The 57,671-nt window shown below is 70.1% G+C and carries 41 protein-coding genes and 1 riboswitch (1 of these 42 running past the window's edge); of the genes, 20 read left to right on the top strand and 21 right to left on the bottom strand.

What is annotated here, in order from left to right; translation table 11 throughout:
* From ACIRF9_RS41330 to ACIRF9_RS41300, 7 genes are all read right to left on the bottom strand, one after another.
* A protein-coding gene (locus tag ACIRF9_RS41330) for an ABC transporter ATP-binding protein (protein WP_403833476.1) crosses the window boundary here: on the bottom strand, positions 1 to 1,044 show its 5' portion. 54 nt of this gene lie to the left of the window's left edge; only the first 1,044 of its 1,098 coding nucleotides appear in the window; the start codon lies at positions 1,042 to 1,044; its stop codon lies beyond the left edge, outside the window.
* Positions 1,041 to 2,039 carry an ABC transporter permease gene (locus ACIRF9_RS41325; protein ID WP_403833474.1) on the bottom strand — a complete coding sequence of 333 codons (999 nt, stop codon included), beginning with the start codon at positions 2,037 to 2,039 and terminating at the stop codon, positions 1,041 to 1,043. The genes ACIRF9_RS41330 and ACIRF9_RS41325 overlap by 4 nt, the downstream gene beginning before the upstream one ends.
* Before the next feature lie 110 nt (positions 2,040 to 2,149).
* A complete protein-coding gene (locus tag ACIRF9_RS41320) occupies positions 2,150 to 3,955 on the bottom strand; it encodes an ABC transporter substrate-binding protein (protein ID WP_403833473.1) in 1,806 nt (601 codons plus the stop codon).
* A 130-nt stretch (positions 3,956 to 4,085) separates the two neighbouring features.
* Entirely contained in the window at positions 4,086 to 5,093 is a 1,008-nt protein-coding gene (locus ACIRF9_RS41315) for an ABC transporter permease (RefSeq protein ID WP_403833471.1), read from the bottom strand.
* A gap of 318 nt (positions 5,094 to 5,411) precedes the next feature.
* Complete coding sequence (locus tag ACIRF9_RS41310; RefSeq protein WP_403833469.1) at positions 5,412 to 6,209, bottom strand: enhanced serine sensitivity protein SseB C-terminal domain-containing protein; 798 nt, start codon at positions 6,207 to 6,209, stop codon at positions 5,412 to 5,414.
* Between the two features lie 296 nt (positions 6,210 to 6,505).
* A complete protein-coding gene (locus ACIRF9_RS41305; protein WP_403833466.1) occupies positions 6,506 to 7,306 on the bottom strand; it encodes an enhanced serine sensitivity protein SseB in 801 nt (266 codons plus the stop codon).
* Between the two features lie 98 nt (positions 7,307 to 7,404).
* Positions 7,405 to 8,106, bottom strand: a complete 702-nt coding sequence (locus ACIRF9_RS41300) for an AAA family ATPase (RefSeq protein WP_403833465.1) — start codon at positions 8,104 to 8,106, stop codon at positions 7,405 to 7,407.
* A 180-nt stretch (positions 8,107 to 8,286) separates the two neighbouring features.
* Positions 8,287 to 8,386, top strand: a riboswitch (glycine riboswitch).
* A 161-nt stretch (positions 8,387 to 8,547) separates the two neighbouring features.
* On the opposite strand from ACIRF9_RS41300, the gene gcvT reads away from it, so the two are divergent.
* From gcvT to ACIRF9_RS41275, 5 genes are all read left to right on the top strand, one after another.
* Complete coding sequence (gcvT, locus tag ACIRF9_RS41295; RefSeq protein WP_403833463.1) at positions 8,548 to 9,666, top strand: glycine cleavage system aminomethyltransferase GcvT; 1,119 nt, start codon at positions 8,548 to 8,550, stop codon at positions 9,664 to 9,666.
* 97 nt (positions 9,667 to 9,763) lie between these two features.
* A complete protein-coding gene (gene gcvH / locus ACIRF9_RS41290; protein ID WP_403833461.1) occupies positions 9,764 to 10,141 on the top strand; it encodes a glycine cleavage system protein GcvH in 378 nt (125 codons plus the stop codon).
* Positions 10,142 to 10,155: 14 nt separating this feature from the next.
* Positions 10,156 to 11,421 carry a serine hydroxymethyltransferase gene (glyA, locus tag ACIRF9_RS41285; protein WP_403833460.1) on the top strand — a complete coding sequence of 422 codons (1,266 nt, stop codon included), beginning with the start codon at positions 10,156 to 10,158 and terminating at the stop codon, positions 11,419 to 11,421.
* A 119-nt stretch (positions 11,422 to 11,540) separates the two neighbouring features.
* Positions 11,541 to 12,908 (top strand): L-serine ammonia-lyase, encoded by a 1,368-nt coding sequence (locus ACIRF9_RS41280; protein WP_403833458.1) that lies wholly within the window; start codon positions 11,541 to 11,543, stop codon positions 12,906 to 12,908.
* Positions 12,909 to 12,937: 29 nt separating this feature from the next.
* A complete protein-coding gene (locus ACIRF9_RS41275) occupies positions 12,938 to 13,480 on the top strand; it encodes an MOSC domain-containing protein (protein ID WP_403833456.1) in 543 nt (180 codons plus the stop codon).
* A gap of 17 nt (positions 13,481 to 13,497) precedes the next feature.
* On the opposite strand, the gene ACIRF9_RS41270 is transcribed toward ACIRF9_RS41275, so the two are convergent.
* From ACIRF9_RS41270 to ACIRF9_RS41260, 3 genes are all read right to left on the bottom strand, one after another.
* Complete coding sequence (locus ACIRF9_RS41270; protein WP_403833455.1) at positions 13,498 to 14,160, bottom strand: NADPH-dependent F420 reductase; 663 nt, start codon at positions 14,158 to 14,160, stop codon at positions 13,498 to 13,500.
* 133 nt (positions 14,161 to 14,293) lie between these two features.
* Complete coding sequence (locus tag ACIRF9_RS41265; protein ID WP_403833453.1) at positions 14,294 to 14,506, bottom strand: EF-hand domain-containing protein; 213 nt, start codon at positions 14,504 to 14,506, stop codon at positions 14,294 to 14,296.
* A gap of 58 nt (positions 14,507 to 14,564) precedes the next feature.
* Positions 14,565 to 15,476, bottom strand: a complete 912-nt coding sequence (locus ACIRF9_RS41260; protein WP_403833450.1) for a MerR family transcriptional regulator — start codon at positions 15,474 to 15,476, stop codon at positions 14,565 to 14,567.
* 62 nt (positions 15,477 to 15,538) lie between these two features.
* Here ACIRF9_RS41260 and ACIRF9_RS41255 point away from each other — a divergent pair, with 62 nt between their 5' ends.
* Entirely contained in the window at positions 15,539 to 16,216 is a 678-nt protein-coding gene (locus ACIRF9_RS41255) for a GNAT family N-acetyltransferase (RefSeq protein ID WP_403833447.1), read from the top strand.
* Here the strand turns inward: ACIRF9_RS41255 and ACIRF9_RS41250 are convergent.
* Positions 16,213 to 17,388: a YncE family protein gene (locus tag ACIRF9_RS41250; protein WP_403833445.1), complete on the bottom strand. Its 1,176-nt coding sequence runs from the start codon at positions 17,386 to 17,388 to the stop codon at positions 16,213 to 16,215. The genes ACIRF9_RS41255 and ACIRF9_RS41250 overlap by 4 nt on opposite strands.
* The gene (locus ACIRF9_RS41245; RefSeq protein ID WP_403833443.1) at positions 17,388 to 18,278 is read right to left on the bottom strand and encodes a polysaccharide deacetylase family protein; all 891 of its coding nucleotides are present in this window, start codon (positions 18,276 to 18,278) and stop codon (positions 17,388 to 17,390) included. Before ACIRF9_RS41245 ends, ACIRF9_RS41250 begins: the two co-directional genes overlap by 1 nt.
* A 136-nt stretch (positions 18,279 to 18,414) precedes the next feature.
* On the opposite strand from ACIRF9_RS41245, the gene ACIRF9_RS41240 reads away from it, so the two are divergent.
* Positions 18,415 to 18,864 carry a hypothetical protein gene (locus ACIRF9_RS41240; protein ID WP_403833440.1) on the top strand — a complete coding sequence of 150 codons (450 nt, stop codon included), beginning with the start codon at positions 18,415 to 18,417 and terminating at the stop codon, positions 18,862 to 18,864.
* Between the two features lie 16 nt (positions 18,865 to 18,880).
* Here ACIRF9_RS41240 and ACIRF9_RS41235 read toward each other — a convergent pair whose 3' ends face one another.
* From ACIRF9_RS41235 to ACIRF9_RS41220, 4 genes are all read right to left on the bottom strand, one after another.
* Positions 18,881 to 19,489 (bottom strand): ATP-binding protein, encoded by a 609-nt coding sequence (locus tag ACIRF9_RS41235; RefSeq protein ID WP_403833653.1) that lies wholly within the window; start codon positions 19,487 to 19,489, stop codon positions 18,881 to 18,883.
* Positions 19,490 to 19,695: 206 nt separating this feature from the next.
* Entirely contained in the window at positions 19,696 to 20,463 is a 768-nt protein-coding gene (locus ACIRF9_RS41230) for an enoyl-CoA hydratase/isomerase family protein (RefSeq protein ID WP_403833438.1), read from the bottom strand.
* 85 nt (positions 20,464 to 20,548) lie between these two features.
* Positions 20,549 to 21,799, bottom strand: a complete 1,251-nt coding sequence (locus ACIRF9_RS41225) for an Ig-like domain-containing protein (protein WP_403833435.1) — start codon at positions 21,797 to 21,799, stop codon at positions 20,549 to 20,551.
* A gap of 167 nt (positions 21,800 to 21,966) precedes the next feature.
* Entirely contained in the window at positions 21,967 to 23,211 is a 1,245-nt protein-coding gene (locus ACIRF9_RS41220; RefSeq protein ID WP_403833433.1) for an Ig-like domain-containing protein, read from the bottom strand.
* A 154-nt stretch (positions 23,212 to 23,365) separates the two neighbouring features.
* Here ACIRF9_RS41220 and glgX point away from each other — a divergent pair, with 154 nt between their 5' ends.
* Positions 23,366 to 25,609, top strand: a complete 2,244-nt coding sequence (glgX, locus tag ACIRF9_RS41215; protein ID WP_403833430.1) for a glycogen debranching protein GlgX — start codon at positions 23,366 to 23,368, stop codon at positions 25,607 to 25,609.
* Between the two features lie 26 nt (positions 25,610 to 25,635).
* Here glgX and ACIRF9_RS41210 read toward each other — a convergent pair whose 3' ends face one another.
* Positions 25,636 to 26,370, bottom strand: a complete 735-nt coding sequence (locus tag ACIRF9_RS41210) for a hypothetical protein (protein ID WP_403833427.1) — start codon at positions 26,368 to 26,370, stop codon at positions 25,636 to 25,638.
* Positions 26,371 to 26,516: 146 nt separating this feature from the next.
* On the opposite strand from ACIRF9_RS41210, the gene ACIRF9_RS41205 reads away from it, so the two are divergent.
* The 7 genes from ACIRF9_RS41205 (at position 26,517) to ACIRF9_RS41175 (ending at position 38,522) form a co-directional block, all read left to right on the top strand.
* Positions 26,517 to 28,307 carry an ABC transporter ATP-binding protein gene (locus tag ACIRF9_RS41205; protein ID WP_403833424.1) on the top strand — a complete coding sequence of 597 codons (1,791 nt, stop codon included), beginning with the start codon at positions 26,517 to 26,519 and terminating at the stop codon, positions 28,305 to 28,307.
* Complete coding sequence (locus tag ACIRF9_RS41200) at positions 28,304 to 30,163, top strand: ABC transporter ATP-binding protein (RefSeq protein ID WP_403833421.1); 1,860 nt, start codon at positions 28,304 to 28,306, stop codon at positions 30,161 to 30,163. Before ACIRF9_RS41205 ends, ACIRF9_RS41200 begins: the two co-directional genes overlap by 4 nt.
* 19 nt (positions 30,164 to 30,182) lie before the next feature.
* Positions 30,183 to 31,889 (top strand): ABC transporter ATP-binding protein, encoded by a 1,707-nt coding sequence (locus ACIRF9_RS41195; RefSeq protein WP_403833419.1) that lies wholly within the window; start codon positions 30,183 to 30,185, stop codon positions 31,887 to 31,889.
* Complete coding sequence (locus ACIRF9_RS41190; protein ID WP_403833417.1) at positions 31,886 to 33,667, top strand: ABC transporter ATP-binding protein; 1,782 nt, start codon at positions 31,886 to 31,888, stop codon at positions 33,665 to 33,667. Before ACIRF9_RS41195 ends, ACIRF9_RS41190 begins: the two co-directional genes overlap by 4 nt.
* A 235-nt stretch (positions 33,668 to 33,902) precedes the next feature.
* Entirely contained in the window at positions 33,903 to 35,948 is a 2,046-nt protein-coding gene (locus ACIRF9_RS41185) for a M4 family metallopeptidase (RefSeq protein WP_403833415.1), read from the top strand.
* 320 nt (positions 35,949 to 36,268) lie between these two features.
* Positions 36,269 to 37,930 carry a M4 family metallopeptidase gene (locus ACIRF9_RS41180; protein WP_403833412.1) on the top strand — a complete coding sequence of 554 codons (1,662 nt, stop codon included), beginning with the start codon at positions 36,269 to 36,271 and terminating at the stop codon, positions 37,928 to 37,930.
* Between the two features lie 70 nt (positions 37,931 to 38,000).
* On the top strand, positions 38,001 to 38,522 hold the full coding sequence (locus ACIRF9_RS41175; protein ID WP_403833410.1) for a DUF1990 domain-containing protein: 522 nt from the start codon (positions 38,001 to 38,003) through the stop codon (positions 38,520 to 38,522).
* A 25-nt stretch (positions 38,523 to 38,547) separates the two neighbouring features.
* Here the strand turns inward: ACIRF9_RS41175 and ACIRF9_RS41170 are convergent, their stop codons facing one another.
* The gene (locus tag ACIRF9_RS41170) at positions 38,548 to 39,000 is read right to left on the bottom strand and encodes an ATP-binding protein (RefSeq protein WP_403833407.1); all 453 of its coding nucleotides are present in this window, start codon (positions 38,998 to 39,000) and stop codon (positions 38,548 to 38,550) included.
* Positions 39,001 to 39,229: 229 nt separating this feature from the next.
* On the opposite strand from ACIRF9_RS41170, the gene ACIRF9_RS41165 reads away from it, so the two are divergent.
* Both ACIRF9_RS41165 and ACIRF9_RS41160 read left to right on the top strand, forming a co-directional pair.
* Positions 39,230 to 40,072: a helix-turn-helix domain-containing protein gene (locus ACIRF9_RS41165; RefSeq protein ID WP_403833404.1), complete on the top strand. Its 843-nt coding sequence runs from the start codon at positions 39,230 to 39,232 to the stop codon at positions 40,070 to 40,072.
* A gap of 11 nt (positions 40,073 to 40,083) precedes the next feature.
* Complete coding sequence (locus ACIRF9_RS41160) at positions 40,084 to 40,284, top strand: DUF397 domain-containing protein (protein WP_403833402.1); 201 nt, start codon at positions 40,084 to 40,086, stop codon at positions 40,282 to 40,284.
* A gap of 663 nt (positions 40,285 to 40,947) precedes the next feature.
* Here ACIRF9_RS41160 and ACIRF9_RS41155 read toward each other — a convergent pair.
* Together ACIRF9_RS41155 and ACIRF9_RS41150 are read right to left on the bottom strand one after the other, a co-directional pair.
* A complete protein-coding gene (locus ACIRF9_RS41155; RefSeq protein ID WP_403833400.1) occupies positions 40,948 to 41,472 on the bottom strand; it encodes an SMI1/KNR4 family protein in 525 nt (174 codons plus the stop codon).
* A 21-nt stretch (positions 41,473 to 41,493) separates the two neighbouring features.
* Positions 41,494 to 52,080, bottom strand: a complete 10,587-nt coding sequence (locus tag ACIRF9_RS41150) for a LamG-like jellyroll fold domain-containing protein (RefSeq protein ID WP_403833398.1) — start codon at positions 52,078 to 52,080, stop codon at positions 41,494 to 41,496.
* 282 nt (positions 52,081 to 52,362) lie between these two features.
* On the opposite strand from ACIRF9_RS41150, the gene ACIRF9_RS41145 reads away from it, so the two are divergent.
* Positions 52,363 to 52,644 carry a hypothetical protein gene (locus ACIRF9_RS41145; protein ID WP_403833396.1) on the top strand — a complete coding sequence of 94 codons (282 nt, stop codon included), beginning with the start codon at positions 52,363 to 52,365 and terminating at the stop codon, positions 52,642 to 52,644.
* Between the two features lie 22 nt (positions 52,645 to 52,666).
* On the opposite strand, the gene ACIRF9_RS41140 is transcribed toward ACIRF9_RS41145, so the two are convergent.
* On the bottom strand, positions 52,667 to 55,291 hold the full coding sequence (locus ACIRF9_RS41140) for a glycosyltransferase family 1 protein (protein WP_403833393.1): 2,625 nt from the start codon (positions 55,289 to 55,291) through the stop codon (positions 52,667 to 52,669).
* Between the two features lie 246 nt (positions 55,292 to 55,537).
* On the opposite strand from ACIRF9_RS41140, the gene ACIRF9_RS41135 reads away from it, so the two are divergent.
* On the top strand, positions 55,538 to 56,755 hold the full coding sequence (locus ACIRF9_RS41135; RefSeq protein ID WP_403833391.1) for a S8 family peptidase: 1,218 nt from the start codon (positions 55,538 to 55,540) through the stop codon (positions 56,753 to 56,755).
* Between the two features lie 174 nt (positions 56,756 to 56,929).
* On the top strand, positions 56,930 to 57,671 hold a 742-nt coding region (locus tag ACIRF9_RS41130; protein WP_403833389.1), incomplete at its 3' end, for a maltotransferase domain-containing protein.

Raw genomic sequence — 57,671 nt, 5'->3', positions numbered from 1 at the left:
CAGGTGGCAGGCCGCCCAGTGCCGGCTGCCGACCTCGGCGAGCTCGGGGCGGACGGTGCGGGTGACGTTGTCCTTCGGGAGGTCCGCGTACGGGCAGCGCGGGTTGAAGGCGCAGCCGGACGGGACGTTGATGAGGGAGGGCGGGGAGCCCTTGACCGGGATCAGGCGCTCCTGCTGCTCACGGTCCAGCCGCGGCATCGAGCCGAGCAGACCCCAGGTGTAGGGGTGGCGGGGCTCGTAGAACACCTTCTCGGCCGGGCCTCGCTCGACGCAGCGGCCGCCGTACATCACCAGGAGGTCGTCGGCGAGTTCGGCGACGACGCCCAGGTCGTGGGTGATGACGATGACCGCGGAGCCGAACTCCTTCTGCAGGTCGCGGATGAGGTCGAGGATCTGCGCCTGGACGGTCACGTCCAGGGCGGTCGTCGGCTCGTCCGCGATGAGCAGCTCGGGGTTGTTGACCAGCGACATCGCGATCATCGCGCGCTGGCGCATACCGCCGGAGAACTCGTGCGGGTAGTTGTCGACGCGCTTGTCCGGCTGGGGAATGCCCACCCGGTCGAGCATCTCGACCGCACGCCTCTTCGCGGTCTTCTTGTCGACGTCGTGGTGGATCCGGTACGCCTCCACGATCTGCTGGCCGATCGTGTAGTACGGGTGCAGCGCCGACAGCGGGTCCTGGAAGATCATCGCCATCTGACGGCCGCGCAGCTTGCGCACATGGTCCGGGTCGGCGGACAGCAGCTCGGTGCCGTCCAGCCAGATCTCGCCGGAGATCTGCGCCTTGCGCTTGCCGTACTGGCCGGCGGTGTGCAGGCCCATGATGCCGAGCGAGGTCACCGACTTGCCGGAGCCGGACTCGCCGACGATACCGAGGGTCTTGCCCTTCTCCAGCTGGAAGCTGAGTCCGTCGACGGACTTGACCAGGCCGTCGTCGGTGGGGAAGTGGACCTTGAGGTCGCGCACCTCGAGGAAGGCGGTCGGCGCCGGGGAGGCGGGGGTGGGCTCGCCCACGGCAGCTCCGGTCTTGCTGAGTTCGGTCATGCGAGCCTCACTCGGGGGTCGATCACGGCGTAAAGGATGTCCACCACGAGGTTGGCGACGAGCACCGCGAGGGAGGTGATCAGGGTGACGCCCAGGATGATGGGCAGGTCCTGGTTCTTGATGGCGCCCAGGACCGCCTGGCCGAGGCCGGGCAGGTTGAACGCCGTCTCGGTCAGGATCGCGCCGCCGATCAGGGCGCCGAGGTCCATGCCGAGCATGGTCAGGATGGGGGTCATCGTGGAGCGCATGGCGTGCTTGCCGATGACGACCTGCTCCTTGAGGCCCTTGGCGCGGGCCGTGCGGATGTAGTCCTCGCCCAGGATCTCCAGCATGGTGGCGCGGGTGATCCGGGCGTACATCGCCGCGTAGAGGAAGGCGAGGGTGACCCACGGCAGGATCATGCCGCCGAACCAGCCGCTGAAGCTGTCCTCCAGGGGCACGTACTGGCCGTCGAACAGATCCAGTCCGTAGACGAAGATCGACAGGGCGACCATGCCGGTGAAGTAGATCGGCAGGGAGACGCCGGAGAGCGCGATGACCATCGCGCCGCGGTCCCACAGGCTGCCCCGCTTGAGCGCGGAGAGCACACCCGCCGCGACACCGAAGACCAGCCACAGCAGGGCGGCACCGAGCGCGAGACCCAGGGTGACCGGGAAGCGGTCGGTGAGCACCGGCCAGACGGCCTGCTCGCTGCGGAAGGAGTAGCCGAAGCACGGGGCGGAGCAGTGGATGGTGTCCCCGCCGCCCGTGTAGGTGCGGCCGGCGAAGATGCCCTTGAAGAACTCCCAGACCTGGACATAGATCGGGTCGCTCAGACCCAGCTTCTCCCGCACGCCCGCGATGGCGGCAGGGTCGGCCTGCTTGCCCACGAAGCTCAGCGCGATGTCGACGCCCGCCCACTTGGGGATCAGGAAGAAGATGCCGAAGACCACCATGACGATGACCACGAGCATCACTGCGGCGGCGAACAACCGCCTGATGAGGTAAGCGAGCACAGCTCTCGGCCCGCCGCGGACCGCGGGCCACCGGAGGTCTTCCAGTGGCCCGCGGTCACGCCGCGCCGGCCTTCACCTGCCTTTCGTGCCGTTCGGCGGGTGTGCCGGGTTTACTTCTTCGGGTTCTTCAGGGCGAGGTTCACGAAGTCGTACGTGCCGTTCGTGCCCGCGCTGGTGTAGACGTTCGCCAGGTTGTCCGAGCGCCAGTTGATCGTCTTCTCGAAGGTGAAGGGCAGGTAGTACGCGCCCTCCATCACCTTGTGGTTGATCTCCGTGGCGATCTTGGCCTTGCCGGCGTCGTCCAGGGTGGTGACGTAGGAGTCGAACAGACCGTCGATGGTCTTGTCCTTGATGAGCGCGTAGTTGTTGTTACCGCTGTCCGAGATGTACTTGCTGTCCCACAGCGGGAGACCGAAGCCCTGGACCGACGGGAAGTCGGCGCCCCAGCCCATGATGATGATGCCGTAGCCCTTCTTCTTCACGTTGGTGGGGCTACCGATGATGCCGGAGGTCTGCGAGCCGTCGTACTGGTCGATGTCGGCGGTGATGCCGATCTTCTTCAGCGACGCCTGGAGCGACTGGGCGGTGGCCACCTCGGCCGGCTTGTTGTTGCGGACCGCGATGGTGGTCTTGAAGCCGTTCGGCTGACCGCAGGCCTTCAGGGCCTCCTTGGCCTTGGCCGCGTCGCCGTTCTTGCCGGACCCGGCGATGTTGTACGGGTCGTACTTCTGGCCCTCGCCACCCGGGAGGAACGGCGGCAGCATGTTGGTGCCGATGTCGCCACCGGCGATCGGGCCACCGCGCGCGGTCTGCAGCGACACGTGGTCGGCGCCGTAGATCACGGCCTTGCGGCACTCGATGTTGTCGAACGGCGCGACGCTCTGCGGGAAGACCGCGTAACGGACGTAACCCGTGGTCGGGTTGTCCAGGTTGGCCTTGTGCTCCTTCAGGGCGGTGGTGCGGCCCTGCGGCGACATACCCGTCTGGTTGATGTCGAGGTCGATGTCACCGTTGATCAGACGCTGGTCGAGCTGGTTGGCGTCCGAGAAGAACTTGACGGTGATCTTGTCCGGGTAGGCCTTGCGGACCGGGTCCGAGGCCTGCTTCCACTCCGTGTTGCGGACCAGGGTGAGGTCCTTGCCCGGGGTGTAGGACTCGAACTTGTACGGGCCCGAGGAGAACGGGTGCAGGGTGTACTTGGCCTTGGTGTCCTGGTCCTGGCGGACCGGGGAGGCCGAGACCAGGGACAGGATCTCCTCGAAGTCCGAGTTGGCCTGCGGGAGGTGGAAGACGATGGTCTTGTCGTCCGGCGTGTCGATCGCCTTCAGACCGAGCTTGTCCTTGGACGTGTCCTTGTAGGGGCCCTTGTACTCGCCCTTGGGGTCGAGGACGTCCTTCAGGTACGTCGGACCGCCGGACAGGACGTCCTGCGCCCACACGCGCTCGATGCCGTACTTCACGTCCTTGGACGTGATCGGCTTGCCGTCCTCCCACGTGATGCCGTCACGCAGGGTGTACGTGTAGGTCTTGCCGTCGTCGGTGACCTTGGCGAGACCGGTGGCGAGGTCCGGGGTGAGCTCCGAGCCCGCCGTGCCCGCCTCCGCCTTGTTGGTGACGAGCTGGCGGCTGTAGTACCGCGCGAAGTTCCACATGAAGCCGTAGTAACCGCGCGTGGTGTCCCAGAAGTCGGCGTCCTGGGCTCCGCCGAACTTCAGCGTGCCGCCCTTCTTGGCGAGCGAGGCCTGGGCGACCTTGCCGTTCGCGGCGTCGTAGCCGGCGGCGCCGGTGGCCGAACCCTTGCCGCTGTCGTTGTCACTGTCACCGCCGCCGCACGCCGCCGTGGTCAGCAGCGCGGCGACCGCGGCGGCAGCGGCAAACGCCTGCTTCCGCCGCCCTGAGGTGCGTTGGGTAGTCACGATCTCGGATCCTCCGGATTTGATGAGAGACCCCGTGTCGGTGCCACGGGACGTTTGGGTGCGCAGTCGTGCGGGCTGTGCTGCGAGCTGCACTGCGGCGGTTCTGGTGGTTTCGGGCGGTTCTGGCGGTTCAGCGGGAGGCCTTCGGGTCCAGCGCGTCCCGGACGCCGTCGCCGAAGAGATTGAAGGCCAGCACGGTGATGAAGATCGCCACGCCCGGGACCACCATGTACATGGGGTCGGACTCGTAGTAGTCGATCGCGCTCGAGAGCATCTGTCCCCAGGAGGCCGTGGGCGGCTTGACGCCGACACCCAGGAAGCTCAGGGCCGCCTCGGTGAGGATGTTGGTGGGGATCATCATCGTCGTGTAGACGACGATGGGGGCGACGAGGTTGGGCAGCAGCTCCTTGAACAGGATGTACAGCCGACCGGCGCCCAGGGACCGGGCCGCCTCGACGTACTCGCGCTCACGCAGGGAGAGCGTCTGGCCGCGCACCACACGTCCGATGTAGGGCCAGCCGAAGAAGCCGATGACCAGGATCATCACGAACACCCGCACGCTGGAACCGGTCAGCCCCAGCAGGTCGCTCGGCATGACGGAGACCAGCGCGATGATGAACAGCAGCTGGGGGAAGGCGAGCAGGCCGTCCATGACACGGCTGATCAGGGAGTCGATCCAGCCGCCGAAGAAGCCGGCGAGGATGCCGAGGATCGTGCCGAGGATGACGGCGACGACCGCGGACAGGAAGCCGACCAGCAGGGAGATACGAGCCCCGTAGAGGATGCGGGCGAAGATGTCGCGGCCGTTGACCGGCTCGACGCCCAGCAGGTGGTCGCCGCTGATGCCGCCCAGGGATCCGGTCGGGGTGCCGAACAGCGGGTCGATGAGGTTCTCGTGATACTCGTTCGGGTCCTGGCCGAGAAGACTCGTGATGACCGGGGCGAGCAGCGCGACCACGACGAGGACGAGCACCACGATGCCGCCGGTCAGGGCGAGCTTGTCCCGCTTGAGCCGCTCCCAGGCGATCCGCCCCAGGGAACGACCCTGGACGGCCTTGGCGCCGGCGGTGGCAACCGCCGCTTCTTCAGCCGCGCTCGGGGCCGCTTCCGCGGTCGGCTCGTGCAATGGTGCCGTCATCTGGCAGGGACCCCTCTCAACCGGCGGTGACCGGCGCGCACTTGCCGCTTGTAGCGGCGTGTTCAGTCCGTCGTACACAGGGACGAAGTCCCCTGGACCGGGAGTCTTCAACGCTTTGGCGATCTGTAGCCAGAGTTGGCGGCGAAAGGATGCGTAAACGTGATGCGGGTAGATGGGTTCCGTTATCCGGACGGTGGGTAACGGGGGTCGGACGGCGACTTGTTGGGGCAGATCGGACAGAAACCGGACCAATCGCCGCCATCTACGCGCGGAGAACTCCCGTCGGTGACCGGCGCGGTCACCCAGGGGAGTCCGGAATCAGTACCTGCCGGTGGGCGGGTAGCCGTAACCGCCCGCGGGAGCCTGGGCCGGGGCGGCGGGCACATGGGCCTCACGGTCGTAGAACGCGCGGGCGTTGGCCCGCATCCACATCACGACCGGGTCGTGCTCGTCGGTCATGGCGACCGTCGACACCGGCAGCCCGTCCGGCACCGCGCCGATCGACTGCTGCATCATCGCCCGTACGGCGTCCACGGCCGGCGGCGAGGTGTCGTACACGTCGAGCCCGATGGAGAGGTAGGGCGCGCCGAGGGACGGCTGCACCCAGGCGCGGCGCAACGCGCGGACCACCGGGGTGCGGTGGGCGTTCTGCGCGAGCAGGGCGTAGAACTGGGGGATCTCGATGCCCGGTTCGGAGAGGCGGAGGGGTCCGGCGGGCTGGCGCTCCAGGCCGGTCGCGATGCGGCGCAGATCGAGCCAGGGGATGCCGACACCGCCGCCGGGGGCGTGCGGGTTCAGCCAGAGGCCGTAGTGGTCGGGATAGAGCGTGCGGGCCACGTCGACTCCGTCGACCACCTCGTACGAGCGGTTCCAGCCGCTGGCGCTCAGCTCCTGGGCGGAGGTCACGCAGGGGGCGTAGCCGTGGCCGTCCACTTCCATGTTCCCGTACTGGGCGTCCGGGGAGCCGGCCTGGCCTTGCCACAGGAGCATCCAGACCTGGCCGGAGGCGGGGGTCGCGAGCGCGCGCAGGAGGGCCTCGTAGGCGTCGTAGCGCCCGGGCGTGACCTGGCGCAGCATGTGCTCGACCTGTCCGGCCGCGATGCCGCTGGCGCTCACCGGTTACCGCCCCTTCTTCTGTGTTGCCCCGCGTATGAGAACAGCTTAAGTGGCGCCGCCGACAGTGGCCGCCCACGAGCTCGGGGGTTCTTGCGCTAGTGCCGCGGCAGGCAACGTTTGCCCGTCAAGGAGCGGCGTCCGGTGCGTGCTCTCGTCGTGCCGGCCGGAAGCCCTCGTACTGGATGTACTTGGGCTTTCGGCCGGTGCGGCGGTGGGGGTACCTCCCGCTCGAGCGAAGCCGAGAGTGGGGGAGCGTGCCGGGCGTCGCGACGGGGCAAACGTTGCCTGCCGGGGCACTAGTGAACCCTCGTATAGAACGGCCGTATCCGTTCCCTCATCCACTCCCCCACCGGATCCTGTGCCACGTCCAGCAGGATCAGGTTGACCGGCCACTTGACCGGGACGTTGCCCATGGCTCGGCCCAGGGCGTCCAGGGGGAGTTCGCGGAGGTCGCCGTCGAGGTGGGAGAGCTCGACGCCGACGAACATGACCGGGTCGGCCGTTTCGATGGCGGCGAGGCAGCGGCGGGCGGTGAGGACCACGCCCGTCGCCTCGAACTCGGCGGAGGCGGCGGCGAGGAAGTCCACCGGGTCGTCCTGCCAGTCGGGCTCGAAGAGGCGGACGCGGCCGCCGGTGGCGGGACCGTCCAGCACGGTGCGGCCGGCGCGGCACAGCTCGGCCACGGCCGGCGGGGGAAGCGGGACGCCGACCACGCCGTCCGGGTTGACGAGGATGCCGACCTGCGGGGGCAGCCCGCGGGCGAACTCCACCGCCGGGGCGATCGTGTACGACATGTGGGAGCCGACGACCTGACGGAACTGTTCCTCGGAGCTGAACACGGGCACGTAGACCTGGCCCTCCAGCTCCAGCGTGGGCAGGTCGAGCGGGCCGCTGTGCGGGCCGCCGCCGCTCGGCAGGGGCACCCAGACGAAGCTGCGGCCGAGCACCTCGACGATCCGGCCGCCGGCGCCGGGCATGCCGAGGGAGGCGGAGAGCACCTCCTCCAACTCGTTGCCGGGCCATCCGCCGTGGGGATGGGGGTGCGCTTGTGCCGGGAAGTCCGGGGAGACCGGGAAGTCCGCCGGGGGGAAGTCCATCTGCCTACCGCCTGCTGGGAACCGCTGCTGTGGCTGAAGGCTAGCGGGTACCGGGGGACTTTCCTCAGTCGTCGAAGCCCCCGTCCGCCCCGTGGGTGTCAGGTCCTGTCCCGGCCCGTGAACCCGATGCGGCTCAGGGAGTCCGCCGCGTCGCGGTCGAGCAGGACCGCCGAGCCGACTCCCGCGGGCAGCCGGCCCTTCTCCACCGCGCGGATGAGGTGGGCGGCGGCCCTGCGGTGGCGCAGGAACGCGTACCGCGAGACACCCCGGCCGCGCTCGCGCTGGCCCTCGATCGCGGTGTCCGGGGTGACGTCGAGCAGCAGCAGGTGCAGGGTGCCGCCGCGGCGGCGGGCCTCGCGGGCCAGCCAGTCGCGCACCCAGGCCTGCGTACCGCAGTCGTGCACGACGACGCCCTCGCCGGTGCGCAGGGCGCGGCGCAGTCCGGCGTAGTGGGCGAGGCGGACCAGGGGGCGGTAGACGGCGTAGGGCAGGAAGCGGGGGGCGCGGGCGTCCCAGCGGTCGCGGACGTCCTGGGAGTCGATCCGGATGCCCCGGACGGCGCGCGCCATGAGCGTGGACTTGCCGCTGCCGGGCAGGCCGGTGACCACGACCAGGTCACGGGGGCCGAACAGCAGGCCGTGCGGGCTGTGGCCGGTCCGCTCCCGCAGGTCACGGACGACGGGCACGGTGTGCGGGTCGCACGCCCGGCGGGCCCGGCCGGTCGGCTGTGCGGGCAGCGCGGGCAACGCGAGCGCCGAGGTGGTCGCGAATGCCGTGGTCCTCGCCGTGGTCCTGTCCACCGTGATCGTCCTCCCCAGAGGTTCGGGTAAGTCCCTCATCCCCATCGAGCGTAAAGAGAAGGTAATGCGCGGTGTCTAGTGTTTTCGTGCGCGTACCGACACAAGCCGGTTACAGATGCGGCCTGCCACGATCGGGTGAAGGCGTGCGATGATGTCCGCGCCAACTGCATACCGGCCGCTTGAATCCGCGCGGGAGAGTCCCCAGCAGCAGTTTCGCCGGGGCGCCGAAGGAGCAAGTCCCTCCCTTGAATCTCTCAGGCCCCGTTACCGCGCGGGCGAGGCACATCTGAAAAGCGGACCGCCGTCGCCGGTGGTCCCACCCAAGGTGCAAGCCGTGACCTGCGTTCTTCGAGACGCGGGAGGTCATGGCGAACCTCTCAGGTTCCGATGACAGATGGGGAGGAACGACCTCGCCCGTCCGCATTGGGAGACGACTGTCCGATGAGCAGTACCGCTATCCGTCGTACCGCGCTCGATGCCCTGCATCGCTCGCTCGGCGCGACGATGACCGACTTCGCCGGCTGGGACATGCCCCTGCGCTACGGCTCCGAGCGCGACGAGCACAACGCCGTGCGCACGAAGGCCGGCCTGTTCGACCTCTCGCACATGGGCGAGATCACCGTCACCGGCCCGCAGGCGGCCGCCCTGCTGAACTTCGCCCTGGTCGGCGACATCGCCTCCGTCGGTGTCGGCCGCGCCCGCTACACCATGATCTGTCAGGCCGACGGCGGCATCCTGGACGACCTGATCGTCTACCGGCTCCAGGAGACGGAGTACCTGGTGGTCGCCAACGCCTCCAACGCCCAGGTGGTGCTGGACGCGCTGGTGGAGCGTTCCTCCGGGTTCGACGCCGAGGTGCGGGACGACCGGGACGCGTACGCCCTGATCGCCGTGCAGGGGCCGCAGTCGCCGGGGATCCTGAAGGCCCTCACCGACGCCGACCTCGACGGCCTGAAGTACTACGCGGGCCTGCCCGGGACCGTCGCCGGGGTCCCCGCGCTGATCGCGCGCACCGGGTACACCGGTGAGGACGGCTTCGAGCTGTTCGTGAAGCCGGAGCACGCGGTCGGGCTGTGGCAGGCGCTGACCGAGGCCGGAGCGGGCGCCGGGCTCGTCCCCTGCGGTCTGTCCTGCCGGGACACCCTGCGCCTGGAGGCGGGCATGCCGCTGTACGGGCACGAGCTGAGCACGTCGCTGACGCCCTTCGACGCCGGGCTCGGCCGGGTCGTGAAGTTCGGGAAGGACGGCGACTTCGTGGGCCGCGAGGCGCTGGCGGAGGCCGCCGCCCTCGCGCAGGAGAAGCCCCCGCGCGTCCTGGTCGGCCTGGTCGCCGAGGGCCGCCGGGTGCCGCGCGCCGGGTACGCCGTCGTCGCCGGTGGCGCGGTCATCGGTGAGGTCACCTCGGGTGCGCCCTCCCCCACGCTGGGCAGGCCGATCGCGATGGCCTACGTCGACGCGGCGCACGCGACGCCGGGCACGTCCGGCGTCGGTGTGGACATCCGGGGCACCCACGAGCCGTACGAGGTCGTGGCGCTGCCCTTCTACAAGCGTCAGAAGTAGCCCCTCCGGTGATGCTGAGCACGTAGTCGCTGCTCAGGCACGCCTTCAGCAGTCCCCCATTCATCAGCACTCCCCCGCGTACAGGAGAATTCAGGCCATGAGCAACCCCCAGCAGCTGCGCTACAGCAAGGAGCACGAGTGGCTGTCCGGCGCCGAGGACGGCGTCGCGACGGTCGGCATCACGGAGCACGCGGCCAACGCGCTCGGCGATGTCGTCTTCGTCCAGCTCCCGGAGGTCGGTGCCACGGTGGCCGCGGGCGAGACCTGCGGCGAGCTGGAGTCGACCAAGTCGGTCAGCGACCTGTACTCCCCGGTGACCGGTGAGGTCACCGAGGTCAACGAGGACGTCGTCAACGACCCGTCGCTGGTCAACTCCGCCCCCTTCGAGGGCGGCTGGCTGTTCAAGGTACGCGTGGCGGAGGAGCCGGCCGACCTGCTCTCCGCCGACGAGTACACCGCCTTTTCCGCCGGCTGAGGAGTCGTAGACGCATGTCCGTCCTGAACACGCCCCTGCACGAGCTCGACCCGGAGATCGCCGCCGCGGTCGACGCCGAGCTGAACCGCCAGCAGTCCACGCTCGAGATGATCGCCTCGGAGAACTTCGCTCCGCTCGCGGTCATGGAGGCGCAGGGCTCGGTCCTGACCAACAAGTACGCCGAGGGCTACCCGGGCCGCCGCTACTACGGCGGCTGCGAGCACGTCGACGTCGCCGAGCAGATCGCGATCGACCGGCTCAAGGAGCTGTTCGGCGCCGAGTACGCCAACGTCCAGCCGCACTCGGGTGCCTCCGCCAACCAGGCCGCCCTGTTCGCGCTGGCCCAGCCCGGCGACACCATCCTGGGCCTGGACCTCGCCCACGGCGGCCACCTCACCCACGGGATGCGGCTGAACTTCTCCGGCAAGCAGTTCGACGTGGTCGCCTACCACGTGGACGCCGAGACCGGCCTGGTCGACATGGCCGAGGTCGAGAAGCTCGCCCAGGAGCACCGCCCGAAGGTGATCATCGCGGGCTGGTCGGCGTACCCGCGGCAGCTGGACTTCGCCGAGTTCCGCCGGATCGCCGACGAGGCCGGGGCGTACCTGTGGGTCGACATGGCCCACTTCGCGGGCCTGGTCGCGGCCGGTCTCCACCCGAACCCGGTGGAGTACGCGGACGTCGTCACCTCCACCACCCACAAGACGCTGGGCGGGCCGCGCGGCGGCATCATCCTGGCGAAGAAGGACTTCGCGAAGAAGCTGAACTCGTCCGTCTTCCCGGGCTTCCAGGGCGGTCCCCTGGAGCACGTGATCGCGGCGAAGGCGGTCTCCTTCAAGGTCGCGGCCTCGGAGGACTTCAAGGAGCGCCAGCGCCGTACCGTGGACGGCGCCCGGATTCTCGCCGAGCGTCTGACGGCCGCGGATGCCCGCGAGGCCGGCGTGAACGTCCTGTCCGGCGGCACGGACGTCCATCTGATCCTGGTGGACCTGCGCGCCTCGGAGCTGGACGGGCAGCAGGCCGAGGACCGGCTCCACGAGGTCGGCATCACGGTCAACCGCAACGCCGTACCGAACGACCCGCGTCCCCCGATGGTGACGTCCGGTCTCCGGATCGGCACGCCGGCCCTCGCGACCCGCGGCTTCACGGCCGAGGACTTCGCGGAGGTCGCGGACGTGATCGCGCAGGCCCTGAAGCCGTCCTACGACGCGGAGGGCCTGAAGGCCCGGGTCAAGGCCCTGGCCGACAAGCACCCGCTGTACCCCGTTCTGAACAAGTAGTTCCTTTTCGGCGGCCGCCCCGCACACTCTTACCCGTACGGGTGAGCGGGGCACCCGCCGAGAAACCATCTGCACCACCCGACGGACACCGTCGTCCGCCGAAACCCTAGGAGTCCCCCGTGGCCATCTCGGTCTTCGACCTGTTCTCGATCGGCATCGGCCCGTCCAGCTCCCACACGGTCGGCCCGATGCGCGCGGCACGCATGTTCGCGCGGCGACTGCGCAGCGACGGTCTGCTGACCGCCGCCACGAAGGTCCGCTGCGAGCTGTACGGCTCGCTCGGCGCCACCGGCCACGGTCACGGCACGCCGAAGGCGGTCCTGCTCGGCCTGGAGGGCGCCTCGCCGCGCACGGTGGACGTGGAGACGGCGGACGAGCGGGTGGATCAGATCAAGGAGTCGGGCCGGCTGCGGCTGCTCGGCAAGCACGAGATCCCCTTCTCCTTCGACGACGATCTCGTCCTGCACCGGCGCAAGGCGCTCCCGTACCACGCGAACGGCATGACGCTGTGGGCGTACGACGCCTCCGGCACGGAGCTGGTCTCGAAGACGTACTACTCGGTCGGCGGCGGTTTCGTCGTGGACGAGGACGCGGTGGGCGCGGACCGGATCAAGCTGGACGACACGGTGCTGAAGTACCCCTTCCGCACCGGCGACGAGCTGCTGCGCCTGACCAAGGAGACCGGCCTGTCGATCTCCTCCCTGATGCTGGAGAACGAGCGGGCCTGGCGCACGGAGGAGGAGATCCACGAGGGTCTGCTGGACATCTGGCGGGTCATGCAGGCGTGTGTCTCCCGGGGCATGTCCCGCGAGGGCATCCTGCCGGGCGGTCTGCGCGTGCGCCGCCGCGCCGCGGTCACCGCCCGCCAGCTGCGGGCGGAGGGCGACCCGCTGGCCCACTCGATGGAGTGGATCACCCTGTACGCGATGGCCGTGAACGAGGAGAACGCGGCCGGCGGCCGCGTGGTCACCGCCCCCACGAACGGCGCGGCCGGCATCATCCCGGCGGTCCTCCACTACTACGTCAACTTCGTCCCCGGCGCCGACGAGGAGGGCGTGGTCCGCTTCCTGCTGGCCGCCGGCGCGATCGGCATGCTCTTCAAGGAGAACGCCTCCATCTCCGGCGCCGAGGTCGGCTGCCAGGGCGAGGTCGGCTCCGCCTGCTCGATGGCGGCGGGCGCCCTCGCGGAGGTCCTGGGCGGCTCCCCCGAGCAGGTCGAGAACGCGGCCGAGATCGGCATGGAACACAACCTCGGCCTCACCTGCGATCCGGTGGGCGGCCTGGTCCAGATCCCCTGCATCGAACGCAACGGCATGGCCGCGGTCAAGGCCGTCACCGCCGCCCGCATGGCCATGCGCGGCGACGGTTCCCACAAGGTCTCCCTGGACAAGGTCATCAAGACGATGAAGGACACCGGGGCGGACATGAGCGTGAAGTACAAGGAGACGGCCCGCGGAGGGCTCGCGGTGAACATCATCGAGTGCTGAACCGCAGGAACCGAGACGGGGGTTTCCGTATGCGTGGGTCGATCAGTGCCGTCAGCAGCAACGGCACGTACTCCTTCACCAAGCCCAACCGCGACAGCATCACGCTGATCGCGGGGCTGGGGGTGGAGGGGGACGTGCATGCCGGGGTGACGGTGAAGCACCGGTTCCGGATGGAGCGGGATCCGTCGCAGCCGAATCTGCGGCAGGTGCACCTCATGCACGAGGAGCTGTTCGAGGAGGTGCGGGCGGCCGGGTTCGAGGTGGGGGCCGGGGAGCTCGGGGAGAACGTGACGACCCGGGGGCTGGATCTGCTCGGGCTGCCGGTCGGGGCGCGACTGCGGCTGGGGGCCGAGGCGGTGGTCGAGGTGACGGGGCTGCGGAATCCGTGTGCGCAGATCGACGGCTTCCGGAAGGGGCTGCTCAAGGAGGTCGTCGGGCGGGGTGCGGACGGGCGGCCCGCCTTCAAGTCCGGGATCATGAGCGTCGTACTGCACGGGGGTGTGGTGCGGCCCGGGGATCCGGTCACGGTCGAGCTGCCGGACGGGCCGCACCGGCCCCTGGAGATCGTGTAGTTGCTCCGGTTACCCGGTTACCCCTTGAATGCCGCCGGGCGCTCCGGGCTCGCCTCCGCCAGTGCCTTCGTCACCTCGGCCACGCCGGCCCGCAGACCGTAGACGGGGGTGTCGGGCTGCTGGCGCCAGGAGTCGTCGATGCCGCCGGCGTCGACGGTGTCGAAGCCGAGCTCGTCGATGAGGGCGCGGACCCTCGCCTTGGCGGCCTCGTCGTCGCCGGCCACCGGCAGGGCCATCCGGCCGGGGTCACCGGCGGGGAGCGGGCGGTCCAGGATGTCCTGGGCGTAGGTGCCGTTGAACGCCTTGATCACGGGGTGGCCCACGCGGCGCTCCGTCCAGCGGCTCTCGGTGATGCCCTCGTCCTCGATCTCGTCGACACGGCCGTCGCGCTGCTGGGGGTAGTAGTTGTTGGTGTCGATCACCGCCACGCCCTCGGCCGCTCCGTCGAGGACGCCGGAGGGCAGGTTCGGCACCGCCTTGACCGGGATCGTGATCACCACGACCTCCGCCCCGCGCGCCGCCTCCTCGACGGCGACGGGCGTCGCTCCCGTCTCCTCGGCCAGCTCCGTGAGCGTCCGCGGTCCCCGCGAGTTCGCGACGGAGACGTCGTGGCCGAGGGCGGTGAGCCGCCGGGTGAGGTTGCCGCCGATGTTGCCCGCGCCGATGATGCCGATCTTCATGGCAGGTCCTGCGCCTTCCGTCGAAGTAAATGCATGCGCATACGTCCGACTGGCGACAACCCGGGCCGGCCGCGGGCTATTCCCTGACAGTTCGAAAGGGGGCGCCCCGTCGGGCGCCCCCTTCCTCCCCTGCTCACTTGCTCAGGTACGTCCAGAACTCGTCGAACGACAGGACCTTGTCGCCGTTGAGGTCGCGGCTCTTGATGATGACCTCGGCAACCGACTCGGTGACGTTCCAGTCGCCCTCCTGGGCCAGGGCGGTCTTGAACTCGGCGGCGGTGATGAAACCGTCCCCGTCCGTGTCGATGCGCTGGAACTGCTTGCGTGCTTCTTCGATGTCGGCCACCGGTCCGCCCCTTTTGTTCGCGTTTACCTGTCGTGCTGGCGTAGTGCCGCAGGTCAGATTAACGGCCCGCGCGAGCGCGGAGTGCGGCGACCACCCAGGCGAAGTCCTCCGCGTGCGGGGGCGCGGGCTGCCGGTTCACCACGGCCAGGAGTTCGCGGTACCGGGCCACCCGTTCGTTGAAGCCGGCCGTCATGCGTTCGAGTACGGCGGTCAGGTCGGCGTCACCGAACAGTTCCCGCAGCAGTTCGTCGGCCTCGGGCGCGTCGGGCGCGGTGCCGCGCTCCCGCGCCGGGCCCACCAGGTCCACCAGCCGCTTGGCGAACCACAGGGCCTGGCCTCGCGGAGCATCCGGGCTCCGGTCGGCCGCGTTGAACTCGACCGCCCGCCGCATCTGCGCCCGGAAGCCGGGGTCCTGGAGCATCTCCGCCAACTCCACCCAGGCGTCGACCTGCTCGGGCGTCGGATCGTCGGCGAGATCGACGGCGGTGCGCCGCATCCGCTCCCGGATGTCCGGGTCCACGGTGTCGAGCCCGTGCAGCGCCTCCTCCACGAACTCCTCCATGATCCGCTGCCGTTCGGCCGCCGACAGCCGTGCCAGCTTGTTCATCAGGGTCGCCTCCTTCGCACTGGAACCACGTCGTGCCACGGTCGACAGCACCGCACGGATCACCTTGAGCGAGCGGATCTGCGCGTCCAGCGCGGACACGTGCGCCGCCGCCACCTCCGCGACCGTCCGCTCCCCCGCCAGTACCCGGCGCACATCGGCCAGGCCGAGGCCCAGCTCGCGCAGCGTGCGGATCAGTTCCAGGCGGGCGGCGGACTCGGCGTCGTAGAGCCGGTAGCCGCCCGTGGAGCGGGTCACGGGGGTCAGGACGCCCTCGTCGGACCAGTAGCGGATGGTGCGCACGGTCAGCCCGGTGGCGCGGGCCAGCTCACCGATGGTGAAAAGTCCGGTGCCGTCGTCGATCATGGTGGTGAGTCTGGGCCTTCCAGTGGGTGGAGACTCAAGAAGCGCGAAGGGGGCGGGTGGCCGTGGAGACACTGCGGGACATTCTCGATGCGGCGGCGCGGGGTGTCTTCCCGCCGCCGGACGGCGGGACGACCGTCGTGCCGCAGCACGCGCACCGCGACGCGGGAGTCCTGTCCTTCACCGCGCACTCCGTCGTCTTCACGGACGAGGATCCCGCGTGGGTGTACGAAACTCTGCACCGCATGGACTGCGATCCCCTGTCCGCCTCGATGAACCCGCGGTTCCTGTCGGCCCTCATGGAGCGCACGGGACGTACGGCCGAGACGATCGACGCGATGCTGGTGGGCTCCCCGCTGCCGGGCGAGCCGCCGGTGCCCCTGACGGAGATCGAGGACCAGGAGCATCCCCGCATCCGCTATGCCCTCCGCCGGCGCGACGACATACGCGTGTGGGCTGCGGACGGCGGGGTGCTGGTGACGGGGCGCGGGATCGCCGGCCGGCTGGAGGTCTCCGTGGAGGTGGACGAGGCGCGGCGGCGGGAGGGGCTCGGACGGCTGCTCGTGACCGCCGCCCGGCATCTGGCCGACGAGCCGGTGTGGGCCCAGGTGGCGCCGGGGAACGCCCGCAGCATGCGGGCGTTCCAGGCGGCGGGTTACGTACCCGTCGGCGCCGAGGCGCTGCTCAGTGCCACGGCACGTACCCTCAGGGCGGCCCAGCGCCCTCAGGGCGGTCGGGCCTAGCGGAAGATTCCGGTGTGGCCGAGGGAGTAGCGGCCCGGCTGCGGGTAGACGGCGAGGCCGTGCGGGCCGCTGCCGACGGGGATGCGGGCGAGCTGTTTCCCGGTGCGGGTGTCGATGGCGTACACCTCGGCGTCGTAGCGGCCGGACAGCCACAGGACCTTGCCGTCCGCCGAGACGCCGCCCATGTCGGGGCTGCCGCCGTTCGGCAGGCGCCACTTCCTGGTCACCTTGTTCTCGGCGAAGTCGAACACGGAGACGGTCCCCTCGCCCCGGTTGGAGACGTACATCTCGCGGGAGTCGCGGCTGACGTACAGCCCGTGGGTGCCCTTGCCGGTGGGCAGGAACCTCGGCTTGCCGAAGCCGGCGCCGTCGACGATCCACATGCCGTCGGCCTTCATGTCGGCGACGTAGAACCGTTTGCCGTCGGGCGAGACCTTCACGTCCTGCGGCATCGCGCCGTCGTAGGGCAGCTTCTGCTGCCCGATCACCTTCATCTTCTCGGTGTCGACCTTCAGCAACTCGCCGCTGAACTCGCAGGACACGATGAAGTACCGCCCGTCGAGGGAGAAGTCCGCGTGGTTGACGCCGTAACAGGTGACCGGTTCGGTCTTGATCCGCTTCATGGTGTGCGGGTCGCGGAAGACGAGTTCGCGGTCGAGGGAGGCCATGACGACGGCGTACTTGCCGTTGGGCGTGAAGTAGAGGTTGTACGGGTCGTGCACCTCTACGGGCTTGCCCGCCTTCCCCGTCCTCGGATCGATGGGGGTGAGGGTGTGCCCCCGGTTGTTGTTGACCCAGAGCGTCTTCAGGTCCCAGGAGGGCACGACGTGCTGCGGCTGCCGTCCGACGTGCAGGGTCTCGATCACCTCGTACGTCTTCGGGTCGATGACGGAGACGGTGTCGGACTCGGTGTTGGGGACGTAGACCCGGGACGGGAAGTCCTTGACCACCGGGGAGAGCCGGTTCGGCCGGTCGGCGGCGTAGACGTCCTTCGGGTCCAGGACGGGCGGCATGCCGGGCAGCCCGTCGACGGCAGGCTTCTTCACCGGAGCGGGGACGGCGGCCTTGGTGGTGGCCCGGCCGGAGCCGCCGTCGGCCGGGGTGCCGCAGGCGGCGAGGGCGGCGAGGGCGGCACCGGTGAGCAGGGCGCGGGTGAGGAGTGGGGGATGCATCAGCCGATCAGCTCCGTGGTGGTGACCGCGCGCAGTCCGCGGCGGGCGAGTTCGTCCAGTACGGCGGGGAGCGCGGCGAGCGTGTCCGCGTACCCGAAGTGCAGACTCACGACGGATCCGGCACGGATCGCGCGCAGGACGTTGGCCGTGACGGCGGGGCCGCCGGGCGAGGTGAAGTCGAGGGAGTCGACGTCGTAGGAGAGGACGTGGGGATAGCCGGCGGCGCGGGCCAGCCGCTCCACGAGCGGGGAGGCACGGGCGGCGCGGGAGGGCCGGAACCAGGTCCCCACCGACCCGGTGAGCCGTTTGAGCCGTACGGCGCACTCGTCGATCTCGCTCCGCGCCTCCGCCTCGGACATGGCGTTGACGGCGAGGTGGCGGTGGGTGTGGTTGCCGAGGTCGTGGCCGCCGTCGAGGATGCGGCGGGCGAGGCCGGGGTGTTCGTCGAGCCAGGTCCCGACGGCGAGGACGGTGACCCGCGCCCCGTGCCGCTCGGCCTCCCCCAGGAGGGCCTCGGCGAGGGCCGGTTCGCCCTGCCCGTGGAAGGTGAGGGCGACCCGGGGGCGGTCGCGGGGGCCGTGGGTGATCTGGACCGGCTGTCCGGGGAAGGCGCGGGGGCCGGGGGCGGTGAGGGGGTGGGCGGGATCCCGGGACTCGGGCGCGGGGCGGGTGTCCCGGGCACCGGCTCCGGAGGCGGAGCCGGACGGCGAGGATCCGGGCGGGGCGGAGCCCGGGGGCACGCCGGACACGGATCCGGCGGAGGACGAGCCGGACACGGGGCCGGCGGAGGACCCGGACGGGGAGCACCCGGCGGCGAACGCGCCCCCGGCGACCAGCCCGGCACCCATCCGCAGCGCGGCACGGCGGTCGGTCGAAGTCACCCGCACCATTTAAGGGGCAAAAAGTAAGAAACCGGGTCATTCATCCGCGTGGCGACCGGAGTCGGCGTCGGGCGACGAGCGACCCGGGTACGCCCGGACCGCACCCGCATGACACTCTGTAGCCCTTTCGCGAAGGGTGGTCCCCTTGAACTCCCAGGAGTCGTTCCGCCTGAGCATCCCGCAGCGGACGCTCCCCGTCGCCGTCGCCTTCCCGTGCGCCACGCTCCTGCTGTACGCGTGCCTCGCCTTCACCGACGACCCGATGGGAGCGGGCGAGCTGGGGCGGACGGTCGGCTGGGCCTGCTTCGGCGTCGCCGGTGTCGCGCTGCTCCGGCGCAGCCACGGCATCCTCCTCACCGAGGACGCCCTGGTCGTCGTCAACGGGTGGCGACGAACCCTCCCCTGGGCCGGCATCGACCGCCTGGAAGTCCGCCGCACCCTCGGCGTGCGCCAGGTCGTGGCCCACACCAAGGACGGCCGCCGCACGACCCTGCCCGCACCGACGTCCTTCCTCGACAAGCGGTTCGAGGACAAGGTCCGCACGCTGACGGAACGGTGGCAGGAGCGGCGGGACCCGGAGCCCCCCATGGGCTGAGCCCGGACGGGCCGGGTCAGCGGTCGGCCACCCGCATCTCGAACCAGGTCGTCTTTCCGCGGGGCAGCAGGTCCACGCCCCAGCGGTCGGAGAGCTTGTCGACGAGGAAGAGGCCGCGGCCGCTGATGTCCAGTTCCTGGACCGGCATCAGACAGGGCAGGCCGCGGGAGGGGTCGCGGACCTCGACCCGGATCCAGCCGCGGCGGCGGCGCAGGCGGAGGCCGAAGACCCGGGCGCCGGTGTGGCGTACGGCGTTGCCGACGAGCTCGGAGACGAGGAGGACGGCGTCCTCGGTCATCTTGGGGGTCAGGCCCCACTGGCGCAGGACGACGACCTGGGTGAGCCTGCGGGCCGTGGCGGCCGACTCGGGGCGGGAGGGCAGCGGAACCTCGCCCTCCGTGGGGTTGCCGAACAACTCCAGCGCCTTGAGCGCCCGTTCGTCCTCGACCGCAGGCGACCAGCGTGCCGCGGCCACACGCCCGTGCCCCCGCGGCTGTTCGAAACCCTCCAGCCCCGCCATGCCCCCATCATGGCGGCCAGGAGCGCCCTCCGGGGCCGTTCCGGCGGAATACGCCCCCCGCACGACCCCGTTCCGCAGGATTCGTCCGGCATATGCCAGGGGCAGTTCGGAGCGCGTTGAAGCCCTGCTGACCTGCGGTGACGGCTCCTCTGGAGGCAAGCCCCAGACCCCCTCGACAAGGCAGGCTTAAGGTCGCCTTAAGGTTCCCATAAACCGCCCCATCGAGGGACCCGGATGAGACACCCCGTCAATTGCAAGTGGTTACGGGCATGTTCAGAGTGATGTGCCTCACGCCACCAAGGGGGTGTTTCTCACAGGAACTTGGCCTTGCCGGGCCCGTCCTCGACGAAGCTCCGCATGCCGATCTCGCGGTCGGCGGTGGCGAACAGACCCGCGAACCAGTTGCGTTCGACCGCGAGACCGGTGTCGATGTCCGTCTCCAGACCGGTGTCGATCGACTCCTTCGCGGCCCGCAGCGCGATCGCCGGGCCCTGCGCCAGCTTCGCGGCCCAGGCGTGCGCCTCCGTGTACACCTCGGCCGCCGGGACCACCCGGTCCACCAGGCCCAGGGTCAGCGCCTCGTCCGCCTTGACCATCCGGCCGGTGAAGATGAGGTCCTTCGCCTTGGAGGGGCCGACCAGCCGGGACAGCCGCTGGGTGCCGCCCGCGCCGGGGATCAGCCCGAGCAGGATCTCCGGCTGGCCCAGCTTGGCGTTGTCGGCCGCGATCCGGAAGTCCGCGCACAGCGCGAGCTCGCAGCCCCCGCCCAGCGCGTACCCCGTCACGGCCGCCACGACCGGCTTGGGGATACGGGCCACCGCCGTGAAGGAGTCCTGCAGGGCGCGGGCGCGCAGGACCATCGCGGTGTGGTCCATGTCCTGCATCTCCTTGATGTCCGCGCCCGCCGCGAACACCTTCTCCCCGCCGTACACGACGACGGCGCGGACGTCGTCCCGGCGGGTCGCCTCCTCGGCCAGCTCCTTGAGCCGGTCCTGCGTGGCGACGTCCAGGGCGTTCATGGGCGGGCGGTCGAGGCGGATCGTGCCGACGCCTTCGGCGACTTCGAGATGTACGGTCATGGCAGCAGGTTAACCAGCATTAACGACGACGAACCCGGTGCCGTTGGTCACAGCACCGGGTTCGTCGCGAAGCAGCGCGGACGGCCTACTTCTTCCAGTCCGCCCAGGAGATGTTCCAGCCGTTGAGGCCGTTGGCCGGGTCGACCGTCGGGTCGGTGGAGTTCTTCACGGTCACCACGTCACCGATCATCGAGTGGTTGAAGAACCACGCGGCGGGCACGGAGCTGTCGTACCCGCCGCGCACGTCGCGCAGGCCTATGCAGCCGTGGCTGGCGTTGTAGTTGCCGAAGGCGCCGCCGCCCCAGTAGTTGCCGTGGACGAAGGTGCCGGAGTTGGTCAGCCGCATGGCGTGCGGGACGTCCTTGATGTCGTACTCGCCGTCGTAGCCGACCGTGTCGCCGTTCATGCGGGTCACCGTGAACTTCTCACTGATGACCATCTGGCCGTTCCAGGTGGCGTAGCCGGGCTTGCCCGTGGTCACCGGGATGGTCTTGACGACCTTGCCCTCCTGCATGACCTTCATCGTGTGCTTCTTGGCGTCCACGATGGACACCTGGTTGCGCCCGATGGTGAAGGAGACCGTCTTGGACTGCTCGCCGTAGACGCCCTTGCGGCCCTCGACGCCGTCGAGGTTCAGCTTCACGGTGACCTTGGTGCCGGCCTTCCAGTACTCCTCGGGCCGGAAGTCCAGGCGGTCGTTGCCGAACCAGTGGCCCTCGACGTCCACGGCCGGCACGGTCGTGATCTTGATGGCCTTCTCGACGTCGTCCGGCTTGGTGATGCCCCGGGTGAAGCGGATCGAGAACGGCATGCCGACGCCGACCTCGGAGCCGTCCTCGGGCGTGAAGTTGCCGATGAAGGTGTTCTGCGGGCTCAGCGTGGTGAACGAGGAGTCCTCGGCCGCCGTACGGCCCGCGGAGTCCTTGGCGACCGCGTGCACCTGGTACTTGGTCGACGCCGCGAGATGCGTCGCGGGCGTCCAGCCGCTGCCGTCGGCCGAGATCGTGCCCGAGATCTTCGTGCCCTCGTCGTCCTTGACGGTGACCTCGGTCAGCTTGCCCTTGCTGGCCGTGACCTTGAGGGTGCCGCTGGTGTCGACGTCCTTGGCACCGGTCTTCGGGGCGATCGTGACGACCGCCTCCGACTGCTTGCTCTCGGCAGCGGCGGTGCTGCCCTTGTCGTTCTTGTCCTTCGCGTCGGACCCGGAGTCCGAACCGCCGCCCCCGCCGCACGCCGTGACGGCGAGCAGCATCCCGCCGACGATCAGCGCCAACCGCCTGTTGCGGCCGCGCGAGCGCCCGCCAACCGACGCCCCCGATATCGGTCGCACGTTCAAGTCGTTCTCCCCTCCCGGGCCTGGTCAGGCCCCCACCCCCGCGCACCCCGCGCGATCATTTGCGCATATTAACCGCACGGTTTTGAGCTTCGTGTCAGGTGAATGTCACCGTTCTGTCGCAACTAGGACCATGGTCGCGCGGGGATGGTTGCACGGGCGGGGAGAGGTCATTCATCAGCGCTTTCGGCGGTCCACTCCTCCCAGCTCATGTTCCAGCCGCCGAGCCCGTTGTCGGGGGCGACCTCCTTGTCCTTGCTGTGGACGACCTCGACGACGTCCCCGATGAGCGAGCGGTCGAAGAACCAGCCCGCGGGCGTGTCCGAGCTGCCGCCCCTGGTGTCCATCAGCCCCACGCAGCCGTGACTGATGTTGGCGTGCCCGAACACCTCCGGCCTCGCCCAGTAGTTGCCGTGCAGGAAGGTGCCGGAGTCGGTCAGCCGCATGGCGTGCGGCACGTCCGGGACGTCGTACTCGGCCTTGCCGTTCTTCTTCGTGAAACCGACCGTGGCCCCGTTCATCCGGGTCAGCTCCAGCATCTCGGAGACGACCATCTTCCCGTTGTACGTCGTCGTCTTGGGCGCCCCGGCCGTGATGGGCACGGTGGCGATCAGCTCGTCCTCGCGCCACACCTTCATGGTGTGCCGCGCCGCGTCGACCAGGGAGACCTGGCTGCGGCCGACGGTGAAGGAGAACGTCTTGTACTGCAGCCCGTAGACGCCCGGCGCCCCCTCCACGTCCCGCAGCCGCAGCGCGACCGTGACCTTGGTGCCGGGCTTCCAGTACTCCTCGGGCCGGAAGTCCAGGCGGTCGCCGCCGAACCAGTGCGGTCGGATCTCGACGGCCGGCTCGGCGGTGACCCGTACGGCGCGCTCGACGGCGGCCCGGTTCTCGATCTCCCGGTTGAAGCCCAGGGAGACGATCATCCCGGTGCCGACGGTGGAACGGTTCTCGGGGGTGACGTAGCTGACGAAGCGCTCCTTGGGGACGTACGTCGTGAAGGTGGCATGGCGGGCCGAGCGGTTGCCGTGGCCGTCCCGGGCCACGACGTCGACCGTGTAGCGGGCGGCGAGCGCCAGCCGGTCGTCGTCCGGTCGCCAGCTCCGCCCGTCGGCGGAGATCCGGCCGGGCACCTTCGACTCCTCGGCGTCCTGCGACTTCACCACCTTCACCGACTCCAGCCGTCCGGCCGGCACCCGCACCCGCAGACCGCCCTCGGGGCGCACGCCCTTCCTGCCGTCCTCGGGAGTGACGCGGATGACGTCCTCGGGAGCCGGGGGTTTGCCCATCGTCCGGTCCGTTCCGCCCCTGCCGTCGCCCGTGCAGCCTGCGGCCCCGGCCAGGAGTCCTGCCCATGTCACTACGGCGGCCACTGCGACGCCCGCGCGCCGTGCGCGCCCATGTACGTGCCTCACGTCGTATCCAACGACCGGGTGCGCTCCGGGGAAACGTGAGTGCGAGGCGCGCTCTGGGCAGAACAGGGGGAGGACGACAGCGCGGGACAGCGGCGGCCGGGACGCCGTACGCCCGTCCCGCACGTCGTACCCACGAGCCGCGGGAGGCTGAACGGTGTCCAGCGCAGCCGAGCAGAAGGCGGTGGCGGAGGAACGCGCCACGCCGGGCACCCGCCTGAACGGGGTGTCCCAGAAGGTGCCCGGCGTGCCCGTGCGCCCGGGCGCGCCCACCCCGCTCGGCGCCCGCTTCCGGGTCGGCCCGGACGGGGTCGCGGGCACCAACTTCGCGCTGTGGGCGGGCGGGGCGGAGGCGGTCGAGCTGTGTCTGTTCGACGAGGCCGGCCGGGAGACCCGCGCCGCGCTGACCGAGCTGACCCACGAGATCTGGCACGGCTTCGTCCCGGGGGTGATGCCGGGGCAGCGCTACGGCTTCCGGGTGCACGGCCGCTGGGACCCGTGGACCGGCGGTCGCTGGAACCCGGCGAAGCTGCTCCTCGACCCGTACGCCCGCGCGGTCGACGGCGAGTTCAGCCTGCCGCCGGAGGTGTACGGGCACGTCCGGGACTGGCCCCAGCAGCAGGTCGCGGACACCGTGCGCGACGAACGGGACTCGGCGCCGTACGTCCCGAAGGGCGTCGTCGTCCACGATGACGCACCCGACGACGAGTGGGTGGACGACCGCCGTCCGAAGACGCCCTGGGCGGACTCGGTCATCTACGAGCTGCACGTCAAGGGCTTCACGCGCCTCCACCCCGGTATCCCCGAGGAGTTGCGCGGCACCTACGCCGGTCTCGCGCACCCCGCGGCGATCGAGCACCTGGTGAAACTGGGCGTGACGGCGGTGGAGCTGCTCCCGGTCCACCAGTTCGCGCACGAGGACCATCTGCTGCGCCGCGGCCTCAGGAACTACTGGGGCTACAACTCCATCGGCTACTTCGCCCCGCACGCCGGGTACGCGTCCTCCGGTACGACGGGGCAGCAGGTCGGCGAGTTCAGGCGGATGGTGCGCGCGCTGCACGCGGCCGGCATCGAGGTCGTGCTCGACGTGGTCTACAACCACACGGCGGAGGCGGGCGAACTGGGCCCCACGCTGTCGCTGAAGGGCATCGACAACCGCGGCTACTACCGCCTCCAGTCCGACGCCCGCCGGTACGCGGACTACACGGGCTGCGGGAACACCCTGCACGTGGTGCAGCCGCACGTGCTGAGGCTGATCACGGACTCGCTGCGCTACTGGGTCACGGAGATGGGCGTGGACGGCTTCCGCTTCGACCTGGCGGCCGCGCTGGCCCGCTCGATGCACGACGTCGACATGCTCTCGCCCTTCCTCGCGGTGATCGCGCAGGACCCGGTACTGCGGCGGGTGAAGCTGATCGCCGAGCCGTGGGACGTGGGGTCGGGGGGCTACCAGGTGGGGGCCTTCCCGCCCCTGTGGACCGAGTGGAACGACCGCTACCGCAACGCCGTGCGGGACTTCTGGCGGCACGCGCTGCCGGACGTGCGGGAGATGGGCTACCGCCTGTCGGGCTCCAGCGACCTGTACGCCTGGGGCGGCCGCCGGCCGTACGCCTCCGTCAACTTCGTGACCGCGCACGACGGCTTCACGCTGCGCGACCTGGTGTCGTACGAACGCAAGCACAACGAGGCCAACGGCGAGGGCAACCGGGACGGCACGGACGACAACCGCGCCTGGAACTGCGGTGCGGAGGGGGAGACGGACGACGAGCGCGTACGGGCGCTGCGGCGCCGCCAGTTGCGCAACCTGCTCACGACGCTGCTGCTGTCGACGGGCGTGCCGATGCTGGTCGCGGGCGACGAGCTGGGGCGCACCCAGGGCGGCAACAACAACGCGTACTGCCAGGACAACGAGATCGGCTGGGTGGACTGGAGCCTGCTGGCGGAGCCGGGCTGGAAGGCCCTGTTCGACCTGACCTCCCGGCTGATCGCCCTGCGCCACCGCCACCCGGTGCTGCGGCGGCGGGCGTTCTTCTCCGGCCGGGCCCACTCGGCGGACGGGTTGCGGGACCTGGCCTGGTTCACGGCGCGGGGCACGGAGATGACGGAGGGCGACTGGTACGCCCCCGCCGCGACCCTCGGCATGTACCTCTCCGGCCGGGACATCCCCGGCCGCGACGAACGGGGCGCCCCGATCACCGACGACAGCTTTCTCGCCGTCCTGCACGCGGGCGACCGCCCCGTGAGCTTCGTCCTGCCGGGACCGCCGTGGGCGGAGCACTACGAGGTGGTCGTCGACACGTCGAGGGAGGAACAGCGGGACGCCCCGGGAGTCACCCACCGCGCGGGCACGGCGCTCACGGTGCCGGCCCGGGCGGTGGTGCTGCTGCGGGTGGTGGGGTGAGCCCGGGGCGCACGCCTCAGCGCGTCTCAGCGCGCCTCGGCGGCGGGCCAGGCTTGCGGGCTGCGGTGGTGGTTCGTATGGCCCTCGGCGAGGACGGTGCGCAGCGCCGTGAGGTGGGGGGTGTCCGGGGGGAGGTCCAGTGAGGTGAGGAGGGTGAGGGCGGCGGAGGGGTCCAGGTCGCCGTAGACGTCGTGGTAGCAGGCCAGCAGGGCCTGGAAGAGGGGGAGGTGGAGGGCGGGGACACGGGACGCCGTGGTGTACGCGGCCCGCTTCGACGCCCAGGGGACCGGGCCCGAGGAGGGCAGGACGCGGCGGGCCCGGCGCAGCAGGCGCCCGTCGTCCTCCCGCGTCAGGCGGTCGATGTCGTGGCCGAGCACCTCGGCGAACGCCGTCGCGGAGGTGGCGCGGTCCTCGAACCAGTCCGTCCACAGGGAGTGGGTGACGTGCTCGGCGTCCCGTTCCTCCTCCAGGCGCCGGCGGACGGCGGCCCAGAGGAGACCGGGCGGCAGGGGGCCGTCGGGTCCGCGGTCGGCCATGCGGATCTCGGACATCACCCAGCCGTCGTCCAGCAGGTCCAGCAACTCGAAGGCGAGGCGGATCCGGTCGGCCGCGGTCAGGTCGTCGTCCGTGAACACCTCGCCCGCCCACGCGTGCGCGACCTCGTTGCCCGTCAGCGGACGGTCCGGCGCCTCGGCGTCGGCCCAGCCGTCACCGGCGCGTACGACACCGCGCTCGGCCAGCCAGCGCTCCGCGTGCGTCATCCGTGCGCTCCTTCCCCGGTCCTCCGAAGATTCACTCGGAAGAGGGTACGGCCCCTCGAACGCGCAGGTCGTAGGACCGACGGCCGACCGAAGTCCGGCCAAAACCCGTTGGGCGATGTCAGTGGCGATCCGTAGGCTCGCCCCTGATGTCGACGACACGTGCAACCGCCAAGGACCGGTCCGCGGTGCGGACGTTGCTGCGACTGTGGCCGTATGTGCGGCCGGTGCGGACGCGGCTGTTCGCCGCCGCGTCCGTGGCCGTCGTCGCCTCCTGTGTGGGCCTGGTGATCCCGCTCGTCCTGAAGTGGATGGTGGACGGGCCGGTCGCCGAGCGGGACCCGGCCGGGGTGTGGCTGGGCGCGCTGTACCTGCTGCTGCTCGGCTTCACGGAGGCCGGTCTGTTCGGGATGCGGCGCTGGCTGGTGGCGCGCCCGCTGTCGCACGTCGAGGCGGAGATGCGGGCCGCCCTGTACCGGCGGCTCCAGCGGCTGCCGGTGGCGTTCCACGACCGGTGGCCCTCGGGTCAGCTGCTGTCCCGGGCGACCGCCGATCTGGGCCTGGTCCGGATGTTCCTGGCCTTCCCGTTGACGTTCCTGCTGGTCAACAGCGTGACCATCGTGGCCGGCGTGATCATCATGCTGATCCAGGACTGGACCCTGGGCCTGGTGATCCTGGGGCCCGCGATCCCGGTCATGGTGATGTGCGTGATCTTCGAGCACCGGTACGCGGTCGTGGCCCGGCGCGCCCAGGACCAGGTCGGGGACCTGACGACGGTGGTCGAGGAGAGCGTCCTCGGGATCCGCATCATCAAGGGCTTCGGGCGCCACCGCAGCCAGGCGCTCGCCTTCCGTGAGCTGACGACGACCCTGCGGGGCACGGAACTGCGCAAGGCGCGGCTGCTGGCGACGATCTGGGCGGTGATCGTGACCCTGCCGGAGATCGCGATCGGGGCGGCGCTGGTGCTGGGCTCGGTGCAGGTCGCGGACGGGGAGCTGTCCGCGGGCACCCTGGTCGCGTTCCTGTCGACGGCGCTCGCGCTGCGCTGGCCGGTGGACTCGATCGGCTTCCTGCTCGCGATGAGCCAGGAGGCGGCGACGGCGACCGAGCGGTACTTCGAGGTGATGGACGAGGAGCCGGAGTCGCGGGACGCTCTCACGCCGTCCCGTACGGCGCCATCGGGCCACGACGGCGGCCTGCGGTTCGACGGGGTCGTCTTCCGCTACCCCGACGCCGACCCCGAGGCGCCCCCGACCCTCGAACACGTCGACCTGCACATCCGGCCCGGGGAGTCCATGGCCCTCGTCGGGGCCACCGGCAGCGGCAAGACCACGCTCACCGCGCTCGTCCCCCGGCTGCACGAGGTGACCGCCGGGCGGATCACCCTGGACGGCGAGGACGTCACCGCGATGTCCCGCGAGGAACTGCGCTCCAAGGTCGCCGTCGCCTTCGAGGAGCCCACCCTGTTCTCGGCGAGCGTCGGGGAGAACGTGCTCATGGGCGCGGACGACGAGGCCGGGGCCGCCGAACTGGAGCGGGCCCTCGCCGTCGCCCAGGCCGAGTTCGTGCACGCGCTGCCGCAGGGCGCCGAGACCCAGGTCGGCGAGCAGGGGCTGAGCCTCTCCGGCGGCCAGCGGCAGCGGCTCGCGCTCGCCCGCGCGGTCGTCGGCCGGCCCCGCTTCCTCGTCCTGGACGACCCGCTGTCCGCACTGGACGTGCACACCGAGGCGGCCGTGGAGGCCGCGCTGCGCCGGGTCCTCGCCGACACCACCGCGCTGATCGTCGCCCACCGCCCCTCCACCGTGCTGCTCGCCGACCGGGTGGCCCTGCTGTCCGGCGGCCGGATCACCGCCGTCGGCACCCATCAGGAACTGCTGCGCGGCAACGCCGAGTACGCCCACCTCATGTCAGGAAACGGCCGCCAGGAGGACGACCGATGACCGCCCCCACCACCTCCTCCCCCACCACCGAGGACCCCCCGGAGGACCTGCCCGCAAGGCCTGCCGACGACCCCTTCGACAAGGACGTCCTGCCCACCCCGCCCGGCGCCACGGGCGCGCTGCTGCGCTCCCTGCTCGCCCCCATGAAGGCGCGCGTCGCCCTCACCACCGTCCTGCTGCTGCTCCAGCAGGCGGCGGTGCAGGCGGGCCCGCTGCTGGTGGCGTACGCCATCGACCGCGCCGTACCGGCCTTCCGGGACGACGACCGCGGGCCGCTGGTCGCGGTGGGCGCCGGCTATCTGCTGTGCGCGCTGCTCTCCGGCGTGCTGCAGTACGCGTTCCTGCTCGCCGCCGCCCGCGTCAACCAGGACGTGCTGCTCGATCTGCGCGGCCGTATCTTCCGGCACGCGCAGGCGCTCAGCGTCGACTTCCACGAGCGCTACACCTCGGGCCGGCTCATCTCCCGCTCCACCAACGACGTGGAGGCGCTGCGCGAGCTCCTCAACGAGGGCCTGCAGGAGCTGGTGACGGTCGTGCTGTCCTTCGGCTTCATCTCCGCGATGCTGCTCTGGCTGGACCTCGGGCTGGGCGCGGTCGCGGTGGTCTCCTTCGTGCCGCTGTACCTGCTGGTGCGGCTCTACCAGCGGCGGGCGGGACGGGTGTTCACGGCGCGGTCCACCGCCATCGCGGCCGTGATCGTGAAGTTCGTGGAGACGATGAACGGCATCCGCCCGGTGCGCGCGTTCCGCCGCGAGGCCGTCAACGACGCCGACTTCCAGGTCCTCAACCGGCGGCACGAGCGCACCAACGGCGACGCGCTGCTCGAGATGGCCCGCTATGTCGTCGGCTCCCGCCTGGTCGCCAACACGGCCGTCGCCCTGATCGTGCTGTGGGGCGCCTACCGGGTGGCGGGCGGCACGCTGGCGCTGGGTGTGCTGGCGGCGGCGGTGCTGTACCTGCGGCGGCTGTACGACCCGATCGACCGGCTCGGCATGTTCCTGAACTCGTACCAGTCGGCGGCGGCCTCGCTGGAGAAGATCGCGGGGCTGCTCGCGCAGACGCCGTCCGTGCCGGAGCCGTCCTCGCCGAAGGAGCTTCCCGCGCTCCGGGGCGGACTGCCCGGCCGGGAGGTCGTGTTCGACGGCGTCTCCTTCGGCTACCGCACCGGCGGCGAGGTCCTGCCCCTCTTCGACCTGACGCTGCCGGCCGGGCAGACGGTCGCGGTCGTCGGCTCGACCGGCGCGGGCAAGTCCACGCTGGCCAAGCTGCTCGCCCGCTTCTACGACCCGTCCCGGGGCCGGGTGCTGCTCGACGGCGTCGACCTGCGCGACCTTCCCGTGCCCGAGCTGCGGCGCGGGGTGGTCATGGTGACGCAGGAGGCGTTCCTGTTCTCCGGCACGGTCGCCGAGAACATCGCCATCGGGCGGCCGGACGCGACCCGGGAGGAGATCGAGCGAGCGGCGAAGGCGATCGGCGCGCACGAGTTCATCAGCGCCCTGCCCGACGGCTACGACACGGACGTCCGTAAGCGCGGCGGCCGTATCTCCGCCGGTCAGCGGCAACTCGTGGCGTTCGCCCGGGCGTTGCTCGCGGATCCGGCGGTGCTGATCCTGGACGAGGCGACCAGCTCGCTGGACATCCCCGGGGAGCGGGCCGTGCAGGCGGCGATGGCGACGGTGCTGAAGGGCCGTACGGCGGTGGTGATCGCGCACCGGCTGTCGACCGTGGAGATCGCCGACCGGGTACTGGTGATGGAGCACGGACGGATCGTCGAGGACGGCTCACCGGCCGATCTCGTCGCGGGCACGGGCCGGTTCGCGGACCTGCACCGGGCCTGGCGGGACAGTCTGGTCTGACGGCGGATCGGGGGCACTGGTGGTCGACGCGTACGAGGATCCCGGCACGCCGGACCGCCGTGGCGGCTGGGCGTATCTGGCGTGGCTGGTACGCCGCCAGCCACGGCGGGCGGTGGCCGGGGCGGTGCTGGCCAGTACCTGGATGGTGCTGATGGCGGTGTCGCCGTATCTGCTGTCGAAGGCGGTGGACGAGGGGCTGGAGCCGGGTGACACGACCGCGCTCGCCGGCTGGACGACCGTCCTCTTCGTCGTCGGGTCGGCCAACGCCTGGGTGAGCATCATGCGGCACCGCACGATGACGCGGCTCAGGATGGACGCCTACTTCCGCACGATCAAGGTCGTGATGGGACACGCGGTGCGGCTAGGGGACGCGCTGCCGCGCCGGGTGGGGGCCGGGGAGGTCGTCACGATCGGGGTGGGCGACGTGCAGACCATCGCCAACGCGCTGACCGTGATCGGGCCGGGCGTCGGCTCGCTCGTCGTGTACGTCGTCGTCGCCGGGCTGCTGCTGTCCGTCTCGCCGCTGCTGACGGTGGTCGTGCTGCTGGGGATGCCGGTGGTCGCCGTACTCGTCGGGCCGCTGATGGCGCGGCTGCGGGGCGCGGAGGGCGAGTACCGGGAGCGGCAGGGCGTGCTCACCTCACGGATCGGCGATCTGGCGGGCGGGCTGCGGGTGCTCAACGGACTCGGCGGGAAGGGCCTGTTCGCGGACGCCTTCGGGCGGGACTCGCAGCGGCTGCGGGAGCAGGGGTACCGGGTGGGCGCGGTGACCAGCTGGATGCAGGCGCTCGGCGTGGGGCTGCCGACGCTGTTCCTCGCCGTGGTGACCTGGCTGGCGGCCCGGCTCGCCGCCCAGGGGGAGATGACGGTGGGCCAGTTGGTGTCGGTGTACGGCTATGTCGCCGTGCTGGTCGGCCCGGTGGCGTTCCTCGTCGACATGGGCTACCAGCTCAGCCGGGGGGTCGTCGCCGCCGACCGGGTCGTACGGCTGCTGCGGGTGGAGCCCGACCCGGACACCGGTACCGCCGAGGCGCCCGCCGAGCCGTCGGTGCTGCACGACCCCGCGTCGGGTGTGCGGGTGACGCCGGGCCGGCTGACCGCGCTGGTGGGGGCGCGCCCCGCCGAGGTGACGGCCGTGGTCGACCGGCTGGGCCGGTACGGCCCCACGGACGCCACCTGGGGTGGGGTCCGGCTGGACGCGGTCCCGCTCTCCCAGGTCAGGGCCAGGATCCTGGTCGCCGACAACGAGGCCGATCTGTTCGCGGGCAGCCTGCGCGAGGTGGTGGGCGGGCGGCGGGAGCAGCCGTCGGCCGAGGTGCGGCGGGCGGTGCGGGCGGCCGCCGCCGACGACATCGTGCAGGGGCTGGCGGAGGGCCTCGACGCACCGGTGAGCGCACAGGGCCGCAGCCTGTCCGGGGGGCAGCGGCAGCGGGTGCGGCTGGTGCGGGCCCTGCTCGCCGACCCCGAGGTGCTGCTGGCCGTCGAACCGACGTCGGCCCTCGACGCCCACACGGAGGCGGCGGTGGCGGAGCGGCTGCGGGCGGCACGGGCGGGCCGGACGACGGTCGTGACCACGGCCTCCCCGCTGGTCCTCGACCACGCGGACACCGTGCTGTATCTGCTCGACGGGAAGGTCACGGCGAGCGGCCGTCATCGCGAGCTGTTGGAACGCGAACCGGGATATCGCGCGCTGGTGGCGCGGGACGCCGAGGAGGTCGTCGGGTGACGTCGGAGCGAGCCGTGCCGGGGCGGCTGCCCGTCGCCGGACCCGCCGAGGTCCGCCGTGCCGCCGTCCGGCTGGTGCGGGCGGACCGGCGGGCCTTCGCCGGGGTGCTGCTGCTCAATGTGCTGGCCGCGGGGGCGAGTCTCGCCGGGCCCTGGCTGCTGGGGCGGATCGTGGACGAGGTGCGGGCCGGGCGCGGAGTCGGGGCCGTGGACCGGCTGGCGCTCGGGATCCTGGCGGCCGCGCTCGCCCAGTTGCTCCTCGCGCGGTGGGCGCGGTACGCGGGGCACCGCTTCGGTGAGCGGACGCTCGCGCGGGTGCGGGAGGAGTTCGTCGGGCGGACGCTGGCGCTGCCCGCGTCGGTCGTGGAGCGGGCCGGCACCGGTGACCTGACCACACGCGGCACCGCGGACGTGGCCGCCGTGGGCACCACCCTGCGGGACGCGGGACCCGAGTTGCTGGTGTGCGGGGTGCAGGCACTGATCACGCTCGCCGCGGTGTTCGTGCTCGATCCGCTGCTCGGGGTGGTCGGGGTGCTCGGGCTGACCCCGATCGGGTTCGCGCTGCGCTGGTACCTGCGCCGGGCCCGCTCCGGCTATCTCGCCCAGGGCGCGGCGGACTCGGAGGTCGCCGAGATCGTGGCCTCGACCGCCGCCGGGGCCCGTACGGTCGAGGCGTTCCGGCTCCAGGAGCGGCGGACGGCGGCGAGCCGGGACGCGCTGGAGAGCGCGCGGCGCTCCCGCTTCCACACCCTGTACCTGCGGACGGTGTTCTTCCCGGTGGTGGAGGTGTCGTACTCCCTGCCGGTGGCGGGTGTGCTGCTGCTCGGCGGCTGGCTGCACGGGCGGGGCGCGATGAGCCTGGGCGCGGTGGTGGCGGCGGCGCTGTACCTGCGGCAGTTGATCGGGCCGCTCGACCAGATCCTGGTGCGGGTGGAGCAACTGCAGTCCAGCGGTGCCTCGTTCGCCCGGGTGGAGGGGCTGGCCCGGGCGCCGCGCGCCGACGCGGAGGGCCGTGCCGCGGCGCCGGCTCCGGCGGACGACCGGATCGACGTGACCGGTGTGCGCTACGCCTACGAGCGCGGTGGCGAGGTGCTGCGCGGGGTCGATCTGACCGTACGGCCCGGGGAGCGGCTCGCGGTGGTCGGCCCGTCCGGCGCGGGCAAGACCACGCTGAGCCGGCTGCTCGCGGGGGTGGACGCGCCGAGCGCGGGCCGGGTGACGGTGGGCGGGGTACCGGTCGCGGACCTGGCGCCCGAGACGCTGCGGCGGCAGGTCGTCCTGGTCACCCAGGAGCACCATGTGTTCCTCGGCACGGTCCGCGAGAACCTGCTGATCGCCGAACCGGCCGCGGCGGACGAGGAGTTGTGGGCGGCGCTGGCCGCGGTCGGCGCCGCCGGCTGGGTGCGGGAGCTGCCGGACGGCCTCGACACCGAGCTGGGTGCCTCCGGTCGCCGTACGGACGGCTCGCAGGCACAGCAACTCGCGCTCGCCCGGGTCGTGCTGGCCGACCCGCACACGCTGATCCTGGACGAGGCGACGGCTCTGCTGGACCCGACGACCGCCCGGCACACGGAGCGCGCGCTGGCCGCCGTGCTGCGGGGCCGTACGGTCATCGCGATCGCGCACCGGCTGCACACGGCGCACGACGCGGACCGGGTGGCGGTGATGGAGGACGGCCGGCTCACCGAACTCGGCGCGCACGAGGAGCTGGTGGCGGCGGACGGGGCGTACGCGGCGCTGTGGCGGACGTGGCACGGGGAGCCGCGGCAGGGTCGGTAAGATCCCTCTTGTCCGTATAGCGAACATGAACTCCCGGACAACGGACCATTTCCGGCCAACTTTCTGACGCGCTCCTGACAGACAGCGCAATCCACTGCCACTCTTCCCACTGCTACTTCACAGCAACCCCACAGCCACACCGTTCTGCGTACCGCCTTTGTCGTGCCCGGACGGCCCACCCGCCGGCCGGTCTCCCCAGGCCGCGTGATCCGCGGCCACGCAGAAGGAGTCAGTGTTGAGAAGCAGTTCCTCATCCAGACGCACCTCCCACACCCCGTACCGCAAGGCCGCGGCCGTCGCCCTCGTCGGCGTCTCCGCGCTCATCGCCGCCGCCGTGCAGTCCGGCGCCGCGTCCGCCGCCCCGGAGAAGGCACCGCAGGCGGCCAAGGCACGCCCGGGCGCCGAGTCGGTGCGCCTCTCCCCCGCCCAGCGCGCCGCGCTGATACGCGAGGCGGACGCCGGCAGGTCGGCGACCGCCAAGCAGCTGGGCCTGGGCGCCAAGGAGGCGCTCGTCGTCCGTGACGTGCTCAAGGACGCGGACGGCACCGTGCACACCCGCTACGAGCGCACCTACGCGGGCCTCCCCGTCCTCGGCGGCGACCTGGTCGTCGAGACCGCGAAGTCCGGTGCCACCGAGGCCGTCACCAAGGCCACCCGGGCCGCCATCAAGGTCGCCTCGCTCACGCCCACCGTCGCCGCGGCGAAGGCGGAGAAGCAGGCGCTGACCCTGGCGAAGGCCGACGGCGCCGAGAAGGCGGACACCAACCGCGCGCCGCGCAAGGTGATCTGGGCGGCGAACGGCACCCCGGTCCTGGCGTACGAGACGGTCGTCGGCGGCCTCCAGGAGGACGGCACCCCGAACGAGCTGCACGTCGTCACCGACGCCACCACCGGCAAGAAGCTCTACGAGTACCAGGGCATCGAGACCGGCACCGGCAACACCATGTACAGCGGCACGGTGACGCTGGGCACCACGCAGTCCGGGTCGACGTACAACCTGACCGACGGGGCGCGCGGCAACCACAAGACGTACAACCTCAACCGGGGCACCTCCGGCACCGGCACGCTGTTCTCCGGCTCCGACGACGTCTGGGGCAACGGCGCCGCGTCCAACACGGAGACCGCGGGCGCCGACGCGCACTACGGCGCCGCGCTCACCTGGGACTACTACAAGAACGTCCAGGGCCGCAGCGGCATCCGCGGTGACGGCGTCGGGGCGTACTCCCGCGTCCACTACGGCAACGCGTACGTCAACGCGTTCTGGTCCGACAGCTGCTTCTGCATGACGTACGGCGACGGGTCGGGCAACACCCACCCGCTGACGTCCATCGACGTGGCCGGGCACGAGATGACGCACGGCGTCACGTCGAACACGGCCGGCCTCAACTACAGCGGTGAGTCCGGCGGTCTGAACGAGGCCACGTCCGACATCTTCGGCACGGCGGTCGAGTTCTACGCCAACAACTCCTCCGACGTCGGTGACTACCTCATCGGCGAGGAGATCGACATCAACGGCGACGGCACGCCACTGCGGTACATGGACCAGCCGAGCAAGGACGGCTCGTCGTACAACAACTGGACCTCCAGCATCGGCAACGCCGACGTGCACTACTCGTCCGGCCCGGCGAACCACTTCTTCTACCTCCTGTCCGAGGGCAGCGGCGCCAAGACCATCAACGGCGTCAGCTACAACTCGCCCACCGCGGACGGCCTTCCGGTCACGGGCATCGGCCGGGACAAGGCGGAGAAGATCTGGTTCCGCGCGCTGACCACCAAGTTCACGACCACCACCAACTACGCGGCGGCCCGCACCGGCACCCTCGCGGCGGCCGGTGAGCTGTACGGCACCACCAGCGCCGAGTACACGGCGGTCGCCAACGCCTGGGCGGGCGTGGCGGTCGGCTCGCGTCCCGGCGGCGGTGGCGGTGGCGGCACCTCCTTCGAGAACACCGCCGACGTATCGATTCCGGACAACGGCGCGGCGGTCACCTCGCCGATCACCGTCTCCGGCCGCACGGGCAACGCGCCGTCCAACCTCCAGGTGGCCGTGAACATCGTGCACACCTACATCGGTGACCTCCAGGTGCAGCTGGTCGCCCCCGACGGCACGGCGTACACGCTGAAGGCGTACGGCACCGGCGGGAGCACGGACAACATCAACACCACGTACACCGTGAACGCGTCCTCCGAGGTCGCCAACGGCGTCTGGCAGTTGAGGGTCCAGGACAACGCGGCCGTCGACACCGGTTACATCAACAGCTGGAAGCTGACGTTCCCGTAGACCCGGGAACCCGCACAGCGGGCTGACAGCTGTCGAACAGCCGTCGAACAGGGCGCCGTTCCGGAGGAGCACCACCTCCGGGGCGGCGCCTCTTTTTTGCCAGCCGCTTACCTTCGACCTGTTGGCCTTTTACCCAGGTCAACTCCGTTTACATTTCGGCAATGTTCATCCGTACGTCGAATTTCAGCCAACATCACTTCGGGGTCCTGACATGTACGCGACCTTGATGCGAGGCTTCCTGCCAACCGCCGCACAACTTCACAACAGCTTCGGTCGGCATCCCCACGCCGCCCGGGCACCCCCACACCCAAGGAGCTTGTGTGACCTCCCTCTACGCGCGTCACAAGCGCACCACTCTGGCCATCGCCACCGCCGTCGCGGCCGGAGCCCTGGTCACCACCGGACTGACCTCCGGTGCCGTCGCCGCCCCGACCACCGCGGACGCCGCCGCCAAGCCCCTGGCCGTCCCGGTCGCGCTGTCCGCCTCCGCCCGCGCCTCCCTGATCCAGGACAAGCAGGCCGACGCGACCGCGACCGCGCAGGAGATAGGCCTGGGCGCCAAGGAGAAGCTGGTCGTCCGCGACGTCGTCAAGGACGCGGACGGCACGGTCCACACGCGCTACGAGCGGACCTACGCGGGCCTGCCGGTGCTCGGCGGCGACCTGGTCGTCCACGAGTCGGCGGCCGGTGCGAACAAGGGCGTCACCAAGGCGACGAAGGCCACCATCAAGGTCGCCTCGGTCAAGCCGGTCGTCACCGCCGCCAAGGCGGAGAAGCAGGCGCTGACCCTCGCCAAGGACGCCGGCTCGGCGAAGACCGAGGCCTCCGAGGCGCCCCGCAAGGTGATCTGGGCGGGCAACAGCAGCAAGCCGGTCCTCGCCTACGAGACGGTCGTCGGCGGCCTCCAGGAGGACGGCACCCCGAACGAGCTGCACGTCATCACCGACGCGGCCACCGGCAAGAAGCTCTACGAGTACCAGGGCATCGAGACCGGCACCGGCAAGAGCCTCTACTCCGGCACGGTGACGCTCGGCACCTACCTCTCGGGCTCGACGTACCAGCTGTACGACACCTCGCGCGGCGGCCACAAGACGTACAACAAGTCCCACGGCACGTCCTCCTCGGCGGGCACGCTGTTCACCGACGCCGACGACACCTGGGGCACCGGCGCGGCCTCCAGCTCGACCACCGACCAGACCGCGGCCGTCGACGCCGCCTACGGCGCCCAGACCACCTGGGACTTCTACAAGAACACCTTCGGTCGCAGCGGCATCAAGAACAACGGCGTGGCCGCGTACTCCCGCGTCCACTACGGCAACCAGTACGTCAACGCGTTCTGGGACGACAGCTGCTTCTGCATGACGTACGGCGACGGCGAGGGCAACACCAGCCCGCTCACCTCGCTGGACGTGGCCGGCCACGAGATGACCCACGGCGTCACCTCCAACACCGCGGGCCTGAACTACTCGGGCGAGTCCGGCGGTCTGAACGAGGCCACCTCCGACATCTTCGGCACGGCGGTCGAGTTCTACGCGGCGAACTCCAACGACGTCGGTGACTACCTCATCGGCGAGAAGATCGACATCAACGGCGACGGCACCCCGCTGCGCTACATGGACCAGCCGAGCAAGGACGGCGGCTCGGCCAACTACTGGTCGTCCTCGCTGAAGAACCTGGACGTGCACTACTCGTCCGGTCCCGCGAACCACTTCTTCTACCTCCTCTCCGAGGGCAGCGGCTCGAAGACGATCAACGGGGTGAGCTACAACTCCCCGACGTACAACAGCTCCACCATCACCGGCATCGGCCGCGCCAAAGCCGTCCAGATCTGGTACAAGGCGCTGACCACGTACATGACGTCGACGACCACCTACTCGGGCGCCCGCACGGCGACCCTGAGCGCGGCCTCGGCGCTGTACGGCTCCACCAGCACCGAGTACAAGACGGTGGCGGCGGCCTGGACGGCGGTCAACGTCAGCTAATCCTGTTTCAGGTGATGGGGCGGTACCCGGGACGAAGGCATCCCCGGGTACCGCCCTACCCTTGTCTCCCATGCCCCCCAAGGACTTCACGTACGACGACGTCGGCGCGACCCGTGACCGCCCCGGCTTCTGCCCGCCCGGCTTCCACCCCCTGCACGTCCGCACCCGCCTGGGTGAGGGCCACGACCTCTTCCGGCGCGCGGCGGAGGCCGTCATGACATGGGAGATGCACCGTGCGATGGGCGTCGGCGTCGACGCCTCGGCGGACCGGGCGGCCCCCGATGTGGACGTCACGATCACCCTGGCCGGCCTGATCAAGGCCCCCTGCCGGGTGATATGGACAGCGGACGAGCACCGGCGCGCCGGCTGGGCCTACGGCACCCTCTCCGGCCATCCGGAATCCGGCGAGGAGTCCTTCCTCGTCGACCGCACCGGCGACGGCACGGTCTGGCTGACGGTGTCGGCGTTCAGCCGCGCGGCGAAGTGGTACGCACGGGCGGGGGGTCCGGCGGTGCGGGGGCTGCAGAGCGCCTACGCGCGGCGGTGCGGGGTAGTGCTGCGGGGGTTGTGCGAGGAGGGACCGAAGATCTGAACCGCCCCCGGCCCACCACCAGGGCTCACACGGTCCGAAACCGTCTCCGCCGACCGCCGACCTCGAACCACAGCAGCTTCCCGCCGTTCCGCCCGAGCGGCCAACCACCCCACCAGTCGGCGTACTCCTGTACGAGGTACAGCCCGCGCCCGCCCTCACAGTCGGCCGGCGCGGGCGGCAGACGGTCTCCGGGCGGTTTGGTGAACGGCGCCGGGATGTGCGGGTCACTGTCCCAGACGCCCACCCTGAGCCGCCCGTCACCCACAGCGGTGAGCCGCAGCGAGGCCGGCCCCTCGGTGTGCAGATAAGTGTTGGCGACCAACTCCGACGTCAACAGCTCGACGGCTTCCAATACTTCCTGTCTTCCGTGCCCACCGAGCACCGCACGCACGGTCATACGTGCGACTCGTGCGGCTCTGGGGTCATGCGGCAGGCGGAGGGCGTACGACCAGGTGTCGGGCGGGGTTACGGTGACCATGGAACACCTCCGGGAGAAAAGGGACTTGGAGGACTCGTTCACGTCCGCGCCGGGTGGTGGGATTTGCCTGGGTTGGTGCGCTTCCGGCTTATGGGCGCGGGGTGTTGAGCGGGTACGTGACCACCGTAGGAGAGATGGTTAGATAGCTCTAACCAAATGAACTAGAAGACTCCAACCTTCACTCCTGCGAGGGGCTCAGAGCGCCACTTTGCGGCCAGGAAGGAACGCCGTGCCGCCCACCAACAACCCGACGCTGCGCCAGCGGAGACTCGGCGCCGAGCTGCGCAAACTCCGTGAGCGCACCGGACTCACGACGACCGGTGCGGCCCACCTTCTCGGCGTCAACCAGGCACGCATCAGCATGATCGAGACCGGCCGGACACCGGTCAGCGCCGACCGCATCCGCACGATGGGTCGCGCCTACGACTGCTCCGACGAGCAACTGGTCGACGTCCTAGCTGCGATGACGGGCCGACGTACGCGCGGCTGGTGGGAGGAGTACCGCGACCACGTACCCGTGGCGCTGGTCGATCTGGCCGAACTGGAGCACCACGCCACCGCCCTCCGCGTGGCCCTTCTCTTCCACATCCCGGCCCTGCTCCAGACCGCCGATCACGCCCGAGCCCTGCTGAAGGCGGTAGTTCCGCCCATGCGACAGTACGAGATCGAACACCGCCTGACCCACCGCATGAAGCGGCAAGGAATCCTGCACCGGGAGAACCCGCCTCCCTACACGGCAGTCATTCACGAGGCCGCCCTGCGCATGGGCTTCGGCGGCCCGGCCATCGCCCGCGCCCAACTGAAGCACCTGATCGACATGAGTGAATTGCCCCATGTCACCATCCGCGTCATCCCTTTCGGAGCGGACGACTTCCCGACCACCGGTCAGTCCTTCGACTACGTGGAAGGCGCGCTACGGCAACTCGACACGGTCCAACTGGACTCACACCACGGCGCATGTGAATTCCTCGACGCGGAAGCGCAGTTGGACAAGTACCGTGAGGTACTCGACCGCATGGAGTCCTGCTCCCTGGGCACGACCGAGTCACGCGACTTCATCCACGACCTGTAAAGGAACCCGCCGTGTCGACCCTCCACTGGCAGAAATCCTCCTACAGTGGCGACGGCTCCAACTGCCTCAACATCGCCGCCGACGCCGTCGGCACGATCCATCTACGGGAGAGCGACGAGCCGGACGCCATCCTCACCACGACCACGCCCAGCCTGCGTGCCTTGATATGCAGCCTCAAGGACACCCCGGAACAGCTCCGAACCCACGCATAACTACCGCGCCCCCGCCCGTACATCAGCCCTGACCGGCCCCCGAGCCCGGAATCGCCGTCTCGACCGGATCACCGGGCCGCCATTCCGCAGAGCTCCACTCCGGCGTAGGGGCTGGACGGTCCGGCGCGGGTGGAGGATTCGCGCCACGGTTGGGATTCTGCGGAACAGAGTCTGACCCGCCCGACCCACTATCCGTCGTACCGGAGCCGTTCGAATGGCCGGAACCACTGCCCACGTGCGCCGACGAGTCCTTCGTCACCTGCGGAGCGGAGGTCTTCGACGGTGAGGGCGTGGGCGATGCGGTCGCGGAGCGACTCGGAGCCGGGCTCGGTAGCGCAACACCGCTCGACGAACTCGCCGACGCGGACGCAGAAGTGGCAGGCGAACGCACCGCTGCTGCCGGCTCGTCAGCAGGGGCACCACCGGCAGCTGAGCATCCCACCACGCACAAACTGGCCAGTGTGACGGCAGTCCCCAGCGCCGTCGACCGTAGAAGGCGGCCTATCCCCATCTTGGGTCTCTCTTCGCTGGCTTGCTTCATTCCGCTCATTCGCTGCTCTGATTCGGTTGTCTCGAACATGGAAATCCAGCACAACTGCCGCACTCGACCTTTGAGATGATTGACGCCTTCTGCGCCCGATTTCCGCCCCTTCTTCTTCCGAGTCAGGAATCAGGTTGATAGAACGGAACATGGACCAGGTCAGCGATACCGAAATCTTCCATCGAGACGTCGACCAGAACTCGATAAACAAACTCCGACATGGGCATCTGGTAAATCTTCCACTCCCCCCCATCCTCCCGGGCCACCACAGGCCAATCATCAGGTCGACCATCTGCACTGGCGAGCCAATAATACTCTGCAGCCGTTACGGAAATCCCCCAAGGAAGCAGCCCCTGACCTCCACTTCGAAAGAGACCATAAGGCTCATAGATATGTCTAACTACAGCATGCTGTTCCGCCATGCCACCAAAACGCCTCAGTTTATCAAATGCCACCAAACTATCGCCACCAGAGGACGAATAGACTTCAAGATAACCACTGAACTGGCCCTGACCGAAACACTGACAGAACGCTTTGAAGTCCCCAGGGAGTTCGACGCCGAGGCGCTGCTCGATGTCATCCCACAAGATCTCCAGATCCTGTGACCGCCAGGAAACCGCTGCCGCGAGGCGCTCTACCCAAGCCATCATCTACTCCCTACCTATACCTTACGGCACATTATCAAGTCGCTTGCTGTCCGAGCCTCCGACTCCCGCCCAGGTCAAGGTGAGATAGTCAGGCATCGGACTGCGACCCTGATAGTGAGGGATCACCTGGTAATAAATCGTCTCACCGGTCTGCAGACGCGCCGCAAGCGCGTCCTCGTACCCTCTCATCAGGGGAGTATTAATGTCGGCATAGAGAGGAACAAGATTCCTCAGATCATCCCCGTCACCTCCCAACTGACGACCCAGCAGATGACCACGGTGAAGTACTTTTCCACCGTAGTACCCCTGAGGAATATGCTCCCAGTTGATTGGAAACTCAGCTGCAGTCCCCACCATTTCGGTCGAATCCGTGCCGAATGCCCAGTTCCCCTTGTCATTCACATAATTGAAGTCGCCGCGGTTGAGGCAGGCGAAGACACCTTGAGCCCGCCCCAATTCATCCAACGGCATGTAATGAATAGCCGATTTGCCCTTGGCGCAGTTCTCGCGCCGAACAGGTGTATCGGAATCCGCCTCGAACTCGTATCGATTCTTGGTGTCCGCATACAGAGATTTTCCATAGTCGGCAACGATATTCGCTTCGTCCGGAATGGCATCGGGTTCGTACAACGCAAGGTTCGCATACGCCATCTCAATGAACACTGCATGGTCCAGGATGAGCGCTCTTTCCAGCGCCCCCTGCTGAATCCGAGCCGCGTCTACTCTCGGCTTCGGGGCCGGGCGAGTCGGTGCGGGAGTCGGGTTCTTGCCCCGGTTCGGGTTTCGGGGGGGCGTGGGCTTCCTGGGCTGTGTCGGCCGCGTGGTGGTGGAACCACGCGACGTGGATGAGCCGGAACCGCGTCCGCCACGGCCGTAGCTTCCGCTGCTGCGGGGAGACCTGCTGGAAGTGGTCTTGCAGTTGTAGGTGCAGCGTGACGACTTGGGCGGCCTGGCTGGGCGATTGCGGCCGGCGCCGCAGCGCTTGGCGTTGCACATGTCGCTGCGAGGGTCGCGGTACCTGCTCGTGCCCCTGGATCGCTTTGTGTTCTTGGAGGATCCCCTGGTGGTCCCACCTCGCGCTTTGGTGCTTCCGCCGCTGCGGGAGCTGCCTCGGCCCATGCCCAGGCCGCCGCTGCCGCGGCCACCGCCGCCACCACCACGTGGGTCCCAGGCATGACCCGTGGCATCGGTTCCGTTGAGCGGCTGCCCGTTTCCGTAGAGGTAGCGGTTGAGCTGGGACGAAGGGTCTGCGTCGAGTTGCCAGGTGTCGCGGGAGGCGAAGGTCCCCGTGCCGGGCTGGTACCACCGTGCCGCCATGTTGACGTCGCCGTTGTCCGGGTCGGTCCACCCCGACTGGTATCCGACCGCGGGGGTCGTGCCGTTCGTGGCGGTCTCCTTGCCGAACGGGTCGTACGACGTGGAGCCCGTGACGTGCGTGCCGTCGGCCGTCAGGCCGGCGATCAGGTCGGTGTGCTGGTCGGTCAGGGCCCACTGCTTGGTGGTGCCGGTGGACAGGGACAGGAGGCTGCCCCCGGGGGTGCGGTTGTAGTCCGTCGTGCCGTCGCCTGCGAGGTTGTTGGAGCCTCCGTCATAGGTGAAGGTGGTCGAGCCGCGCGTCTGAACCCGGTCCAGGGAGTCGTAGGTGTAGGTCGTGGTTCCGTCGGTGATCTTGCGTTCGAAGGCGTCGAAGGCCAGCGTCCGTGCGACGCCCGTGCCCGTGTCGACCTTGGCGAGGGTGCCGCGTGGGGTGTACGTGTACGTGGTCGTGCCGTCTGTCAGACGGCGGTTGCGGGCGTCGAAGGTCGCGGCGGTCGAGCCTGCCTTGGTGCGGTTGCCTGCGTCGTCCCATTCGTATGACGTGGTGGTGCCGTTCTTCGTCCACGACGTCATGCGGTGGGCGTAGTCGTAGCCGTAGGTGTTGGTACCCGAGCCCGCCGTGCCCGTCATCGTCTTCGACGTCAGGTTGTCGTCCAGGTCGTAGCCGTAGGAGGTGGAGGCGACCGTGGTCGCGCCGTCGGCTGTGGTGACGGTGTCAGCGTTCAGGCGGCCGAGGGTGTCGTAGCCGTAGGTGCGCTTGGCCGTGACCGTGTAGGCCGTGGCGCCGTCTGCCAAGGTCGCGTACTGCTCCACGGTCGGGCGGCCCTCGGCATCGAAGTCGTACCAGACGTCATTGCCGGTGATCGAGTCCGAGACGTGGTCGATGCGGCCCGCGCCGTCGTAGGTGTAGTCGGCCGTGCCGGCCGTTGTGGTGCGCTGGGTCATGTTGCCGTCGGCGTTGTAGGCGTAGTGGGAGGTGCCGCCCGGGCCTTCGGCGGTCAGGAGCTGGCCGCGGTCGTTGTAGGTGTAGGTGTTGTGTGTCAGGCCGTCGGTGGTGCCGGCCGCTGTCAGGCGGCCGGTCAGGTCGTACTGCAGGGTGCGGTCCGTGGTGGTCGCCTCGGCGCCGGTGCCGGTCTCGTGGGTCAGGCGGCCGAGGCCGTCGTAGGTGCGTTCGCGCTTGACGCCGCCGGGCAGGAGTTCCGTCACTGCTTGGCCGACCTTGTCGTAGACGGTCGTCCAGGTGCGGTCTGCCGTGGCCGGGTGTGCGGTCGTGGCGGGTTCGATGGTGGACTCGGGCAGGCCCCAGCGGTTGAAGGTGTAGACGGTCTTGTTGCCGCGGCCGTCGGTCAGCCGGGTGTGGTTGCCCGCGGTGTCGTAGCCGAACGTCGTCGTGATCGACGCGGTCGCCGAGACCGGCTCGACCTGACTCGTCATCCGGCCCAGCGCGTCATACAGGTAGGTCGTCCGGGCCTTGGTCTGCGCGGAAATCTCTGCGGTGAGGTTCCCTTCCAGGTCGTACTCGGCGGATGCCGTGCGCAGCGCGGTCGTGCCCGTGCCGTAGTCGGTGATCGCGGTGGCGTTGTCGAGGGCGTCGTACGTGGTCGTGGTACGGCGGTGGGTGGCATCGACGGTTTCCGTCACGCGGCCCAGGCCGTCGTAGTCGTAGCTGGTCGTGCCAGCGGGGTCAGTCACCGTCTTCGGCTCGCCGACCGCGTTGTAGGTGCTGGTCGTGGTGATGCCGGACGGCGTCGCCGATGCGGTCTGGTTGCTCGCGTCGTCCCAGGTGTAGTGGCTGACGAAGTTGGCCGGGCTGGGGCGGCGCTCGATGATGGTGGCGGTCAGCTGTCGGCCGAGCTCGTCGTAGGTGGCTTCGGTACGGGCGCCGAGCGCGTCGGTGACCGACAGCTGCAGTCCGGTCGGGGTCCAGGTGTAGCGGGTGATACCGCCGCCGTCCGCACTCGTCGGGTTGAGCAGGTCGGAGTCGGTTTCCGCCGCGACGGCCGCGGCGGCATCGGCGGCCGGGGCGGTCGTGCTGATCAGCTGGCTGAACTGGTCGTAGGCGTAGCGGGTGACGCGGCCCAGCGGGTCGGTGACCGTCTGCGGCAGGCCGAGCCGGGTGTAGGTGGCGCGCCAGGTGGCCTGCAGGGCCGTGGTGGAACCCGGTGGGGTGTAGTCGGGGAGGGTCACTGCGGTGGTGCGGCCCAGGCGGTCGACCTGGGTCCGGGTCACGTTGCCGCGGGCGTCCTTGGTGTCGGTGGCCTCACCAAAGGTGTTGTAGCCGGCCAGCGCGGTCGGCTGGACGGTGGTGGCCGCTGCCCCGTTCTCCTCGGCCTGGACGGCCGGGGCGGTCTGCTGCACCGGGCGGCCCAGGGCGTCGTACCGATACGTCGTGGTGTACGCAGCCGGCTCGGCGCCCGTGGCGTTGCCGCGGGGGCTGACGGTGGTCAGCGGCAGGCCGCGGTCGTCGTAGGTGGCGGAGGCAATGTGGTTGGTGATGCCGTCGCTCAGGGTCTGGCGCGTGACGTTGCCTGCGGCGTCGTAGTCAGAGGTTGCGGTGAGCTTCCTGCCCGCGGAGATGGTCTGGGTCTGCTCCTTGATGCGGTCGTCGCCGTCGTACGTGTAGGAGGTGGTGCGGTTCAAGCCGGCGGGGTCCAGAACGCTGGTGAGCGTGCGGCCGAGAACGTCCACGGTGAACGTCTGTGTAGTCGTCCCGCCGCCGGTGACCTGCTTGGTCAGATTGCCGGCCGGGTCGTAGGTGTTGGCCTCTAGGACGATGTCGCGCCTGGTGCCGTCGGCCTGGGTGACCTGCTTCGCGGTCGTGGCGGCCGCGAGGCCGTCGTCGAAGTAGGTGTACGCGGTCGTCGCACCCATCGCGTCGGTCGTGGAGGCCAGACGGCCGGCCGGGTCGTAGGCGTTGGACACAACGGTCAGGTCGCTGACGGTGCCGGACGGGTCGCCTGTCCAGTCGTCCAGGATGGTCGTGGCGTGCTCGCCGCGCGCGGTGTAGGTGTACGTGACGTGCGTGCCCGCCGCGTCGGTCGTACCGCTGACGCGACCCAACTCGTCGTACTCGTAAAGCGTGGTGTTCTGCTCGGCGTCAGTGACGGAGTCGTTCAGGCCTCGCGCGTCGTAGTGATAGGCGGTCGTGCGCTCGGAGTCGCCGCCCGTGGCGTCCTTGGTCGTCTCGGCGAGGAGGTTGCCCTCCTCGTCATAGGCGCGGCTGATCACTGCGGTGTGGGTGATGCCGGTGATCTCGTTCTTCACACCCGCGCCGTGTTCGGTCACGATGTTCGAAGCCGCGTCGTAGCCGTACGTCGTGCTCACGCCGTCGGGAAAGGTGTCAGAGACCTGCTTCTCGGCGGTCATGCGGCCGAGGCCGTCGTAGGTGTACGTCGTCACGAGTCCGGAAGGTGACGTCTCCTCGGCCAGGTCGCCGTTGGCGAAGTAGCGGTATGACGTGTTCGCGCCGCCCGGCGTGGTCTGCGTCAGCACCAGGCCGGCCGGGACGGTTCCCCCGCCGACCGCGGCCTCGGCACCTGCGGTATAGGTCGTCGAAGAGGAGCTGTTGTCCGGGCGGACCGTCGTCAGTGGCAGCCCGAGGGTGTTGTACGTGGATGAGGTGCGGTAGCGGGTGTCCTTGTAGTCGGTCGAGCGTGCGTCGCTGGTGGTCAGCGGCTTGTCGTTGCGCAGGTCGAGCGGATCGCCGGCGTTGAGGTAGTAGGAGGAGAAGCTCGTCCAGCACGAGTCGGCATCCCGGCAGGTGGTGGTCGACACGACGTTGCCGCGCGCGTCATGGCCGGCGATCGTGGCGTGACCGTTCGGGTCGGTGACCGTGTGGAGGTTGCCTGCGGTGTCGTAGGCATAGGACGCGAGTGCGCCGGTGACGTCTCTCGCCGCGAGGATGCGCTGGCCGCGCAGGGCGTCGTAGCTGGTGGTGCTGGTGTGCTCCTGCGGGTCGGTGACGGTCACGGTGGAGGTCAGGCCCGAATCGGCGGCCTCGGCCTGGGCCCGGTAGTGGGCGGAGACCTGGTCGGCGGTCAGGGCACTGCGGTAGAGGGCGACTTCGTCGAGCTGGCCGTTGAAGTAGTAGGTACCGGCGGGCAGGTTCATCCAGCCGCCGGTGCTGTAGCCGGCACCGAGATAGGTGTAGGCGCGGGTCTGGTCGCCCACCGCATCGGTGAGCGAGCCGAGCTTGACGCCGTCCAGGTAGAGACTCTGGCCGCCGGCGCCACCGGAGAGCACCACGTGGTGCCATGCGCCGTCGGTGACCGCCGTCGGCGATGTGATCAGCGTGGAGGACGTGGGGCTGGCGGGCTGGAACCTGCCGCGCAGCTTGCCCTCTCCGTCGATGTTGAGCACGGGGCGGGACGACGTGGGTGTCTGGCCCACCGGTGAGTTCTGGAAGCCGAGCAGGACGCCCGAGGGGGACGTGGTGCGGAACCACATCTCCGCCGACAGTTCCGTGGAACCGGCGAGCATGGAGGCGGGGAGCTGGACGCTGCCGCCACCGCTGAGCTTCAGGGCGCGGTCGTCGCCCGCGCCGAACACGCCTGCCTGGTCCAGCTTCGAGGCCGCGCTCGCGTCGGGGAGAAGGCCGGCGCCCATCCCCGCGCCGCCGACCTCGCTGCCGAGGGCGGTGCCTTCCGCCTCGCCGAGCCGCCAGTACGCGGCTGGCGCGTCGGCGAGGGTGACGCCGGTGTACTGGTCTCCGCGGCCGGCGATGAGGCTGCGGCGTGCCTGGACGTGCTGGTTGGGAGTATCGGTCTGGCCTGCGGAAGGAGCGACGTACGTCCAGGTACCCGACTTCTGGGCGAACGTCACCAGCGGCTTGTCGTAGAAGGCGACCTCGTCGATCTGGCCGGTGAAGTTGCGGTAACCCGCAGTTTGGCCGTCCCAGCTGGTGGAGGCGTACCCACCGCCGACGAAGACCTTCGCGTAGCGGCCCGAGACGACGTTTCCGGTGGTCATGCTGCCCTGAAGCTCACCGTCCAGGAACAGGGCCTGCATGCCCTCGTTGCCGGTGAGCAGCACGTGGTGCCACTCGTTGTCGGTGACTGCCGTCTTCGACAGCAGACTGCTGCCGGTGCCGGAGAACTTGCCGCGCACCTTGCCGTCGGTGTCGATGAGCAGCATCGGCCGCCAGCCGGTCGGTGTGTCGCCGAGGTCGGTGTCCTGGTTCGTGACCAGCACGCCCTGGCTCTCGGTTTTGAACCACAGCTCCAGCGACATCGCCGTTTTGGTGCCCAACGATTCGACGGGCATCTCGATGGCGCCGTCGCCGGTGAAGCTTGCCGCGGTGTCGTCGCCGTCGGCGAAGATGCCTGCGGTGCCCAGGCCGACGGTGTCGGGGTAGTTGCCGGCCAGGTCCTCTGCGAGAGGGCTCACGGCCTCCGCGCCGCCGCGCTCCCCCAGGCGCCAGTAGCCGGTGGGGCCGCTGCGCTGGATGGTGTCCGCGTAGGAGGACGAGGACGTCGAGTAGGTGGGTGCGGATACCTTCCAGGCGCCGCCGTTGTCGTCGGTGTGGTCGGCGAGCCGGCCGCTGACCGGGTCGTAGGCGGCGGTTGCGTGGACCCGGCCCGAGGGCAGGGTGACCTTCGTCATCTGGCCGATCGCGTTACGCGCCGCGAAGTGGTCGGCGACGGTCGCGGGGTCGAGGGTGTGGTCATAGACGGCGACTTCGTCCATCTGCCCCTTGAAGTGGTACCAGGCGCTGGAGGTCACACCCATCCAGCCGGCCGTGCCATAGCCGACGCCGAGATGAGCATGTTCGAGGGACTGCTCGGCCAGGGCACCGCCCAGCGAACCGACCTTGACACCGTCCAGGTACAGGCTCTGGGTGTTGGCTGCAGCCGTGAGGACGGCGTGGTGCCACTTGTCGTCGGTGACCGGCTGTGTGGTGGTGATGGGTGTGACAGTGCGGCTGGCCAGGAAGAACTGACCGCGCAGCTTTCCCGCCGCGTCGATGTTCAGCACCGGCCGGTAGGAGCTGGGCTTGTCACCCACGTCGGCGCTGTGGAAGCCGGCGAGGACACCAGAGGGGGTACTCGTCTTGAACCACAGCTCGATCGTGGGGAGGGCGGACGCCTTGAACGTGTCCGTCGGCAGTTCGACGACTGAGTCGACGCCGTCAAAGCCGCCCGAGGTGTCCGCCGTTCCGGCGATGGCCGAGTCCATGCCCAGTGCGGTGTCCCGGTGCACGGCATCGTTCAGACCCGTGCGTGAGACGGCCTCACTGGCCGCCACAGAGCCTTCTGCTTCACCCAGCCGCCAGTAGGACGTGGGGGCGGAGTCGAGGACGCCACTGCGGTAGACCGAGCCGGTTGCGTATTCGTAGACGGTGCACTTGGTGGACGACGTCGGGGGGCAGACCTTGGTCAGCTGGTCACCGGTGTAGCCGTACGTCCAGGTCAGGCCCGGGGTGCTCGAGTCCACGGCGCTGGTGGTGACGGTGGTGACATGGGTGCCGGTCCAGCCGAACGACAGGAAGCGGCCCGACAGGTCGTCGGTCACCTTCTTCACCGGACCGCCGGTCGCACTCTCGTGAGTGATGGTCTGGCTGCGGCCGGCCGCATCCGTGATCTTCGCAAGGACCCCGCCGGACAGGAAGCGGTAGGTGGCCCCGGAGCGTTCCCGTACCACCCAGTCGGTGGACTGACGGGTGAGAGTGAGCGAACCGCCGGACGGACCGGTGTAGGTGCCGTCGGCGTTCTTGCCGAACCGCACCTGCGAGCCGTCGGAGAGAGTGACGACGACCGACGAGGTGGAGGGTTCCTCCCGTAGTTGCATGTCCCAGCGTGTGGACCAGCCGGTGCCGAACGCACCGCCGGTGCGCGGGTCCAGGGAGTTGTAGGTGCGGGTGAGCGACAGCTCGGGGCCCACCGTGGTCAGCGCCGCGTCGGTCGCGGCGGTGACGTAGTTGCCCTCACGGGTGCCGATCTCCTTGCCTTCGTCCGCTCCGCCGAGATGGCTGGTCACGGCGGGCTGCGGAACCTGCGTGGTCATCAGCGCCGCGCCAGGACGGGTGGAGGTTTCCGAGCCGTCGTAGGCGTACGCGTACCAGGCGTACGTCTTGTTCCAGGCCAGCCAGCCGGAGGGCACCGCCAACTGCTGCGAGCTGCTGCGCGTGCTCGACTTGCAGTTCTTGCGCAGATCGCTGCCCTCGACCTCGCACACCTCGAACGTGTACTGCAGGACGGACTGGGGGTATTTGTCTGCGTCCGCGCCCTTCGCCCACAGCGTCGGCGTGAGGGTGTCCACGGTGACGCCGCTGCCCGGCGACTCAGCGGTCAGTTGGGGCGGGATGTTCACCGAGGAGAGCTTGACGGCCGGGCCGGGTACCCCGGCGGTGGTGAAGCGACTGACGCCGACCTCGTCCATCGTCCACTGCACGGTGTACGTGCCGGGCGTCAGCGGCGCGATCTTCGCGTTCAGGGTGACACTCTCCCCCGGCGAGATGGCTTGGGGCATCGCCGTCCAGCGGATCTTCGCGCTGTCGGTGATCTCCTTGCCGGCCGAGTCGAACAGGTTGTACCGCAGCTTGTAGTCGCCGCCCGCCGGCCAGGTCTCCTGCCCCTGGTTGGTGACGGTGACCTCTTCGACGCCCTCGGTCGTGGCGGTGACCGGAGCGGTGAAGTCACCGAGGGAGTAGGTGGCGCCGTACTTGGTCCAGGTGACGTCCAGGCTCGGCTTGCCGTTCGGGTAGTCGTCGGAGCCGAACTGCTTCCAGCCCTTGGAGTCCGAGGTCGACGCCTTCACCGCCAGGCCGTAGTTCTTCTTCTTGCGAGAGTGGGTCCAGTCGTCGACGAGCTTGCGTCCGGCCGAGCCGAGCTTGATGGTCTCCCAGGCCGGGCCGCACGACCAGGTCGTGGTGCCCTCGGGCCGCCAGCCGTGGGCGAAGCTCTTCGACACCAGCGACGAACCGGTCGACGGGCCGGGCCACTTCGAGGTCGTGGATTCCGCCCAGTTCGACGTGATCGGGTGCACGGTCACCGGGCGCGCGGTGCAGGACTGCGACCAGGTGTTGTACAACGCGAGGTTCGCACCGAGCACCCACGCGTTCTTCAGGGTCGTCTCCAGACCGGTGAAGCGCAGGAACGTGGCCGCCTTGTGGCTGCCGCCGTCGTACGTGCCGACCTTCAGCACGCTGTCCGAGGCGAAGTTGGTGTTGTACGGGTACTCGACGTACGTGCCGGAGGTGGCGTCGACCGACTTCACCGACGGGTCCACGCGCACGGGGAACACCCGCTCCGGCGCCGTCAACCACTCCTTGTCGAGCTTGACCACCAGCACTTGTCGGCCACCTTCCGCGGCCAGGCTGTAGGTGACGCCAGAGGAGATCACGCCCTCATTGGAGTCGGGGGCGAGGTTGGAGTCCTGCATCCAGCCGGCCGGCGTCCAGGCGCGCACCGTGCCCTCGGTGTCGGTGAACACCACATTGCCGTGGTCGTCCAGCGCAGCCGCGAGTCCCTCGAGCCGAAGCGGGAAGCGCCACTCGGCAGGAGCGTTGGCGTCCTTCAGGACCAGTGTCTCCTTGACCGAGTCGCTGCCCGCGACGAACTCCACGTCCGCGTTCGGACGCGCGTTCTCGTAGGTGAGCGTGCTGTTCTCGGCCTGCCCGGCGACAGGATGGGCGTCATCGAGGCCGTAGCCGACCGAGACGCCCTCGTCCACCTGCATCCGCACCATCGGATCGGCGTCGGCTGTACCGCCGAAGTCGATCTGCGCCTCGGTCGACGAGGTCTCCCAGCCCTCCTCACCCGCGCTCATCGTGCTTGGACCCGAGGAGTCCTGGGGCACGAGGGTGGTGTCGATCGGCTTCCACCGACCGTCCTCCGTCCGGAAGTTGACCGGCTCGGTGTAGAAACGGGTGGTGTAAGTACCGTCCGGGTTCAGGTACGTGCGCTCCCGCTCCGCGCGCTCGCTCGCGACTTCCTCGCTGCGCTTGGCATCGAAGCCCTGCGGTGTCGCCGTACCGGGGGCCTGAACCTCGACGGCCGAGCTGGGCTCGGGCGTTCGTGCGGTGGTGGGGATCCGGGTGACACCTTCGCCCCCCTCCACCGGGAGTTCCCCGCGCCCGGTGAGCGCACCGTCACGACCGCCCTTCGCGGCAGCGTCCGTCGCGTCCGCGGACTCGGAGTGGCTGCGGCCGGCTGCGGACCCCCAGCGCTGGTCGGGAGCGTTCCCCGACCCAAGGGCCGAGGACCGGCCTACGGCAAGAGCGACGTGTTCGGTCCCGGTCAGTACAGCCAGGACGAAGGCGAAAACAACGACAAGCGGACGTGCCGGACGCACGGAATCCCCCCACCCACATGATCACGAGTAGGCAAGATCTAAAGGATTCCCAAACAAAGGCACAAGATATTCAAACGACTTCGCAAGTAAACATGAACATGCTCACGTCACATCTATCGCGAAACACTGCATTTGGAGGCCCGGTACACAGGGCATCATGGAGACTCTTCCTCCTTCGAAGGAGTGAACGCCCCCGAATCAGCCGGACAGCGGGCCCCCGCGCCCGCCTAGGTTGCGGACATGCGGAGACCTGTGACAGGCGACGAGAGACGAATCGGGGACATGAGCGCGGATGTTCTCTTTCAGGAGCATCTGAGCGCGCTGTTCCCCGCCGCGCTGCGGGGCGCGGAGCCGGCGGGGTTCGATCTGGTGCTGTTGGACGCGCTCATCGCCGGGTGTGTCTCCGTCTGGCAGAGCAACGGGGGCTCCCTCGACCCCGGGCGGCAGCGGATCCTGCGCGAGTGCCTGGCGGACCTGGACCGGGCACTGCCGCTGCTCACCGACGCCGAGGGGATCCGTTACTTCGAACGCCTGCGCCGACTGGCCGTCACCGTGTCCGGCTGACGGCCAGTTCCGGGCAGAACATCTAGCGCATCAGCAGCCCCGCGCCCTCCGCTCCGTCCTCCGCCGGCACCGCCACCACCCCCAGTTCCGCTCCGGAGGCGAGCAGGCGGTGGGCCGGGAGGATGCGGACCGTGTAGCCGTAGGGGCCCGTGCGGTCCAGGGACAGGGGGCCCTCGTAGAGCCAGCGGCCCTCCAGGTCGGGGCCGGACGCCGGTTTGAGGGGGACCGTGGCGGCGTCCGTGATGCGGTCCTCCTCGTCGACGCGGCCGGAGACCGCCTGGACCTCGACGTCCTCGGGGGCGAGTTCGCCGAGGCCCACCCGCACCCGCAGGGCGAGCGTGGTGCCCAGTTCCGCCGTGGTCGTGGCGACCGAGGTCTCGACATGGTCGACCGTCACGGCGTGCCACGCGGCCCGCACCCTCGCCTTCCAGACGGCCAGTTCGCGGGCCGTGTCCGGGTTCATCACGCGGTGCGCCTGGGCGGCGGGCGAGTAGAGGCGCTCGACGTACTCGCGGACCATCCGGCCGGCCAGGACCTTGGGGCCGAGGAGGGTGAGGGTCTGGCGGACCATCTCGATCCAGCGGTCGGGCAGCCCCGCCTGGCCACGCTCGTAGAAGCGGGGCGTGATGCGCTGCTCCAGCAGGTCGTACAGCGCGGCCGCCTCGATGTCGTCGCGGCGGTCGGGGTCGGTGCCGGCGCCGTCCGCCGTGGGGATCGCCCAGCCGAAGTCGGGCTGGAACCACTCGTCCCACCAGCCGTCCAGGACGGACAGGTTGAGACAGCCGTTCAGGGCGGCCTTCATCCCGGACGTGCCGCAGGCCTCCAGCGGGCGCAGCGGGTTGTTCAGCCAGATGTCGCAGCCGGGGTACAGCTTCTGCGCCATCGCCATGCCGTAGTCGGGGAGGAAGACGATGCGGTGCCGCACGCGCGGGTCGTCGGAGAACCGGACCAGCTCCTGGACCAGGCGTTTGCCGCCGTCGTCCGCCGGGTGCGCCTTGCCCGCCACCACGATCTGGATCGGGTGGGTCGGGTGCAGCAGCAGCTCCATCAGACGGTCCCGGTCGCGCAGCATGAGCGTCAGCCGCTTGTACGACGGCACCCGGCGCGCGAACCCGATCGTGAGGACGTCCGGGTCCAGGACCGAGTCGATCCAGCCCAGCTCGGCCGTCCCCGCACCCCGCTGCCGCCAGGACGCCCGCAGCCGCTCGCGCACCTCCACCACCAGCTGCTCGCGCAGCACCCGCCGCAGATCCCAGATGTCCTGGTCGGAGATGTCGGCGACCGCGTCCCAGCGGTCGCCGTCACCGACGGTCAGCGCGTCCTCCGCGCGCTGGGAGCCCACCTGGCGGGCGCCGAGCCGCAGCACCTCGGGGGCGACCCAGGTCGGGGCGTGCACCCCGTTGGTGACGGAGGTGATCGGCACCTCGTCGGGGTCGAAGCCGGGCCACAGGCCGGAGAACATCTCCCGGCTGACGTGACCGTGCAGCAGCGACACGCCGTTGGCCCGCTGGGCCAGGCGCAGGCCCATCACCGCCATGTTGAAGAGGTTCGGCTCGCCCCCCGGGTACGTCTCCATGCCGAGGCGCAGGATGCGGTCGACGTCCATGCGGGGCAGTTCGGCGTCGGGGCCGAAGTGGCGGGCGACCAGCTCGCGGTCGAAGCGGTCGATGCCGGCCGGGACGGGGGTGTGGGTGGTGAAGACCGTCCCCGCGCGGACCGCCTCCAGCGCCGGGTCGAAGGCCGCTCCCGCGTCGCAGAGTTCGGCGATCCGCTCCAGGCCGAGGAAGCCGGCGTGGCCCTCGTTGGTGTGGAACACCTCGGGCGGGGCGTGGCCGGTGAGGCGGCAGTACGTCCGCACCGCCCGGACACCTCCTATGCCGAGCAGCATCTCCTGGAGCAGCCGGTGCTCGCTGCCGCCCCCGTAGAGCCGGTCGGTCACCCCGCGTTCGCCGAGGTCGTTCTCCTCGACGTCGGAGTCCAGCATGAGCAGGGGGACCCGGCCGACCTGGGCGAGCCAGACACGGGCGTGCAGCGACCTGCCGCCGGGCAGGGCGAGGGAGACCTGGGCGGGGGTGCCGTCGTCCTCCCTCAGCAGGGTGACCGGCAGCTCGTTGGGGTCGAGGACGGGATAGTGCTCCTGCTGCCAGCCGTCGCGGGAGAGGGTCTGGCGGAAGTAGCCGTGCCGGTAGAGGAGCCCCACACCGATCAGCGGTACGCCCAGGTCGCTGGCCGCCTTCAGGTGATCGCCGGCGAGGATGCCGAGGCCGCCGGAGTACTGGGGCAGGGCGGCCGTGATGCCGAACTCGGGCGAGAAGTAGGCGACGGCGGCCGGGAGTTCGGCGGTGCCGGGCTGGGACTGGTACCAGCGGTCGCCGGTCACATAGTCGTGCAGGTCGTCGACGGCGGCGGTCAGCCGGCGCAGGAACCGGCGGTCCTCGGCCAGCTCGGCGAGGCGCTCCGGCGGCACACCGCCGAGCAGCCGTACCGGGTCACCGTCCGAGACGGCCCAGCGCTCGGGATCGACGGACTGGAAGAGTTCACGGGTATCCGCGTGCCATGACCAGCGCAGATTGCGGGCCAGGTCACTGAGCGGCCGGAGGGGTTCGGGGAGAAGGGGTCGGACGGTGAATCGACGGATCGCCTTCACATTCCACCTCGGCGTGCGTAAGGAGGAGACGCACGGCAGTGTGCGTCCGCGTCTGAGGAAGACGGTACCGGCGCGGACGCCCACCTCGCTGGAGGCTCCGGTGGCCGACTCCGTAACCGTACGCCCCGTTTGGCCGATTCCACCCGCCCAGGCCACCTTGTGGCGCTTCACCCCGCACGAGAGGCTGCCCAGTGGTGCGGCCGGCCACACCGGTGCGCGCCGAGTCGAGGAGGGGGAACACGAACCATGGCACGGACGCGCTTACGGCGTCTGCGCCGGGCGGGGGGCCTGACCGCGGTCGCCACGACCATGGTCCTTTCGGCCGTCAGCCTGCCCGCGCACGCCGTACCGGAGGGGAAAATACTCGGCGCCGGTCTGCCCGGCTCCGTCGGCGGAAGCTACCTCGTGACGCTGAAGGGGGGCGCACAGGGGGGCGTGCGGGCCTCGTCCGCGGCCGGGCGACGCCTCGTCTCCTCCTACGGGGCGAGAATCAGCCACACCTACGGCACGGTCCTCAACGGCTTCGCCGTCGAGGCCGATCGGAGACAGGCCCGGCGGCTCGCGGCCGACCCGCGTGTCGCCTCCGTCGTCCAGGACACCCGGGTGTCCACGGACGCCGCCGGGAAGAGTCCGCCGCCCTGGGGGCTGGACCGGGTCGACCAGCCGGGGCTGCCGCTGGACTCCGTCTACCGCGCGCCGAAGTCCGCGGGCGCCGGGGTGACCGTGTACGTCATCGACACCGGGATCCGGATCAGCCACGAGGACTTCGGCGGCCGGGCGAGCTACGGCTGGGACTTCGTCGGCGGCGACCGCACCGCCTCCGACGGCAACGGCCACGGCACCCAGGTCGCCGGCATCGTCGCGGGCAGGGACCTCGGAGTCGCCAAGAAGGCGAGGGTCGTCGCCGTACGGGTGCTCGACGACTCGGGCGCGGGCACCACCGCGCAGGCCATCGCCGGCATCGACTGGGTCACCCGGCACGCCCGCAAGCCCGCGGTCGCCAACCTCAGCCTGGGCGGCCCGTACAACGCCCCGCTCGACGCGGCCGTCCGCGCCTCCATCGGGTCCGGGGTCACCTACGTCGTCGCCGCGGGCAACGGGGGCCGGGCCGCCGCCCTCACCTCCCCCGCCGACGTCCGGGAAGCGGTGACCGTCGGAGCCACCGACCGCGGGGACGCCCGGGCCGCCTTCTCCAACTACGGCTCGGCCCTCGACCTGTTCGCCCCGGGCGTGTCGATCACGTCCGCGTCGTCCACGAGCGACACCGGCCGAGTCGTCTCGTCCGGTACGTCGATGGCGGCGCCGCACGCCGCGGGCGCGGCCGCGCTGTATCTCGCCGAGCACCCGAAGGCCACACCCGCCCGGGTCGCAAGGGCCCTGGCCGCGGGTGCGTCGAACGGCAAGGTCTCCCGCCGGGGGGCCGGTTCGCCGGACAAACTCCTGCAGGTGCCGCCCCACAAGTGACGGACCGTCGTGACCGGCTCCGTTCGTCCCGAACGGGGCCGGTCTTGTGTGTAGACATACGCGTGAGTAGTTAACAAAGTGCCGGAATGCTCACCCGATTAGGGTGGGAAGGCTCCCTCGGTACTCGACCCCACATCCCTCCGCCCACCCTCGTTGATGCGGACAGGAGCGGTCATGCCCGCCACGCACCACTCGTCATCACCCCCGACGCCCCGTACCAAGGCAACAGAACCATCCGAAGCACGGCCCGTGCGTCCCGTCGACACCGGTCCCCCCGCCGCGGAGCGATCCTCCGCCGACGCCGCGACCGCCGTCGGACGCATTCCGGTCCTCGACGTCCGCCCGCTCGTCCAGCAGGGGCGCCGGCCCGCGAAAGCGGTCACCGGGGAGACGTTCGAGGTCTCGGCGACCGTGTTCCGCGAGGGCCACGACGCCGTCGCCGCCAATGTCGTCCTGACGGATCCCGACGGCCGGCCCGGCCCCTGGACCCCGATGCGCGAACTCGCCCCCGGCACCGACCGCTGGGGCGCCGACGTCACCCCGGACGCACCGGGCCGCTGGACGTACCGCGTGGAGGCCTGGAGCGACCCGGTCGGCACCTGGCGGCACCACGCGCAGATCAAGATCCCGGCGGGGATGGACACCGAGCTGGTCCTGGAGGAGGGCGCGCGGCTGTACGAGCGCGCGGTGGCCGGCGTACCGAAGGGGGGCGGAAAACGCGCCGCCCTGCGTACGGCGGTCGCGGCCCTGCGCGACGAGACCCGCCCGCCGGCCTCCCGGTTGGCGGCGGCGCTGACGCCGGAGGTGGACGCGGTCCTGGGCCGGTATCCGCTGCGGGAACTGGTCACCGCCTCCGAGCCGTTGCCCCTGCTGGTGGAGCGGGAACGGGCCCTGTACGGCTCCTGGTACGAGTTCT

The sequence above is a fragment of the Streptomyces sp. NPDC096132 genome (assembly GCF_044763345.1).
GTDB lineage: Bacteria > Actinomycetota > Actinomycetes > Streptomycetales > Streptomycetaceae > Streptomyces.
Note: the sequence above shows the minus strand (reverse complement) of the source record. Positions and strands in the feature narration are given on the sequence as shown.

What these genes read in the sequence shown, in the direction of transcription:
- ACIRF9_RS41305 (WP_403833466.1), bottom strand. Translation starts at nt 7,306, where the DNA reads ATGGACTTCCCCCCGGCGGACTTCCCGGTCTCCCCGGACTTCCCGGCA.
- ACIRF9_RS41205 (WP_403833424.1), top strand. Translation starts at nt 26,517, where the DNA reads ATGTCGACGACACGTGCAACCGCCAAGGACCGGTCCGCGGTGCGGACG.
- glyA (WP_403833460.1), top strand. Translation starts at nt 10,156, where the DNA reads ATGTCCGTCCTGAACACGCCCCTGCACGAGCTCGACCCGGAGATCGCC.
- ACIRF9_RS41210 (WP_403833427.1), bottom strand. Translation starts at nt 26,370, where the DNA reads ATGACGCACGCGGAGCGCTGGCTGGCCGAGCGCGGTGTCGTACGCGCC.
- ACIRF9_RS41135 (WP_403833391.1), top strand. Translation starts at nt 55,538, where the DNA reads ATGGCACGGACGCGCTTACGGCGTCTGCGCCGGGCGGGGGGCCTGACC.
- ACIRF9_RS41170 (WP_403833407.1), bottom strand. Translation starts at nt 39,000, where the DNA reads ATGGTCACCGTAACCCCGCCCGACACCTGGTCGTACGCCCTCCGCCTG.
- gcvT (WP_403833463.1), top strand. Translation starts at nt 8,548, where the DNA reads ATGAGCAGTACCGCTATCCGTCGTACCGCGCTCGATGCCCTGCATCGC.
- ACIRF9_RS41145 (WP_403833396.1), top strand. Translation starts at nt 52,363, where the DNA reads ATGAGCGCGGATGTTCTCTTTCAGGAGCATCTGAGCGCGCTGTTCCCC.
- gcvH (WP_403833461.1), top strand. Translation starts at nt 9,764, where the DNA reads ATGAGCAACCCCCAGCAGCTGCGCTACAGCAAGGAGCACGAGTGGCTG.
- ACIRF9_RS41260 (WP_403833450.1), bottom strand. Translation starts at nt 15,476, where the DNA reads ATGATCGACGACGGCACCGGACTTTTCACCATCGGTGAGCTGGCCCGC.
- ACIRF9_RS41245 (WP_403833443.1), bottom strand. Translation starts at nt 18,278, where the DNA reads ATGGTGCGGGTGACTTCGACCGACCGCCGTGCCGCGCTGCGGATGGGT.
- ACIRF9_RS41155 (WP_403833400.1), bottom strand. Translation starts at nt 41,472, where the DNA reads ATGGCTTGGGTAGAGCGCCTCGCGGCAGCGGTTTCCTGGCGGTCACAG.
- ACIRF9_RS41315 (WP_403833471.1), bottom strand. Translation starts at nt 5,093, where the DNA reads ATGACGGCACCATTGCACGAGCCGACCGCGGAAGCGGCCCCGAGCGCG.
- ACIRF9_RS41250 (WP_403833445.1), bottom strand. Translation starts at nt 17,388, where the DNA reads ATGCATCCCCCACTCCTCACCCGCGCCCTGCTCACCGGTGCCGCCCTC.
- ACIRF9_RS41275 (WP_403833456.1), top strand. Translation starts at nt 12,938, where the DNA reads ATGCGTGGGTCGATCAGTGCCGTCAGCAGCAACGGCACGTACTCCTTC.
- ACIRF9_RS41175 (WP_403833410.1), top strand. Translation starts at nt 38,001, where the DNA reads ATGCCCCCCAAGGACTTCACGTACGACGACGTCGGCGCGACCCGTGAC.
- ACIRF9_RS41270 (WP_403833455.1), bottom strand. Translation starts at nt 14,160, where the DNA reads ATGAAGATCGGCATCATCGGCGCGGGCAACATCGGCGGCAACCTCACC.
- ACIRF9_RS41200 (WP_403833421.1), top strand. Translation starts at nt 28,304, where the DNA reads ATGACCGCCCCCACCACCTCCTCCCCCACCACCGAGGACCCCCCGGAG.
- ACIRF9_RS41230 (WP_403833438.1), bottom strand. Translation starts at nt 20,463, where the DNA reads ATGACCGTACATCTCGAAGTCGCCGAAGGCGTCGGCACGATCCGCCTC.